A 57671-nucleotide genomic window follows, 5' to 3' on the forward strand; every position below is an offset into this window, starting at 1 on the left:
GGCCACCCGCTACGACAAACGAGCCACCCATTACCAAGCCATGGTCACCCTCGCCTGCCTCCGACTCTGGCTCCCATGACTTTCCGGACACCCCCGAGGACCACGTGATGCCGGAGTTCCGGAACATCGAGGTCGCGGTGGAGTGGCTGATCTTGGTGACCGCGTGGGCCTCGCCGGCGGCGGTGAGGACGCCGACGCCCGGTGCGAAGAGCGCGCCGAGGACGAGGGCCAGGGACGTGAGGACGGAGCGGAGCTTCATGGGGATGCCTCCTGCTGGTGACCGTGACGGGGGGTGGCCTTGGGATGCAGGTGGTTCTTGTGCTCGTCTCGCACGGGGATGATGCCGCAGTTCTACGCGCGTCCGCCAGAGGGCGTCGGGGGCCGGGTGGCGCCGGGTGGGTGAACATCCCGTGGACACCCCCCAGAGATGTTGAATGTTGAACGGAATGGAGTTAGAGTCGTTCTCGTTGAACCTTCAACAACACCGACAAGGAGCATGTCATGGGTCTCTTCAACCGCAAGAGCAGCGAGTCCGCCGTCACCACCGCCACCCTCCCCGTCGACCCGGCCCTGGCCGCCCTGACCGGCGACTACACCATCGACCCGGCGCACAGCAGCATCGGCTTCACCGTCCGCCACGCCATGGTCACCAACGTGCGGGGCAGCTTCGCCGAGCACGAGGGCGTCCTGAAGCTGGACGGCGCCGACCCGGCCGGCTCCGCCGCCTCGATCGACGTCAGGATCGCCTCCATCGACACGGGCATCGCCGACCGTGACGGCCACCTCCGCAGCGCCGACTTCTTCGACGCCGAGCAGTTCCCGCTGATGAGCTTCCGTTCCACGGCGGCCGAGCAGCTGGGCGGCGACCTGTACCGGATCACCGGTGACCTGACCATCAAGGACGTCACCAAGCCGCTCTCCATCGACCTGGAGTTCAACGGCACGGCGACGGACGTCTACGGCAACGAGCGCGTCGGCTTCGAGGGCTCCGCCGAGATCCTGCGCTCCGCGTGGGGCCTGACCTGGAACGCGGCCCTGGAGACCGGCGGCGTGATGGTCAGCGACAAGGTCAAGCTGAACTTCGACATCTCCGCGATCAAGAACGCCGCCTGACCCCGGTCCTCCCCCGGGACGACACACGAGCGCGCCCGCCCTCCGCGACAGCGGAAGGCGGGCGCTCGGCGTTGCCCATGAGGCGTCCGGGGCCGCTCCTGCGGATCAGGCCAGGCCCGCAGCTCCGGTGGCCGCCTTCACCGCCACCGGGACCAGGCGGTCGTTCTCGGCGGCGCCCGGGCCCGCCATGAAGCCGAAGCGACGACGGGTGTAGCTGTACGCGAGACCGGTCGCCGCGTCGGCGAAGGCCTGCGATCCCGGGGCGCCGCTGTGGCCGACGGCGAGCGGGGAGAGCGCCGGATAGCGGGTGGCCAGCGGGACGAAACCGAGGCCGAAGGCGTTCTCCTCGCCCGTCACCAGGTCCTTCCCCGAGGAGTGGATCCGGGCGGCCTCGGCAAGGATGTCCGGCTTCAGGAGCGGGGCGCGCCCGTCGAGCTCCCCGGCGATCGCCGCGTACATCCGGGAGAGGCCGCGCGCGGAGCCGATGCCGCCGGCGGAGAGCGGCCCCCGCTCCCTGACCGTACGGGAATTGGCGAATCCGGCGAGGTCGAAGGGCGGGTCCGCGTGGAAGTCGAACGCGATGGCCAGGAGGCTGTCCGGCGCGATCGGGTTCGCCGCGAGGAGCGCCTGCTCGGCCGGCGAGGGCAGCATCGGCAGGGCCGGACGGAAGCGGGGCTCCAGCTCCTCGGGCAGTCCCAGGTAGTAGTCGAGCGCGTACGGGACCCGGACCCGCTCCTCGTACAGGTCCTGCGCCGTCCGGCCGGTGGCCCGCAGGACGACCTCGCCGACCAGGGCGCCGATCACGAGGGCGTGGTAGCCGTGGCCGGTGCCCGGCTCCCAGAACGGACGCTGCCCGGCGAGCCGCGCGGCGGTCTTCCGGTCGTCGGCGAGCTCGTCGAGGCTGAGGCCGCCGTCCGCTCCGATCACGCCGGAACGGTGGGCGAGCAGCTGGCGGAGGGTGATGCCGCCCTTCCCCTCGGCGGCGAACTCGGGCCACCAGGAGGCGACGGCGCGGTCCAGGTCGAGGACGCCGTCCTGGACGAGGAGGGCGGCGACCAGGGCCATGGCGCCCTTGGACGAGGAGTAGAGACCGAGGAGCGAGTCCCCGTCGACGCCGTCGCCGCCCCAGAGGTCCACGACGAGCCGGCCGTGGTGGTGGACGGCGAGCTGGGCCCCGCCGTCGCGCGCCTCGTTCGCCACGACGGTGGCGAACTCCTCGCGCACCGACTCGAATCCGGGCTCCACCGTGCCGTGGACATGGACGTCAGTCATCGCTCTGCTCCCCCTGAGACGCGCCGGCCTGTTCGGACAGTGGAACGATCAAGGGCGCCGTTTCCTTCCCGTCCCCCTGCTCCCTCGCCCGGGGCGTCCGACCGGCTCCGGCGCGGCGGCGCCTGCGGGCGCCCGAACCCGCTGGTCAACGGCGTTGTCAGAGGGGGCCGCTAGCGTCGGTGCCATGGAATTCCGTATCGACAGCGGCGTGTTGACCGATGCCGTGGCCTGGGCCGCGCGCGTCCTGCCGGCCCGCTCCCCCATGCCCGTCCTCGGCGGCCTGCTCCTGGAGGCCGCGGACGGCCGGCTGCGGGTGTCCGGCCTCGACCACGAGGCCTCCGCCCGCGTCGAGGTCGAGGCCGACACGGACGTCGAGGGCCGGGCCCTGGTCCTCGGACGGCGGCTGCTCGACATCTGCAAGGTGCTCCCCCGGGGCCGCACGGAGATCGCCGTGGAGGGCGCCCGCCTCTCCGTGACCTCCGGCGACGCCCGTTTCGGCCTCTCCCTGCTGCCGCTCGACGACTACCCCGCCCCGCCCGCGCTGCCCGAGGTCCGTGGCCTGGTGGACGGGGACGCCTTCGCGGCGGCGGTCGGCCAGGTGGCGGTGGCGGCGGGCCGAGACGACTCGCTGCCCGTCCTGACCGGGATACGGCTCGCGCTGGACGGGACGACCATGACGCTTGCGGCCACCGACCGCTACCGCTATGCCGTCCGCACCCTGGAGTGGGATCCGGGGGCCGAGGCCGCCGCGACGGACGCGGACGTGGTCGTCCCGGCCCGCCGCCTCACCGAGATCGCCCGTTCCCTCGCGGGCGCCGGCCCGGCGCGGCTCGCCCTGGACGGCGGCTCGATCGGCTTCGAGAGCGCCGGCCTGCGCAGTACCACCCGGCTGCTCGACGGGAAGCTCCCCCGCCACGACAAGCTCTTCGCCCTCGGCGACCACGCCCTCGCGGTCACCGAGCGGGCCCCGCTGACCGAGGCCGTCAAGCGGGTCGCGGTCGTCGCCGAGGGCGACAGCCCGGTCCAGCTCACCTTCACCCCCACCGGGATCCACCTCCAGGCGGGGTACGAGGACGACGTGGCCTCCCAGCGCCTCCCGTCCGTCCTCACCGGCGCGGACGCCCTGACGGTCGCCTTCAACCCGGGATACCTCCTGGACGCCCTCGGCTCACTGGACTCCCCCGAGGTCCACTTCCACCTCCTGGGACCGGGCCAGCGCGCTCTCCTCACCGACGGCCCGGTCGCGGCCCACCGTCACCTCCTGATGTCGGTGAAGCCGCTGGTCTGAGAGTTCCCGCCGCGGCTCAGAAGCCGCCTCCGCCGTCGAACCCGCCGCCGCCACCGAAGTCGCCGCCGCCGAAGCCGCCCGAGTCGCCGCCGAAGCCGCCCGATCCGAAGTCGCCGGCGCTGAAGTCACCGCCCGAGAAGTCGCCGCCGAATTCGCCGCCGCCGTACTCCGCCGCGTAGGCCGGGGTGGCGAGCATCGAGCCGAGCAGCGTGCCCATCAGGAGGCCGGGAAGGATGCCGCCGCCGAAGTAGCCGCCGGCCCAGGGACCGTAGGCGGGGCCGGCCTCCCAGTACGGGCGGCGGACACCGTCCGCGTCGACGGTGCGGGCCATCGGATCGAGGCCGTCGTCGAGGCGGGCCGCGTCGGCGGCGCAGACCGGGACCTGCCGGGCGGTGCCACCGGCCGGGGTCCAGGTGCGGTCCTCGGCGGAGGGTCCGTGGCGCGGGTCGAAGAAGCAGGGGGCGCGGCGCTCGGGGAGCGGCCGGGACTCGCGGCGGGCGGCGAGGACGGCGAGGGAGTAGCGGCCGTCCTCCAGGGCCTGGGTGACGGCGCGGACGTCATGGGGGTGGCCGGCGGAGGCCATGAGGGACTTGGCCTTGTCGTACGAGTCGAGGGCGCGTTCGTAGTCGCCGCGCATGGCGTCGTCCGCGCCGGGCTCGGCGGGGTGGAAGTCGAGGCGCTCCAGCTCCTCGCCGAAGGCGGTGATGTCCTCGTCGACGACGACCCGCAGTTTGTCGAGGGCGGCGCGCTCCCCCGCCTCCTTGCGGAGCCGGTTGCGGCGGACGACCGCGTAGGCGCTCGCGCCTCCGGCGGCGACGACGGCGCCGAGGGTGACGAGTCCGGCGACGGGGACACCGGAGTCGGTTCCGACGGAGCCCCAGCCGGCGGGGGCGGAGCCGCGCAGGGCGGGCAGGGCCTGGTCGACGAAGTCGTTCAGTTCGGTGACGGCCTCGGCGTTCGGCTGGCGTACGGAGGTGACGAGGTTCTGTACGGCGGCCGGGGACATCAGGGAGGGGTCGACACCCGCGTCGAATCGGTCACCGAGGCGCACCGCGTACAGACCCGCGGCGCCCGTCTGGGCGCGCAGGTTGTCGATGAGGCCGTTCGGCGGGAACTGGGCGTTCGCCGGCAGTACGGCCACGAAGAGCGGCTTGTCCGCGTCCTTGATCTTCTGGGCGAGGGCGTCCGCGTCGGCCTTCGAGAGCTGGTCGGCGGCGCCCGGGTCGACGTACACCGGGCCCTGTTTCAGGGCGGCGGCCGCGTCGGGGACCCCCGTGGCCCTGGCACCCGATGAGGGGGCCAGGGCCAGGAGCAGGAGCAGTATCAGCCCGGCGAGGGCCGACAGGAGGGAGAGCGGCCTGGTCCTCATGGTTCGACGCTACCCGAACTACGCCAAACGGAACATTGAGGGACTAATCGGTCGAGAATTATGGGGAAATTCTTCGGCCGAGCCGCCCAGGAGGACTACTCGGACGGATCGACCCCGGCCCGGAGCACCCCGTAGGTGAAGGCGTCCTCCAGTGCCTGCCAGGAGGCGGCGATGACGTTCTCGCCGACGCCGACGGTCGACCACTCGCCGTTGCCGTCGCTGGTGGTGATCAGGACGCGGGTGGTGGACTCGGTGCCGTGGCGGCCTTCCAGGATGCGGACCTTGTAGTCGACGAGCTCGAACTTGGCGAGCTGGGGGTAGATCCGTTCCAGGGCGGTCCGCATCGCGCGGTCGAGCGCGTTGACGGGGCCGTTTCCCTCCGCGGTGGCGACGAGCCGTTCGCCCTTGGCCCAGAGCTTGACGGTGGCCTCGTTGGCGTGGGTGCCGTCGGGGCGGTCCTCGACGATCGCGCGCCAGGACTCCGTGCGGAAGTAGCGGCGGGCGCGGCCCTCGACCTCTTCGCGCAGGAGCAGCTCGAAGGAGGCGTCGGCGGCCTCGTAGGTGTAGCCCTGGAGTTCGCGTTCCTTGACCCGCTCGACGACCCGGGCGACGAGCGCGCGGTCGCCGCCGAGGTCGACGCCGAGCTCCTTGCCCTTGAGCTCGATGGAGGCGCGGCCGGCCATGTCGGAGACGAGCATCCGCATGGTGTTGCCGACCAGCTCGGGGTCGATGTGCTGGTAGAGGTCGGGGTCGACCTTGATGGCGGAGGCGTGGAGTCCGGCCTTGTGGGCGAAGGCGGAGACGCCGACGTAGGGCTGGTGGGTGGAGGGGGTGAGGTTGACGACCTCGGCGATGGCGTGCGAGATCCGGGTCATCTCGGCCAGGGCGCCGTCGGGCAGCACCTTCTTGCCGTACTTCAGTTCCAGGGCCGCGACGACGGGGAAGAGGTTGGCGTTGCCGACCCGCTCGCCGTAGCCGTTGGCGGTGCACTGGACGTGGGTGGCGCCCGCGTCGACGGCGGCGAGGGTGTTGGCGACGGCGCAGCCGGTGTCGTCCTGGGCGTGGATGCCCAGGCGGGCCCCGGTGTCGGCGATGACGGTGGCGACGACGGCCTGGACCTGCGCGGGCAGCATGCCGCCGTTGGTGTCGCAGAGGATGACGACGTCGGCGCCCGCCTCGTGCGCGGCGCGGACGACGGCCTTGGCGTAGTCGGGGTTGGCCTTGTAGCCGTCGAAGAAGTGCTCGCAGTCGACGAAGACGCGGCGGCCCTGGGAGCGCAGATGGGCGACGGTGTCGCGGACCATCTCCAGGTTCTCGTCGAGAGTGGTGCGCAGGGCGAGCTCGACATGCCGGTCGTGCGACTTGGCCACCAGGCAGATCACCGGGGCGCCGGAGTCCAGGAGAGCCTTGACCTGCGGGTCCTCGGCGGCGTCACCACCCGCCCTGCGGGTGGCGCCGAACGCCACGAGCTGCGCGTTCCTGAACACGATCTCCTGGCCGGCGCGAGCGAAGAACTCCGTGTCGCGCGGGTTGGCACCCGGCCACCCGCCCTCGATGAAACCCACACCGAACTCGTCGAGGTGCCGGGCAATGGTCAGCTTGTCCGCGACGGTGAGGTTGATGCCTTCACGCTGCGCCCCGTCGCGCAGCGTCGTGTCGAAGACATGGAAGCTGTCGTCGAGGCGCGAGCTCTCGGCGTTCTCCGTGGTCATGGCTGTGATGGCTCCTGTCGGATGTGGCTCCGGAAGGTCTGGCTCCACTTGCCCCCATTCTCACGCGTCGTCCGCTTCCGGCATGGGTGGGGCCGGAAAACGAAAAAACCCCTCGCGGGTGCGAGAGGTCTGCGCGCGGGTCTGAGGCACGGTGTCCACTGCCGCGGGGTGTGTGCCGCGGTTCAGTGGCCACTGCGGACCGGCGCGCTGCTGCCGATAATCATCGTGGTAGCAAGCACGCCGGAAGTCTGACACAGGTCGAACGTCAGCGGGACGGCGGTCTCACGATACGGGCAGCTGATCCCGCTTCTGCCCCGGCACGGCGGAGCCGGCCGCACCGACCCGGCCCAGGTCGATGTCGCGGGTCTCCCGCATCGTGAGGTAGACGACAAGCGAGACGGCCGCGCAGCCCGCCACGTACCAGAAGAAGCCCGACTCGATGCCGGCGTCCTTGAACCAGAGGGCGACGTACTCGGCGGTGCCGCCGAAGAGGGCGTTGGCGATGGCGTACGGCAGGGCGACACCGAGGGCGCGGATGCCGGTGGGGAAGAGCTCGGCCTTCACACAGGCGTTGATCGAGGTGTATCCGGTGATGACGACGAGCGCGAGGAGGGAGAGGCCGAGGGCCGGCCAGAAGGAGCCCGCGTGCTTCAGCATCGTCATGATCGGCACGGTGAGGAGCGTGGAGCCCACCGCGAAGGTGATGAGGAGCGGCCGGCGGCCGATCCGGTCGGAGAGGCGCCCGGCCAGCGGCTGGAGGCAGGCGAAGACGATCAGGGCGCAGAAGGAGACCAGGGTCGCGGTCTGCTTGGGGAGCCCCGCGGAGTTGGAGAGGTACTTCGTGAGGTAGGTGGTGTACGTGTAGTACGCCACGGTCCCGCCCATGGTGAGCGCGATGACGAGGAAGGCCTCGCGCTTGTGCGCCCAGAGGGCCTTGAGGGTGCCCTTCTGGTCGCTCGCGACGCCGGCGTCGGCGCTCTCCTCGTACACCTCGGTCTCCAGCATGGTGCGGCGCAGGTAGAAGACGACAGCCGCGCCGAGGGCCCCGATGACGAAGGGGACGCGCCAGCCCCAGCTGTGCAGGGCCTCGCTGGACAGGGTGTGCTGGAGGATGAGCAGCAGGCCGAGCCCGAGGATCTGGCCGGCGGTCATCGAGACGTACTGGAAGCTGGAGGCGAAGCCGCGGTGCTGCGGCGCGGAGGCCTCGGTGAGGTAGGTCGCGCTGGCGGCGTACTCGCCGCCGACGGAGAGCCCCTGGAGGAGGCGGGCGACCAGGAGCACGGCGGCGCCGCCGTATCCGGCGACGGCGTAGGTGGGCGCGACCGCGATGAGGAGCGCGGAGGCGGACATCAGGGTGACGGTGAGGGTGAGGGCGGCCTTGCGCCCCTTGCGGTCGCCGACCCGGCCGAGGAGCCAGCCGCCGACGGGCCGCATGAAGAAGCCGACGGCGAAGATGCCGGCGGTGTTCATGAGTTTGGCGGTGTCGTTGCCCTCGGGGAAGAACGCTCCCGCGAAATAGGTGGCGAAGCTCGCGTACACGAACCAGTCGAACCACTCGACCATGTTGCCCGCGGACCCGACCCAGATCTTCTTCCAGTGCTCTCGTCCCATGGTCCGGAACCGTGCCGGAGGGACGGTGCGGGGATCAAGGTCACGGCGGGCAACGATCGGGAGTACTTGCGTGCCTTACGGTCGCGAAATCAGGGTTTCGGCGATGAACTCCCCCACATGGGCAAGGACTTGATCCCGCCCGGTGCCCGGGATGCCGACGGCGACGTGCACGCTGAAGCCGTCGAGCAGGGCGCGCATCCGGGTGGCGAAGCGGTCGGGGTCGACCGCCCGGAACTCGCCGCGCGAGACACCCTCGGCGAGGATCGCGACGAGGTCCCGGTGCCAGGCCCCCTCGATGGCGGCCTGGCGTGCGCGGGCGTCGTCGTCGGCGTTCTGCGACCGGTTCCAGACCTCCAGCCACAGCGTCCAGTGCGGGTCGCGCGGCCCTTCGGGCACGTACACGTCGACGTACCCGTCGAGCCGCTCGCGCGCGCTGCCGGGCCGGGAGAGCAGCGCGCTCCGCTGGGCACCGAGCCGTCCCTCGCTCCACTCCAGGGTCTGGAGCAGCAGTTCGTCCTTGGTGCGGAAGTAGTAGAGCAGGTGCCCGCTGCTCATCCCGACCTGCCGCCCGAGCCCGGCCATGGTGAGCCCGTCGAGCCCCCGCTCGGCGATCGTGCCCATGGCGGCGGCGAGAAGCTCCTCGCGGGGCGGGGCGGCCTGGTTGCGCCGGCGGGGGTGGGACGGCGGGCTGCTGCTCTGACTCACTCGTACGTTCTACCGCATGCCCGCCCGGCTCAGACCTTCGGCTGCTGCTGGGTGATGCAGTGGATGCCGCCCCCACCTGCGAAGATCGGCCGCGCGTCGACGAGGACGACCTCGCGCTCGGGGAAGAGGCGGCGGAAGATCTCGGCGGCGAGCTCGTCGTGGGGGTCGTCGAAGGCGCAGAGGATCACGCCGTCGTTGCACAGGTAGTGGTTGATGTACGAGTAGTCGACCCAGTCGCCCTCCTCGTCCTTCAGGACGGTGGGGGCCGGGATCTCGAGGACCTCGAGGGGGCGGCCCTGGGCGTCGGTCTGGCCACGCAGGATGTTCACGTACATCCGGGACCGCTCGTAGTCGGGGTGGGCCGGGTTCTGCTGGCTGTGGACGAGGACCGTGCCGGGGCGGGCGAAGGCGGCGACGATGTCGACGTGTCCCTGTGTGCCGTAGAGGCCGTAGTCGCCGGTGAGGCCGTTGGGGAGCCAGATGGCCTTGGTGGTGCCGAGCTTGGCGTGGATCTCGGCCTCGACCTGCTCGCGGGTCCACTCGGGGTTGCGGCCGGAGCCGAGCTGGACGGTGTCGGTCAGCAGGACCGTGCCCTCGCCGTCGACGTGGATCGCGCCGCCCTCGTTGACGAGCGGGGACGCGAGGACGGGGACCTGCGCGAGGTCCGCGACATGGCGGGCGATCTTGGAGTCGTGCTCCCAGCGGGCCCAGTCCTGGGCCCCCCAGCCGTTGAACACCCAGTCCACGGCGGCGATTTCGGTGCCGTTCGTGACGAAGGTGGGACCGATGTCCCGCATCCAGGCGTCGTCGAGGTCCCGCTCGACCAGGTCGACGTCGGGCCCGACGAGGGCGCGGGCCGACTCGGCGTCGCCGGGGGCGACGACCAGCGTGACCGGCTCGAAGCGGCGGACGGCTCGGGCCACCGACGCCCAGGCGGCGCGGGCCTCGGCGAGTTCGTCCTCGTTCGTGAAGGTGGGGTTGGGGCTGGGCCAGGCCATCCAGGTGCGCTCGTGCGGCATCCACTCGGCGGGCATGCGGTACGTCATCGGGGAGTCCTAAGGAAGGTCAGAGGAAGTAGAGGCGGTTGAGGGAGACGGAGTCGACCGCCTCGGAGCGGATCGGGGATCCGTCGAGGGAGACGAGACCGGTGCGGTCGTCGACCTGGACGTCTCCGACGCGGGAGTTGAGGAGCAGGTCGGCGGGGCCGATGCCGCGGGTGCCGCGCACGGGGACGCGGCGGCGCCGGGTCGGCATCCGGTCGGCGCCGAGGTCGACGGCGGCCTGGGCGACGAACGCGACCGAGAGGTCGGCGGCGGTGGCGCCGTGGGCGCCGAACAGCGGCCCGAGGACCAGCGGTTCACAGGTGTCGGTGGCGGCGTTGGGATCGCCCACGACCCCCCACGCGGGGAAGCCGGACTTCAGCACCAGCTGCGGCTTGGCACCGAAGTACTCGGGCCGCCACAGCACGATGTCGGCGAGCTTCCCGGTCTCGATCGAGCCGATCTCGTGGGCGAGGCCGTGGGCGATCGCCGGGTTGATAGTGAGCTTGGCCAGGTAGCGGAGCACGCGCGCGTTGTCGTCGTGCGCGCCGTCGCCCTCCATGGGTCCGAGCTCGGCCTTCATCTTCCCGGCCATGGCGAAGGTCCGGCGTACGGTCTCGCCGGCCCTTCCCATCCCCTGCGCGTCGGACGAGGTGATCCCGATCGCGCCGAGGTCGTGCAGGACGTCCTCCGCGCCCATCGTCCCGGCCCGGATCCGGTCGCGCGCCATGGCGGCGTCGCCGGGCAGGTCGGTCTTCAGGTCGTGGACGGAGACGATCATCCCGTAGTGCTCGGCGACCGCGTCGCGGCCGAAGGGCAGGGTGGGGTTGGTGGAGGATCCGATGACGTTCGGCACGCCCGCCATCTTCAGGACGTTGGGTACGTGCCCGCCGCCGCAGCCCTCGATGTGGAAGGCGTGGATCGTACGGCCGTCGAGGACGCGGAGGGTGTCCTCGACGGACAGGCACTCGTTGAGGCCGTCGCTGTGCAGGGCGACCTGCACGTCGTGCTCCTCGGCCACCCGCAGCGCGGTGTCGAGGGCGCGGGTGTGGGCGCCCATGTCCTCGTGGACCTTGAAGCCGGAGGCCCCGCCCTCGGCGAGGGCCTCGACCAGCGGGGCCGGGTCGGAGGACGAACCACGGGCCAGGAAGCCGATGTTGACGGGCCAGGCGTCGAAGGAGTTGAAGGCATGCTTCAGCGCCCAGGGCGAGTTGACGCCGACGCCCCAGACGGGGCCGAACTCCTGCCCGATGATCGTGGTGACGCCGGAGGCGAGCGAGGCCTCCATGATCCGGGGCGAGAGCAGGTGGACATGGGTGTCGACGGCTCCGGCGGTGGCGATGAGGCCCTCGCCGGAGACGATCGAGGTGCCGGTGCCGACGACGACGTCGACGCCGTCGAGGGTGTCGGGGTTCCCGGCCCGGCCGATGGCGTGGATGCGGCCCTCGCGGATGCCGATGGACACCTTGCGGATGCCCTGCACGGCGTCGATCACCAGGACGTTGCTGATGACGACGTCACAGGTCTCCCGGACGGCGGCGGCCTTCAGGTGCAGGCCGTCGCGGGCCGTCTTGCCGAAGCCCGCCAGGAACTCCTCGCCCGGCTTCTGCGAGTCGGCCTCGACCCGGACGACCAGCCCGGAGTCGCCCAGGACGACACGGTCGCCGGCCCGGGGGCCGTGCACGGATGCGTACTCGTACGGGTCCATCAGTTGCCCTCGATTCCCAGGTAGCCGCAGGCCGCCGCACGCCGCAGCGCCTCTTCCCTCGCACCGGGGGCGTCCAGGGGCCCGTCGACCAGGCCCGCGAAGCCGATCGCCACGCGCGCGCCGCCGATGGGCACGAGCCCGACCTCGGCCTCGCCGCCCGGGTCGAAGCGGAAGGAGGCGCCGGCCGGGATGGCGAGCCGCATGCCGTAGGCGGCGGCCCGGTCGAAGTCCAGGCGCGGGTTGACCTCGAAGAAGTGGAAGTGCGAGGTGACGCTCACGGGAACGGTCGCCGTGTTCCGTACGGTCAGGGTGAGCAGGGGCTCCTGCTCGGGGTGGCCGGGCCCGGGCCGCAGCGCGCCGGGCGCGTCCGCGCCGAGCGAGCCTCCGCCGATCGGGTCGGAGACGACCGCGAGCCGCGAGCCGTCGTCGAAGACGGCCTCGACATGGATCTCGGTGACCACGTCGGCGACGCCGGGAAGCACGTCCTCGGGGCCGAGGACCGAGCGGGCGGCCTCGATCGCCTCGGCGAGTCGCTTGCCGTCGCGAGCCGCCTCGCAGACCGTGTCCGCGATGAGCGCGGTCGCCTCGGGGACATTGAGCCGCAGGCCCCGGGCCCGGCGGGCGCGGGCGAGCTCGGCGGCGCCGAAGAGCAGCAGCCGGTCGCGTTCCGTGGGGGTCAGTCGCACGTCCGAAACACCTCCTGTTTGAGCGACACTCTAAATGTTGAGACGCTGGCTTCCAAGCATTGACGCGAGGTACTGACACAGGTCACATTGAGCGCCACTCTAAACTGTCCGCCGCTCCCGTCCCCCAGGAGTCCCCATGCCGATAGAACAGCACGGCGTCGACACCATCCCCGAAGCCGAACGCACCAGCGGCCCCCGCGACCTCGTCGCGATCCTGCTCGGATCCAACCTCTGCCTGGGCGTGATCGTCTTCGGCTGGCTCCCCGTCTCCTTCGGCCTCGGCCTCTGGGGCTCGGTGACCTCCGTCGTCGCCGGCACCCTCGTGGGTGTCGCCGTCACCGCGCCGCTCGCCCTGGTCTCGCTCCGTACCGCCACCAACCTCTCCACCTCCTCCGGCGCCTTCTTCGGCGTCCGAGGCCGGCTCGTCGGCTCGGTGGTCGGCCTGCTGCTCTCGCTCGGCTACACCGCGCTGACCCTCTGGATCGGCGGCGACGTCATGGTGGGGACACTCGCCCGGCTGACCGGCCTGCCGACCGGCGGCGCGGCACACGCCACGGTCTACGCGCTGCTCGCCGCCTGCACGGTGGTCGCGGCCGTGTACGGCTACCGGCTGCTGCTCAAGCTGAGCAAGGCCCTCGCCGTCGGCATGACCGTGCTCCTCGCGCTCGGAGTCGTCGCCTACGCCGGGGACTTCACGACGGCGGCGGTGCCGGACACCCCGTACCTCCTCGGCTCGTTCTGGCCGACGTGGCTGCTCTCCGCGGTGGCCGCGGGCCTCAGCGGACCGGTCGCCTTCATCACCCTGCTCGGCGACTACACCCGGTACGTCTCCCCCCGGCGGTACGGCACCGGGAAGGTCTGGCGGGCCACCTGTCTCGGCCTGGTGGTCGGCCTGCTGATCCCCCAGCTGTTCGGTACGTACACGGCGCTCGCGGCCCGCGGGGCGCTCGACTACGCGGGCCCGCTCGTCGCGGCCTCCCCCGCCTGGTACCTGGTGCCGCTGCTTGTCGCGGCCACGGCGGGCTCCGTCGGCAACGCCGGTCTGATGCTGTACTCGATGGGGCTCGACCTGGACGCGATCCTGCCGAAGGCCACCCGGGCACGCGCCACCCTCGTGGTCGCGGTGGTGGCCACCGCCTTCGTCTTCCTCGGCCACTTCGCCTCGGACGCCCAGACGGCGATGACCTCGTTCGTCCTGCTGCTCACCGCCATCGGCACACCGTGGGCGGTCATCACCCTCATCGGCCACGCGCGGTGCGGGGGGACGTACGACCCGGAGGCCCTCCAGGTCTACAACCGCCGTTCGCGCGGCGGGATCTACTGGTTCTCGGCGGGCTGGCACCCGCGCGCGACCGCGTCCTGGGCGATCGGCGCGGCGGCCGGCCTGGCCTCGGTGTCGACACCCCTGTACGAGGGGCCGCTGCTCGCCCTCACGGGCGGGATCGACTGCAGCTTCGTGGTGTCGGGGATCGTGGGCGGCGTCCTGTACGCCGTACTGACGCCGAACAGGGCTCCCGGGACCGTGACGGCCCCGGAAGCCCTGGCGACGACGGACTGACCTAGCCCAGCTCGTGCATCCAGCCGTGCACGTCCTCGGACTTGCCGGTCTGGATGGCGAGCAGCGCGTCGCGCAGCTTCATCGTGACCTCGCCGGGCTCGCCGCCCGACTGCTGCCACTCACCCCGCTCGCACTTGACGGTGCCGACCGGGGTGATCACGGCGGCGGTGCCGCAGGCGAAGACCTCGGTCAGGGTGCCGTCCGCGGAGTCGGCCTGCCACTGGTCGATGGAGACGCGGCCCTCCTCCGGCTCGAGACCGAGGTCCGCCGCCAGCTTGAGCAGCGAGTCACGGGTGATGCCGGCGAGCAGCGAACCGGTGAGGGTGGGGGTGATGAGCTTGTTCCCGTACACGAAGTACAGGTTCATGCCGCCGAGTTCCTCGACCCACTTGTGCTCCACGGCGTCGAGGTAGGCGACCTGGTCGCAGCCCTTCTCGATGGCCTCGGCCTGCGCGAGGAGGGAGGCCGCGTAGTTGCCGCCGGTCTTGGCGTCGCCCATGCCGCCGGGGACGGCGCGGACGCGGTTCTCCGAGAGCCAGATGGAGACGGGCTTCACGCCGCCGGGGAAGTACGGGCCCGCCGGGGAGGCGATGACCACGAACAGGTACTCGTTGGCCGGGCGGACGCCCAGGCCGACCTCGGTCGCGATCATGAACGGGCGCAGGTAGAGCGAGGCCTCGCCGCCGTGCGCCGGGACCCACGCCTTGTCCTGCTGGACGAGGGCGTCACACGCCTCGATGAAGGTCTCGACGGGCAGCTCGGGCATGGCCAGGCGGTGGGCGGAGGCCTGGAAGCGGCGCGCGTTGGCGTCCGGGCGGAAGCTCGCGACCGAGCCGTCGGGGCGGCGGTAGGCCTTCAGGCCTTCGAAGATCTCCTGCGCGTAGTGCAGGACGTTCGTCGCCGGGTCCAGGTGCAGCGGGCCGTAGGGCACGAGCTGACCGTCGTGCCAGCCCCGGCCCTCGGTCCACCGGATGGTGACCATGTGGTCGGTGAAGTGGCGGCCGAATCCCGGGTTGGCCAGGATCGCTTCGCGCTCCGCGTCGGACAGCGGGCTGGAGGAGGGCTTGAGCTCGATCGTGGGCGTCGTCATGAGTGCGTGTCCTTCACCGGTTGTGTGGGGAGGACCGCGCTCAGCCTCGGTCATCGACAAGAAGTCCATGACCGTGTGGACGTCCCAGCATGCCCGCATGCCGCGGCCCCACGTCCGATTATCGCTCGCGGGGACCGGTGCACGAAACGGGTGAACGCGGTCCAGGGTTCGATGGTGGCACCCCGCGACCGCACAGGTACAGCCGCCGGGCACAGTGTGACCCGGCGGCTGCTGTCGTAGGACAGGAGACGCGGGTCAGCTCGCTACTCGCGCGGCGAGCGCGTCGCCGATCTCGTCCGTCGTGCGGACGGTGGCGCCCCGCTCGGTGAGGTCGGCGGCGACGGCCGCCTCGACCCGGGCGGCCTCGGTCTCGTAGCCGAGGTGGCGCAGCAGGAGGGCGACGGAGAGGACGGTGGCCGTGGGGTCGGCCTTGCCCTGGCCCGCGATGTCCGGCGCGGAGCCGTGGACCGGCTCGAACATGGACGGGAACTCGCCACTCGGGTTGATGTTGCCCGAGGCGGCGACGCCGATGCCGCCGGAGACGGCCGCGGCGAGGTCGGTGATGATGTCGCCGAAGAGGTTGTCGGTGACGATCACGTCGAAGCGGGCCGGGTCGGTGACGAGGAAGATCGTCGCGGCGTCGACGTGCAGGTAGTCGGTGGTGACCTCGGGGAACTCCTGGGCGACCTTCTCGAAGATGTTCGTCCAGAGGTGGCCGGCGAAGGTCAGCACGTTGTTCTTGTGGACCAGCGTCAGCTTCTTGCGCGGGCGGGCCTGGGCGCGGGCGAAGGCGTCCCGGACCACGCGCTCGACACCGAAGGCGGTGTTGACCGAGACCTCGGTGGCGACCTCGTGCGGGGTGCCCTTGCGGATGGTGCCGCCGTTGCCGGTGTACGGGCCCTCGGTGCCCTCGCGGACCACGACGAAGTCGATCTCGGGCTGTCCTGCGAGCGGGGTGGCGACGCCGGGGAGCAGCTTCGAGGGACGCAGGTTCACGTGGTGGTCGAAGGCGAAGCGGAGCTTCAGGAGGAAGCCGCGCTCCAGGACGCCCGAGGGCACCGACGGGTCGCCGATGGCGCCGAGCAGGATGGCGTCGTGCTTCTTGAGGGAGTCGAGGTCGGCGTCGGTGAGGGTCTCACCGGTCGCGTGGTAGCGCTTGGCGCCGAAGTCGTACTCCTCGGTCTCCAGCTTCACGTCCTGGGGAAGGGCGGCCGAGAGGATCTTGAGGCCCTGGGCCACGACCTCCTGGCCGATGCCGTCGCCGGGAATGACTGCGAGATTGATGCTGTGAGACATGTCGGCACCCTACTCTTCGTCCCATCGTCTGACACGTAACGTCCACCATGTGGACGAACCGCCAGGCGGCGTGGGCGGGCCTCAGTGCCCGGTGGAGCCGCCGTTGTCACGGCGGTCGAGGGCGCGCTGGAGGGCGGCAGCGGCGTTCTGGCGGGCTTCGTCGCTGGTGCGGCCGGCGGAGTGGCGGACGCGGCGGGCGGTCTGAGCGGCCATGGGGGATCGACTCCTTGAGATCAGTGGTGATCCACGGGATCAGCGGTGATCCGCATGTGCGGAGATCAGTGATGATCGAAGGCGCCGGATGGGCGGGGAGCGCCGCCGCAGGGGTTGCCTGCACAGGGGGCGTCGCGCTCTCGACCGCCATTCGCTGATGAAGCGAGACGTTCGGCTTCTACAAAGCTAGGGCAGGTCACCGCATCTGTCTCCACAATTACTCGGACTTCCTACTATCTGAGACGGGGCGCCACCGAGCGTCACCCCACGACGGCATCGGACGCGCGCGGGGCGGGCCGGTTACTAGTTTGCATTCCTACCTAGCTGGTGATCCAATGCAGTCATGGCCGCAGACCGCAGATCCAGCTGGCTCAAAGGAGTCCTCGACCTGCTCGTCCTCTCCCGTCTGACCGGCGGGGAGAGCTACGGGTACGAGATCGCCAAGGCGCTCGCCGACGCGGGCCTGGGCGAGATCAAGGGCGGGACGCTCTATCCCGTACTGAACCGCCTGGAGGAGGGCGGCCTGGTGGTGGCCGAGTTCCGCGCCGCCGAGCGCGGCCCGGGACGCCGCTACTACCGGCTCACCGAGGCCGGTCGCGAGCTGCTCGCAGCCGAGAGCGGCGCCTGGACGGACTTCCACCACACCGTACGGAGCATGCTCAGCCCAGGGGGAACGACACCATGAACACCGACGCCTACTTCACCGGACTCTCCGATGCCCTGCGGGCCGCCGGGATCCCGGACGCGCAGATCGCCGCCACCGTGGAGGACCTGCGGGCCCACCTCGCGGAGACCGGGACGGACCCGGAGGACGAGTTCGGACCGGCCGAGGGGTTCGCGGCGCGGCTCGGCGGGCTCGCCCCGGCGCCCGGCGAGCCGGACGAGCGCGCGGAGTCCTGGACCTGGACCGCCGACCTCTTCAACGACCGCCGGATGCTCGCCGTCCACGGCGACCAGGGCTGGGAGGTCGAATCGCTCGATACGCTCGGCCGGTTCGTCTGCCGCCGCTCCGCGACGGCCGCCCTGCGGTGGGAGTACCGCCGCGAGGTCATCGGCGCCCGGCGCCGCGCGAAGGTCCTGGCCGAGCTGGAGCCGGAGGGCTGGGAACTGTGCGGCGAGTGGCTGGTGTACGGCTACTTCAAGCGGCCGCGCGCGGCGACGGCGGGCCCGGCGGGCGGCCTGGAGACCCGGCCGGCCACCCCGCACCGGTGGCTGTTCCTGAGCCGCCGCGGCAAGGCGGCGCTCGCGGTGTGGCTCGTCGTGGTCGGCGGCGCGATGACGGCGTGCTTCATGGGGACGCTCGGCATGGGCGGCCTCGCGATCTCCATCGCCCTCGCCTCCATGTTCTCCGCCGTGTACACCTCCCACCTGGAGACGGCCAAGGGGCGCGAGGCGCAGAGCCCTCCCGCTCCCTGACGCTCCCTCACATCACGTCGCCGTCACGCCAGTCGAAGGCGAGGGCGGCGGCGGGATCGGGCAGTTCCCGGCCGGCCGCCGGGCGCAGGTACACGGACCCCTCCTCCTCCGCGAGCCGGACGACCCCCTCGGGCCCCATGGCCTCCAGGCGCCCCTCCCAGACCTGCCAGCCGCGCGCCCGGTAGAGCGCGGCGCCGTCGTCCGAGGCGCTCAGGGCCCCGAAGGCGAACGCGCCGTCGACGACCCGCTCCAGCCCGGCCATCACGGCCCCGCCGAGCCCCTGGCGCCTGCGGTCGGCGCGGACGGCGACCCCTTCGACGTAGCCGACGCGGTACGAGCGGCCACGATGGAGGGCACGGCGCATCACGACGGCGCCGTGCGCGCTGACGCCCCGCTCGTCCTCGGTCCAGGCGTGCACGCCGCCGAGGGTGTGGTCCCAGTCGTCGTCGGAGAAGTCGCCGTCGAAGGCGGCGTCGAGCAGCTCCCGTACGGAGCGGAGCCGGGCGGCCCCGAGTTCATGGGTGGACGCGATCCTCACGGTCATGGGCCCAGACTCGCACACCCATCTAACCCCTCAATAGATGTTGACAGGTTAGCGAAAAGCTGGTTCGGTCGATCCATAACCAGTGACACACACCTAAGGGGTTAGAACATGTCCGTGCTGCCCACCCGCCACCGCACCGTCACCGTCCGCGGACACGAGATCGCCTACCGCGAAGCGGGCCCCGCCGACGCCCCCGCACTCCTGCTGCTGCACGGCTTCCCGACCAGCTCCCACATGTTCCGCGACCTCATCCCGCTGCTCGCGGGCAGCTACCGGCTGATCGCCCCCGACCACCTCGGCTTCGGCCGGAGCGCCGCCCCCTCGGCCGCCGACGCCGACTACACCTTCGCCGAACTGGCCTCACTCACGGCCGAGTTCACCGAGACCATCGGCCTGGACCGGTACGCCCTCTACGTCCAGGACTACGGCGCCCCCATCGGCCTCCGCCACGCCCTCGCCCACCCCGAGCGCATCACCGCGATCATCACCCAGAACGGCAACGCCTACGAGGAAGGGCTCGGCGCCGAGGCCTGGGCCCCGGTCCTCGCCCTGATCGCCGACCGCACCCCCGCGACCGAGGCCCCGGTCCGCGCCATCCGCTCCCTCGACGGCATCCGATGGCAGTACGAGACGGGCGTCCCCGCCGAGTACCGCGAGCTCCTCAGCCCCGACGCCTGGCACCACGACGCCACCCTGATGGCCCGCGAGGGCCAGGACGACATCCAGCTGACCCTCATCGCCGACTACGGCTCCAACCTCGCGCTCTACCCCGCCTTCCAGGAGTACTTCCGCACGAGCCGCGTCCCCCTGCTCGCGGTCTGGGGCGAAGGCGACCAGATCTTCGTCCCGGCAGGCGCCGAAGCCTTCCGCCGCGACCTCCCGGACGCCGAGATCCACCTGCTCCCCACGGGCCACTTCGCCCTGGAGACCCACGCGCCGGCGATCGCGTCACTGATCGACGACTTCCTGGCCCGGCGCGTCGTGAAGGGGGAATGAGAACCGCCCCCGTCCTCGGTTGGGGGACCGAGGAGGGGGGCGGTGATCAGGGGGAGCTACGGGCGTGTCAGCCCATGTGCGGGTAGTCGTACTCGGTCGGCGGGACCAGCGTCTCCTTGATGGCGCGGGTCAGCGTCCAGCGCATCAGGTTCTGCGGGGCACCGGCCTTGTCGTTCGTACCCGAGGCGCGGCCGCCGCCGAAGGGCTGCTGGCCCACGACGGCGCCGGTCGACTTGTCATTAATGTAGAAGTTGCCCGCGGCGAAGCGGAGCTTCTCCATCGTGTACGCGGCGGCGGCGCGGTCACCGGAGATGACGGAGCCGGTGAGGGCGTAGTCCGAGACCGACTCCATCTGGGTCAGCATCTCGTCGAACTTCTCGTCCTCGTACACGTGGATCGCCAGGATCGGGCCGAAGTACTCGGCCTTGAAGACCTCGTTCTCCGGGTCGGTGCAGGCGATGACCGTCGGGCGGACGAAGTAGCCCACCGAGTCGTCGTACGTGCCGCCGGCGATGATCGTGCAGCTCGGGTCGGCCGCGGCACGGTCGATCGCGGCCTTGTTCTTCGCGAACGAGCGCTCGTCGATGACGGCGCCGATGAAGTTCGACAGGTCGGTGACGTCACCCATGGTGATGCCGTCGACCTCGGCCGCGAACTCCTCCTTGAAGCCGTCGTTCCAGATGGACGCCGGGATGTACGCGCGGGAGGACGCGGAGCACTTCTGGCCCTGGAACTCGAAGGAGCCACGGGTCAGGGCGGTCTTCAGGATGGCGCGGTCGGCGCTCGGGTGGGCGACGACGAAGTCCTTGCCGCCGGTCTCGCCGACGATCCGCGGGTACGCGCGGTACTTCTCGATGTTGTTGCCGACCGTCTTCCACAGGTGCTGGAAGGTCCTGGTCGAGCCGGTGAAGTGGATGCCGGCCAGGTCGCGGTGGTTCAGGGCCACCTCGGAGACGGCGATGCCGTCGCCGGTCACCAGGTTGATGACGCCCTTCGGCAGGCCGGCCTCCTCCAGGAGCTCCATGAGGAGCACGGCGGAGTGGGTCTGCGTCGGGGACGGCTTCCAGACCACCACGTTGCCCATGAGGGCGGGGGCGGTGGGCAGGTTGCCCGCGATGGCCGTGAAGTTGAACGGCGTGATCGCGTAGACGAAGCCCTCGAGCGGGCGGTGGTCCAGACGGTTCCACACACCCGGCGAGTTCGCCGGCGGCTGCTCGGCCAGGATCTGGCGGGCGTACGCCACGTTGAAGCGCCAGAAGTCGACGAGCTCGCACGGGGTGTCGATCTCGGCCTGCTGAGCGGTCTTCGACTGGCCGAGCATGGTGGACGCGGCCAGCGTCTCGCGCCACGGTCCCGCCAGCAGCTCGGCGGCGCGCAGGATGATCGCCGCGCGGTCGTCGAAGGACATGGCGCGCCAGGCAGGGGCCGCGGCCAGGGCCGCGTCGATCGCGTCCTGGGCGTCCTGCTCGGTGGCGCCGCGGAAGGTGCCGATGACGGCCGCGTGGTTGTGCGGCTGGACGACCTTGAACTCCTCGCCGCCGCCGAGGCGCTTCACGCCGCCGATGGTCATCGGCAGCTCGCGCGGGTTCTCGGCCAGCTCCTTGAGCTTGACCTCGAGGCGGGCCCGCTCGGGGGAGCCGGGGGCGTAGCTGTGCACCGGCTCGTTGACCGGAGCGGGGACCTGGGTGACAGCGTCCATGGGTCTCGATACTCCTTGTGAGAGGTGGGGGGCTCAGCCCTTGGTGAGGATGGAGCGGACGAAGAAGAGAAGGTTGGCCGGCTTCTCCGCGAGGCGGCGCATGAAGTAGCCGTACCAGTCGGTGCCGTAGGCGGTGTACACGCGCATGCGGTGTCCCTCGGCGGCGAGGCGGTGCTGCTCCTCGCTGCGGATGCCGTACAGCATCTGAAACTCGTACTCGTCCAGCTTGCGCCCGGCGCGGCGGGCGAGCTCCTGGCCGACGGCGATCAGGCGCGGGTCGTGGGAGCCGATCATCGGGTAGCCCTCGCCGTCCATCAGGATCTTCATGATCCGGACGTACGCCTTGTCGATCTCGGCCTTGTCCTGGATGGCGACGGAGGCGGGCTCCTTGTAGGCGCCCTTCACGATCCGGACGCGGGAGCCGTTCTCGGCGAGGCGGCGGGCGTCGTCCTCGGTGCGGAAGAGGTACGCCTGGATGACGCAGCCGGTCTGCGGGAAGTCCTTCCGCAGCTCCTCGTGGATGGCGAACATCGAGTCGAGGGTGGTGTGGTCCTCGGCGTCCAGGGTGACCGTGGTGCCGATCTCGGCGGCGGCCGCGACGACGGGCCGCACGTTCGCGAGGGCCAGCTCGTGGCCGTTCTCCAGCGACTGGCCGAACATCGAGAGCTTCACGGACATCTCGGCGCGCTCTCCGAGGCCCAGCTCCTTGAGGCGGCCGACGAGCTCCAGGTAGGCGTCCCGGGCGGCGTACGACTGCTCGACGCGTGTGATGTCCTCGCCGACGACGTCGAGGGTGACCTCCAGGCCGCGGTCGCTCAGCTCCCGGACGATCGGGACGACGTCGTCGACCGTCTCGCCGGCGATGAAGCGGGCGACGACCTGCTTGGTCCCGGGGGCGGCCGACACGAAGCGGCGCATCTTGTCGCTGCGCGACGCGGCGAGGATCACGGGACCCAGCACGGGGCACCTCCAGAAGGCAAAGGTAGAACGGGGGGCGTACCCGGATCAAAGGAACGAACAGGGAACAGCACGGATAACCACCGTGAAACCTATGGATCGCTCCGATCGTCCGCCATCTACAGCTGTCACGCATCCGTGCACGGCGGCTCATACATATGTCTGAGAGGGTGCGAGAATGGCGCCGTGAAGGGCGATTACCAAGAACTGGTGGACGAGATCTCGGCGCTGCTCGGCGCCCCGGCGACGCTGGAGAACCGCGATTTCGGTCTGATCGCCTTCGGCGCCCATGACAGCGACGACGACAGCGCGATGGACCCGGTCAGGACCCGGTCGATCCTGACCCGGAAGTCCACGCCCGCCGTCCGCGCCTGGTTCGAGGGCTTCGGCATCACCCGCGCGACCGGCCCGGTCCGCATCCCGGCCGCCCCCGACGCCGGCGTCTTCCGGGACCGCCTCTGCCTGCCTGTACGCCATCGGGGCGTCGTCCTCGGGTACGTCTGGCTGCTCGACGCCGAACCCGGACCCGCGCCCGCCCAGCTCGCGGCCGCCATGGAGGTCGCCACCCGGATCGGCGACCTCCTCGCCGACGAGGAGCGCGCGGACGCCGACCTCTCACGCGCGCTCGCCTCGGTCCTGACCGCCGGGCGCGGCTGGCAGAGCGACATGGCCGTCGCGGCGCTCCGGGCGGCCCTCGGCCCCAGTGCGGACGGCCTGCACACCGTCGTCTGCGTGACGCCCTGGCAGGGCGAGGCCCCGTCGATCCGCGCGGTCCCCGGCGCGGCCGCGGTCGCCACGGTCCCCGAGGGCGAGTCCCTCGCCGTCCTCGTACGGCTGCGCACGGCCGAGGACCTCTCCCCCGCCCACACGGCGGCCGACCGGCTGCGCGCCGCCGCCCCGGCCGGCATCGCGTCCCCCCGCCGGGGCCTCACGGAGCTCGCTTCGGCCTGGCGCGAGGCCAGCACGGCGGCCCGTGCCGCCACCGCGCAGCCGAAGCTCGGCCCCGTCGCGGAGTGGGCCGGGATCGGCCCGTACCGGCTGCTCGCGGCGCTCTACCACCCCGAGATCGACCCGGTCGTCGCCCCGCTGCTCGCCCCGGCCCACGCCGAACTGGCCCGCACCGCCGAGGTGTTCCTCGACAACGCGGGGCAGGCGGGTCGCACGGCGGCGGCCCTGGGCATCCACCGCCAGACGCTGTACTACCGGCTGTCCCGGGTCGAACAGCTCACGGGCCTGGACCTGGACGACGGCGAGGACCGCCTGCTGCTCCACATGTCCCTGAAGTCGGCCCGGCTCTGAGGACCGCCCGGCGCTGAGGACCGCCCCGCTCTAAGGACCGCCCCGGCTCTGAACGCCCGCCCCTCCGGGCCGGTTTCGTTCCGGACCGGTTTATAGGATCTCCCCCATGACCACGGGGAACTGGGCGCCGCCGACGTACACCGAGCGGCTGCTGTACGAGGCAGGGGCGCGCGACGACCGGCCGGGCTGGCGCAAGCAGCTGGACGCGCTGCTCGACGGGCGCAACAGCCCGCCGGAGCCGGACTTCGCCCTCAAGGTCCGCGAGGAGCTGCGCAGGGCGCGGGGCACGGTACCGTCGCCCGACGAATGGCGCGAGACGGCCGCCGGGCACGCCCAGGACCTGGGCGCGAGCCCTTCGTCGGTGCGGCACATCGAGGAGCTGGCGCGCCGCATCCTGCGCTACGAGTCCCGGTTCCGGGCCGACGGGCTGCTGCCGCCGCAGGGCCGGGTGCTCAAGACGATCGCGTACGACTACGGACGCGCGGTGAACGTGGCCCGCTGGGGCCTGACGGCCCGCTTCTGCGCGCCCCCGGAGGCCGAGCAGGCGATCGTCCACGCCGGGGCCCTCGCCCGGTCGGCCTACGGGTCCTGGCAGGACTGTTCGGTGGGATACGCGCTGGGGCGGGCGCTGCGTTTCGACGGGGAGGAGTACGGCCCGTACCACGAGGAGAACGTGGCCGCGCACCGCGTCCTGACAGAGCACGAGGGCAGCCCCTGGCGGCATGTCCCGTGGCGCTGAGCCGCACGCCCTACTCCCCCATCAGGACCTTGAGGCCTTCCGTGAGATCGTCGGCGCTCGGTGCCGTGTCCGGGTCGACCATCCACTGGATCATCACGCCGGTCGCCAGGGCCTGGCAGAGCAGTCCGGCCACCCGGGCCTTCTCGGGGTCCGCCTCCGGATCGATGCCGAGCATGCCCTCGGCGATGCCGAGCCGGCCCTCCCGCTGCGGTTCCTTGATGGCCTCGCGCAGCTTCTCGTCGTCGTCGAGCCGGGTGACGACCTCGGTCTGGAGCTTCCAGACCGGGCGGCTGGCCTCGGCGGCCCCGATGAGCTGCGCCCACATCGCGCGGAAGCGCTCGTACGGATCGGACTGGAGGCGTACGGCGCCCTCGCTCCCGTCCGGGCCGGTGACCCGCTCGCCCCACTCCTCCGTGAGGGCCAGGAAGGCCTGCTGGAGCAGGGCGTCCTTGGAGCCGTAGTGGTAGCCGATGGAGGCGAGGTTGGTGCCCGAGGCGGCGACGATGTCGCGGGCGGTGGTGCGCCCGTACCCCTTCTCCAGGAGGCAGCGCTTGGCGCCTTCGAGGAGGTCTTCCTTGTGTCCCATGACAGCACTGTACCCGGCGACTAGACGCTTGTATAAGACGAGCGTCCAGTGACCGGGTACGAGGCTGTGGAGCCGTGCGTCAGATCAGGTTGACGGAGCGGGCCGAGGTGGCGCCGATCTCCTCGGCGATCTCCGCGAGCACCGGCACCGGGAGCGTGTCGTCCACGGTGAGCACGACGAGCGCCTCGCCGCCCTCCTCCGCGCGGGAGACCTGCATACCGGCGATGTTGAGACCGGCCTCGCCGAGGATCCGGCCGACGGTGCCGACGACACCCGGGCGGTCCTCGTACCGCAGCACGACCATGTGGTCGGCCAGGGCCAGGTCCACGTCGTAGTCACCGACCGCGACGATCTTCTGCAGGTGCTTCGGGCCGGCCAGCGTGCCGGAGACCGCGACCTCCTCGCCGCTCGCGAGCGTGCCGCGCACGGTGACGACATTGCGGTGGTCGGGCGACTCGGAGCTCGTCGTCAGCCGGACCTCCACGCCGCGCTCCTGCGCGAACAGCGGGGCGTTGACGTACGACACGGTCTCGTCGACCACGTCCTCGAACACACCCTTGAGCGCGGAGAGTTCGAGCACCTTCACGTCGTGCTGGGTGATCTCGCCGTACACCTCGACGTCGAGACGGGCCGCGACCTCGCCCGCGAGGGCGGTGAAGATCCGGCCGAGCTTCTCGGCGAGCGGCAGACCCGGCTTGACGTCCTCCGCGATGACACCGCCCTGGACGTTGACCGCGTCCGGGACGAGCTCACCGGCGAGCGCCAGGCGCACCGAGCGGGCGACGGCGATACCGGCCTTCTCCTGGGCCTCGTCCGTGGACGCGCCGAGGTGCGGGGTGCAGACGACCTGGTCGAGCTCGAAGAGCGGGGAGTCCGTGCAGGGCTCCTTCGCGTACACGTCGAGGCCGGCGCCGGCGACCCGGCCCTCCTTGAGGGCGGTGTACAGCGCCGCCTCGTCGACGATCCCGCCGCGCGCGGCGTTGACGATGCGGACCGACGGCTTGACCTTGTGCAGCGCCTCGTCGCCGATGAGACCCAGGGTCTCCGGGGTCTTCGGCAGGTGGACGGTGATGAAGTCGGCGACCTCGAGGAGCTCGTCCAGGGCCAGCAGCTTCACCCCCATCTGGGCGGCGCGGGCGGGCTGCACATAGGGGTCGTACGCGACGATCTTCATGCCGAACGCGGACATGCGCTGGGCGACCAGGACGCCGATGCGGCCGAGGCCGACGACGCCGAGGGTCTTCTCGCTCAGCTCGACGCCCGTGTACTTGTTGCGCTTCCACTCGCCGTTCTTCAGGGCGGTGTTGGCCTGCGGGATGTTGCGCGCGGTGGCGACGAGTAGACCGCACGCGAGTTCGGCGGCGGTGACGATGTTCGAGGTCGGCGCGTTGACGACCATCACGCCGGCCTTGGTGGCGGCGGAGACGTCGACGTTGTCCAGACCGACACCGGCACGGGCGACGACCCGCAGCTTGTTCGCGGCGGCGAGGGCCTCGGCGTCGACCTTGGTCGCGGAACGGACCAGGATCGCGTCCACGTCGGCGATGGCGGGGATCAGCTCGGCGCGGTCCGCGCCGTTGCAGTGCCGGATCTCGAAGTCCGGGCCCAGCGCGTCGACGGTGGCGGGCGACAGCTCTTCAGCGATGAGTACGACAGGTTTCGAGCTCACGTGAGTCCTCACAGATCCAGTGCGGACGGCCGTCCCGACGGCCGCAGGCGGTGGAGGGGGCTTGCCGCGTGAAAGCGCACGACGCTGTGGGCCTGAACGCGAATGTTGTTGAGAAGTGTAGTGGTGCACCGGCGCGGTTCATGCGCCTCGTTGGAAGGATCACCCGTCCGTGGTTGGACGGCCTGTCCAACGATGGGGGAAAGGGCCGGACACACCGTCCGGCCCTCCCCCGAAGGCTTACGCCTCCTCGTCGTTCACCCAGCTCATGAGCTTGCGCAGCTCCTTGCCGGTGGTCTCCAGGAGGTGGTTCTCGTCCTGGGTCTTGTACTCGTTGTACTTCTTCAGACCGCCGTGGTACTCGGCCATCCACTCCTTGGCGAAGGTGCCGTCCTGGATCTCCGCGAGGACCTTCTTCATCTCGGCCTTGGTGGCGTCCGTGATGATCCGCGGGCCGGTGACGTAGTCGCCCCACTCGGCGGTCTCGGAGACCGACCAGCGCATCTTCTCCAGGCCGCCCTCGTACATGAGGTCGACGATGAGCTTCAGCTCGTGGAGGCACTCGAAGTACGCGATCTCCGGCTGGTAGCCGGCCTCGGTCAGAACCTCGAAGCCCGCCTTGACCAGCGCCGCGGTGCCACCGCAGAGGACGGCCTGCTCACCGAAGAGGTCGGTCTCGGTCTCCTCGGTGAAGGTCGTCTTGATGACGCCGGCGCGGGTGCCGCCGATGCCCTTGGCGTACGAGAGCGCCAGCGCGAAGGCGTTGCCCGTCGCGTCCTGCTCGACGGCGGCGATGCACGGAACGCCGCGGCCCTCCTCGTACTGACGGCGGACCAGGTGGCCCGGGCCCTTCGGGGCGACCAGGGCGACGTCGATGCCCTCGGGCACCTTGATGAAGCCGTAGCGGACGTTGAGGCCGTGGCCGAAGAAGAGCGCGTCGCCCTCCTTCAGGTGGTCCTTGATGGACTCCTCGTAGACCTGGGCCTGGATCGGGTCCGGCGTCAGGATCATGATGAGGTCGGCCTCGGCCGCGGCCTCGGCCACGGAGACGACGCGCAGGCCCTGCTCCTCGGCCTTGGCCTTGGACTTCGAGCCCTCCTGCAGACCGACGCGGACGTCGACACCGGAGTCACGGAGCGACAGCGCGTGGGCGTGGCCCTGGCTGCCGTATCCGATCACCGCGACCTTGCGGCCCTGGATGATGGACAGGTCGGCGTCGTCGTCGTAGAACAGCTCGGCCACTGGGTATCTCCTTGAGGTGCTGGTGTTGCGTCCCACCGTACGGCGGGGAGCGGGAGGAAAGTTTTCGGGTCTCGTCAGTCGGACCGCCGGATGGACCGGCCGTTGACCTCCGATGACTCTCGGGGTGCGGTTGACTCTCAGGCGCTGCGGTCGAGGGCCCGCAGGGACCGGTCCGTGATGGACCGGGAACCACGCCCTATGGCGATCGTGCCCGACTGCACGAGCTCCTTGACGCCGAACTGCTCCAGCATCTTGAGCATCGCCTCGAGCTTGTCACTCGAACCGGTGGCCTCGATGGTGACCGCCTCGGGCGAGACGTCCACGGTCTTGGCGCGGAACAGCTGGACGATCTCGACGATCTGGGAGCGGGTCTCGTTGTCGGCGCGGACCTTCACCAGGACGAGCTCGCGCTGGATCGCGGCGCTGGGCTCGAGTTCGACGATCTTCAGGACGTTGACCAGCTTGTTGAGCTGCTTGGTCACCTGCTCGAGGGGCAGGTCCTCGACACCGACCACGATGGTGATGCGGGAGATGTCGGGGTGCTCGGTGACGCCGACGGCGAGGGAGTCGATGTTGAAGCCGCGGCGGGAGAACAGCGCGGCGATCCGGGCGAGGATGCCGGGCGTGTTCTCGACGAGAACGGAGAGCGTGTGCTTGGTGGACATGTTCTGGGTCTCTTCCTGTTCGCTCTGCTGCGTTCCGCGGTTCAGTCGTCTTCGCCGTCGCCGAAGTCGGGGCGGACGCCCCGGGCGGCCATGACCTCGTCGTTGGAGGTGCCGGCGGCGACCATCGGCCAGACCTGGGCGTCCTCGTGGACGATGAAGTCGACGACGACCGGACGGTCGTTGATGGCGTTGGCCTCGGCGATGACCTTGTCCAGGTCGGCCGGGTCCTCACACCGCAGGGCGACACAGCCCATGGCCTCGGAGAGCTTGACGAAGTCGGGGACGCGGGTGCCCTTGTTCGCCTGGACGTCGTCAGGGCCCGAGTGCAGGACGGTGTTGGAGTAGCGCTGGTTGTAGAACAGGGTCTGCCACTGGCGGACCATCCCGAGGGCGCCGTTGTTGATGATGGCGACCTTGATCGGGATGTTGTTCAGGGCGCAGGTGGTGAGCTCCTGATTGGTCATCTGGAAGCAGCCGTCGCCGTCGATCGCCCAGACCGGACGGTCGGGCAGACCGGCCTTGGCGCCCATCGCGGCGGGGACCGCGTACCCCATCGTCCCGGCGCCGCCGGAGTTCAGCCAGGTGGCCGGCTGCTCGTAGTCGATGAAGTGGGCGGCCCACATCTGGTGCTGGCCGACACCCGCGGCGAAGATCGTGCCCTCGGGGGCGAGCTGCCCGATGCGCTGGATGACCTGCTGCGGCGAGAGGCTGCCGTCCTCCGGCAGGTCGTAGCCGAGCGGGTAGGTCTCGCGCCAGCGGTTCAGGTCGCTCCACCAGGCGGTGTAGTCGCCCTTGTTGCCCTCGCTGTGCTCGGCCTGGACGGCCTGGATCAGGTCGGCGATGACCTCGCGGGCGTCACCGACGATCGGGACGTCGGCGGCGCGGTTCTTGCCGATCTCGGCCGGGTCGATGTCCGCGTGGACGATCTTGGCGTACGGGGCGAAGCTGTCGAGCTTGCCGGTGACGCGGTCGTCGAAGCGGGCGCCGAGCGCGACGATCAGGTCGGCCTTCTGCAGCGCGGTGACGGCGGTGACCGCACCGTGCATGCCGGGCATGCCCACGTGCAGCGGGTGGCTGTCGGGGAAGGAGCCGAGGGCCATCAGGGTGGTGGTGACCGGGGCGCCGGTCAGCTCGGCGAGGATCTTCAGCTCGGCGGTGGCGCCGGCCTTGATGACGCCGCCGCCGACGTACAGGACGGGGCGCTTGGCGGCGCTGATCAGCTTCGCGGCCTCGCGGATCTGCTTGGCGTGCGGCTTGGTCACCGGGCGGTAGCCGGGCAGGTCGGTCTGCGGAGGCCAGCTGAAGGTGGTCTTCGCCTGGAGGGCGTCCTTGGCGATGTCGACCAGGACCGGACCCGGGCGGCCGGTGGAGGCGATGTGGAAGGCCTCGGCGATCGTCCGCGGGATGTCCTCGGCCTTGGTGACGAGGAAGTTGTGCTTGGTGATCGGCATCGTGATGCCGCAGATGTCCGCCTCCTGGAAGGCGTCCGTGCCGATCGCCTTCGAGGCGACCTGGCCGGTGATCGCGACGAGCGGCACGGAGTCCATGTGCGCGTCGGCGATCGGGGTGACGAGGTTGGTCGCGCCGGGACCCGAGGTCGCCATGCAGACGCCGACCCTGCCGGTCGCCTGGGCGTAGCCGGTGGCCGCGTGCCCAGCGCCCTGCTCGTGGCGGACCAGGATGTGGCGCACCCGCTGCGAGTCCATCATCGGGTCGTACGCGGGAAGGATCGCGCCGCCGGGGATGCCGAAGACGGTGTCGGCGCCCACTTCCTCGAGAGAACGGATGAGGGACTGCGCGCCCGTGACGTGCTCGACGGTGGTGGCGGGCTGCGCGCCGCCGCGGGGCCGCGGCTGCGGATGGTGCCCGGTGGCCTGGTCGGTCATCAGCATCTCTTCTCGAAGCAGAGGGTTTGTGCGAGGTGTTTTGTGAGGGTTTGCATCGACTTCGGGGTGAGCCGGTGCAACAAAAAACCCCTCGTGCCGTGAGGCAAGCGAGGGGAGCGCGTCGGGTGCTTTCTCAGCCGGGCCTTCGATGGCCCCGCTTCAGCCGACGCGCTTTCCAAGTACGAGAATTCGGGTGCGCATGGCAATGACCCTCCCTCTCCGCCCTCATCACTGTCAAGTAGGTGGGACAGGCGTCTCAGTATTTGAGCGGAACGGGGGACGGTTTCCGACACGGAGCGGGACCGCGCCGGGCAGCGGATACTCGTCCCGCACCAGGGCTCTGCGCAGCCGGTATTCGTCGAGCGGGCCCGAGAAGGCCATCCCCTGGGCGTGGCTGCAGCCCATGGCCCGCAGGGCGATCACCTGCTCCGGAACGTCGACGCCCTCGGCGACGGTCTGCATCCCGAGCTCGCCCGCGATACGGAGCACCCCGCGGGTGATCTTGCGGAGCCGTGCCGACTCGACCACGCCCTCGACGAGGCCCCTGTCCAGCTTCAGTATGTCGACGGGAAGCCGTCGCAGGGCGTTGATCGCCACATGTCCGCTGCCGAATCCGTCGAGCGCGATCCGCACCCCGAGGCGGCGCAGGGTGATCAGGCGCTGCTCCAGCTCGTCGAGCGAGATCCGGGGGTCGCTGTCGGCGAGCTCGACGATCAGCGAGCCGGACGGCAGCCCGTGCCGGGTGAGCAGGGACTCGATCGAGCCGAGCGGCAGTGAGCGGTCCAGGAGACGGCGGGCGGAGAGCCGGATGGACACGGGTGCGCGGTGGCCGATTCCCGCCCGCTCGGCGGCCTGCTCCACGGCCTCCTCGAGCAGCCAGCGGCCGAGCTCGGCGGTGCGCTCGCCGTCGTCGGTGACCCGGAGGTACTCGGCGGGGGTGAAGAGGATGCCCTGGGCGGAGCGCCAGCGCGCCTGGGCGCTGACGGCGGAGATCCGTCCGGTGGTGAGGTCGACGACCGGCTGGTGGAGGAGGGCGAACTCGCCGTCGTGGAGGGCGGTGCGCAGCCGGGCGGCCAGTTCGGTCCTGCGCACCACCTCGGCCTGCATCTGGGGCGCGTAGAGCTCGACGCGGTCCTTGCCGGCCGCCTTGGCCCGGTACATGGCCAGGTCGGCGTTGCGCAGGAGGTCGCCGGCCTCGATGCCGGGCTCGGCGAAGGCCACGCCGATGGAGGCGGCGACCCGCACCTCGGTGCCGCCGTCGACGCGGTACGGCCGGGAGAGGGTGAGCCGGAGCCGGTCGGCGATCTCCTGGACCTGGAGCCGGCGGGCCCCCTGGTCGTGGCCGCCGTCGCCGAGGATGAGGGCGGCGAACTCGTCTCCGCCGAGCCGGGCGGCCGTGTCCCCGGCCCGTACGGAGTCGTGGAGCCGGCGCGCGGCCTGGACGAGGAGGTCGTCCCCCGCCTGGTGTCCGAGCCGGTCGTTGACGCCCTTGAAGCCGTCGAGGTCGATGAAGAGCACGGCGGTGCCGGGGTCGCCGGCCCGGCGGCCGCCGAGCGCCTGCCGGACCCGCCGGGTGAAGAGCGCCCGGTTGGGCAGGTCGGTGAGCGGGTCGTGCTCGGCGTTGTGCTGCAGCTGGGCCTGGAGCCGGACGCGTTCGGTGACGTCCCGGCTGTTGAAGATCAGGCCGCCCTGGTGACGGTTGACGGTCGACTCGACGTTGAGCCAGTCTCCCCCACTCCCGGCTTCTCCCCCACCCTCCGGCCGGAAGGTGCCCCCGGAGCGGAAGGCACCCCCATGGCCCGAACGGAAGCGGCACTCGATCCGGGTGGTGGGCTCCTCGGCGGGCGAGGCGGCCAGAAAGCGCCGTAGCTCGTGGACGACGGCACCCAGGTCCTCGGGGTGGATCAGCGAGGCCAGCTCGGAGCCGATCAGCTCCTCGGCGTCGCGTCCGTAGACACCGGAGGCGGCCGGGCTGACGTAACGGAGGATCCCGTTCGGCGCGGCGATCATGATGACATCGCTCGAACCCTGCACGAGCGACCTGAAGTGGTTCTCCTTCTGGGCCAGTTCGTGGGTGAGGGCGATGTTGTCGAGGAGCATGATGCCCTGCCGTACGACGAGGGCGAGGACCACCGTGCAACCGGTGAGGACGACGACGCGGTCGACCCTGCGGCCCTCGACGACGTTGTACAGGATGCCGAGGGTGCAGACCGCCGCGGCGAGGTACGGGGTGAGGGCGGCGAGCGAGCCGGCGACCGGGCGGCTGTGCAGCCAGGGCCCGCGCGCCGCGGTGGCGGCGCTGTCCGGCAGTCTGCGCGCGCCCCAGGGCGCGTAGGCGAGCAGCAGGGAGCCGGCGAACCAGCCCGCGTCGAGCAGCTGGCCCGAGGCGTAGTTCTCGCGGAGCAGCGGCGAGGTGAACAGGGCGTCGCACAGCACGGTCAGGGCGAGGGCGGCGATGGCGGTGTTGGTCGCCGAGCGGTTCGCCTGTGAACGCCGGAAGTGCAGGACCAGGACCATGCTCACGAGGACGATGTCGAGCAGCGGGTACGCCAGCGACAGCGCCGCCTGGGCGACGGACTCCTCCTGGAAGTGGGCGGTGCGGGCGAGGGCGAGGCTCCAGGAGAGCGTGAGCAGGGAGCCCCCGATGAGCCAGGCGTCGAGCCCCAGGCAGACCCAGCCGGCCCGGGTGACGGGCTTCTTGGCCAGGACGAGGAGGCCGACGATGGCCGGCGGAGCGAAGAGTAAGAAGAAGAGGTCGGCGACGGAGGAGTCCGGGACCTCCGTGCGGAGCACCACCTCGTACCACCCCCAGACGGCGTTGCCCGCGGCGGCCATGAACGAGGAGAAGGCGAAGAGCAGCCAGGCCGGGCGGGCGCTGCCCCGGTGGGAACGGCCGTAGAGGAAGCAGGACACCGCGGCGGTGAGGGCGGCGGCGCTGAGTCCGAAGTCGCCCATGAAGAGGGCCAGTTCCGGTGATCCCCAGCCGAGCGAGGCGCCGGTCGTGTAGCCCGCGCAGATGAGTCCGAGGGTGATCTGGGCGGCGACCCCTCCGGTGCCGGGGCGCCCGGGGTCGGGACGGCCGGAGTCGCTGCCGCCACCGGTGGCGGGGCGGCGCACGAGGACCGCCCCGGGGGCGTTCACCGCGTCCTCCGGTACCGCACCGCCGCACCCGGCCGCGTCGTGCGGGCGCGCCGTCGGCTCGTCGGCGCGCCCGGGGGCGTGCCCGTCGCAGTCGTGGGGGCCGGCGGGGTCTCCCACGACAGGGGCGACCGACTCCGGTACCGCGACACCACAGGCCCCACAGGCATCGTGGGGCGCGGGGGTGCGGGAGACCGGGGCGGTGACGTCACCGGGGACCGGCGGTTCGGCATCGTGGCCGTCGGCTCGCCGGCCGTGGGCCCGGGGACCCCGCGGAGCGAGCGGCCCGGCGCTCGACCCACCGTCCGGCCCGGCGCCGTCCGGCCGCGCGCCGCCGGACCCGGCGTCACCGGGCCCTGCGCCGTCCGGCCGGGCGGGCTGTGCGGTGTGCCGGCCGGTGTCCGGTGGCTCGGTGGTGCGGGGCGCGCGGTGTGGCGCGGCCTGGTCCGGCACGGAATGCGCGAGGCCGGTGGCGAGGCGCGGAAGGCCCGCCGGCGGCGGCGTCGCCACGTCGGATCGTCGGTCCTCCGGCCGTGCTCCACCCGTCGCCCCCCTCGGAATCTGATGTCCCGTCACTTCGCTCCCCAGCGTCAGCCCGTACTCGACGCAGTCCCCCGCTCGGGGACGATACACCAGGACGGTCACTCAGGGACAGGGGCGCAGTACTCTCCGTGACGGCCAAGGGCTCGTACGCAGCGCGTGTCGGGGGCGCGCACCACCCGACCGGCCCAGTGCGGCCCCTCCCGGCCGGGCGGCCGATCACCCGACCGGCCCAGCGCGGACCCGCTCAAGGCCGGGCGACCGGCCGTGGTTCAGTGCGTGACTGAGTCCGTGGCTCAGCTCGTGACTCAGTCCGCGGCAGTCCGCGCCTCAGCCCGTGGCTCAGTCCGTGGTCAGGAGGACGTTGACCAGCTCCTCGCCCGCCGCGAACCTCCGCACTTGTCCCGCGATCAGCCGCTTCGCGCGCGGCATGAAGGCGGAGGTGGAACCGCCCACATGGGGACTGATCAGGACACCGGGAGCGTGCCACAACGGATGTCCCGCCGGAAGCGGTTCCGGGTCGGTGACATCGAGCGCCGCCGTGATCCGTCCGCTCGCGACCTCCTTGAGCAGCGCGGCCGTGTCCACGACGGGCCCACGGGCGACGTTCACGAGGAGCGCCCCGTCCCTCATCCGGGCCAGGAACCCGGCGTCGGCGAGATGCCTGGTCGCGGGTGTGAGCGGCGTGGAGAGCACGACCACGTCCGCCTCCGGAAGCAGCGAAGGCAGCTCGGTCAGTGCGTGGACCTGGCCGCGCGCTGTGGTGCGCGCGGAGCGTGCGACGCGCGCCACCCGCGCGCACTCGAAGGGCGCGAGCCGGTCCTCGATGGCGGCGCCGATCGACCCGTAGCCGACGATCAGGACGGACTTGTCGGCGAGCGCCGGGTAGAAGCCGGCCCGCCACTCCTCGGCATCCTGGCCCCGTACGAAGCCGGGGATGCCGCGGAGCGAGGCCAGGATCAGGGCGAGCGTGAGTTCGGCGGTGCTGGCCTCGTGGACGCCCTTCGCGTTGCAGAGGGCCACGCCCGGCGGCAGCGAGGGGATGCCGGGGGTGACGTGGTCGATGCCCGCGGACAGCGTCTGGACGGCCCGGACCGAGGTCATCGCGGCCAGTGGCCGGACGGCGATCTCGGTGCCCTTCATGTACGGGACGACGTAGAAGGCGCAGTGCGCCGGATCGGCCGGGAACTCCGGTCCGCCGTCCCAGAAACGGTAGTTCAGCCCCGACGCGCCCGGTTCGGGGAGTCCTTCGATCTCGTCCGCGGGAATCGGAAGCCACACGTCAGCGGTCGTGTCTTCGCATCTCATGAGCGGGAGGCTATGCGAAGAATCGCGTGCGCCATTGGTTAGTTTGGGGGACGGCACAGGGAGGGGTACCGGCAGGTGGAGCGCAGGAGTATCGGGGCGACGGCGCTCGACGTGGGGGCGATCGGCCTGGGGTGCATGCCGATGAACTGGGCGTACAGCCGTTCGGAACAGCGCGGGGACCGCTCACTGCGGACCGTGCACGCGGCACTTGACGCCGGAGTGAGCCTGCTCGACACCGCCGACATGTACGGGCCGTTCACCAACGAGCTTCTGCTGGGGCGGGTGTTGAAGGTGCGGCGGGCGGAGGCCTTCGTCTCGACGAAGTGCGGACTGCTCGTCGGCGACCAGCACGTGGTCGCCAACGGCAGGCCCGGGTACGTGCGCCGGGCCTGCGACGCGTCCCTCCGGAGGCTCCAGACCGATGTGATCGACCTCTACCAGCTGCACCGCGCGGACCCCGAGGTGCCGGTCGAGGAGACCTGGGGCGCGATGGCCGAGCTGGTCTCCGCGGGCAAGGTGCGGGCGCTCGGCCTGTGCGCGGTCGGTGCCCGGTCCGCCCGCCGGGGTGCCACGGGGGCGCGCCGTGACGGCTATGAGGGAACGATCCGCCAACTGGAGCGGATCCAGCAGGTCTTCCCGGTGGCCGCGGTGGAGGCCGAGCTGTCGGTCTGGTCGCAGGAGGCGCTGGTGCGGCTGTTGCCGTGGTGTGCGGCGCGGGGCGTCGGCTTCCTGGCGGCGATGCCGCTGGGGAACGGTTTCCTGACCGGGACGCTCACCCCGGGCGGCGGCTTCGAGCCGGACGATCCCCGGGCCAGGCATCCCCGGTTCACGGCCGAGATGATGGCGGCGAACCAGCCGCTCGTGGTGGGTCTGCGGCGGGTGGCCGCGCGGCACGGGGCGGACGTCACCCCGGCACAGGTGGCCCTCGCCTGGGTGCTCGGCCGGGGGCCGCACGTCGTGCCGGTGCCGGGGGCGAAGCGGGAGCGGTGGGCGGTGGAGAACGCCAGGGCGGCCGGGCTGCGGCTGACGGCGGAGGACCTGGCGGAGATCGCGGCGCTTCCGGCGCCCCGGGGGTCCTGGGACTGAGCGGCTCGCGGGATCCGCGGCGGCGGTCGGGAACCTGATCGCGTCGGGCGGTGTATCAAGGGTGAAGGGATGCCGCTCGACTCGTGAAGGGGACCGTGCCATGAGCCGTCCTGCTGTTGTGAAGGCCCTGTGGGGCGCCGCCGTGCTGGTTCTGGTCGCGGGCTGCTCCTCGGGAGGTACGGAGGACCGCCCGGGCACGGCTCCGCCGACGTCCGTCTCCGGGCCCGCGTCCCCGTCCGGCTCCTCTCCCCCGCCCTCGTCCGCCGGGGGCCGGGTGGCGGTGGCGGGCACGCTCACCGAGGGGCTGAAGTCGCCCTGGGGACTCACGGAGCTGCCCGGCGGGGATCTCCTGGTCTCCTCACGGGACGAGCGGACGGTCACCCGGGTCGACGGGCGGACCGGGGCGAAGACCTCGCTCGGCGAGGTACCGGGGGTGGTTCCGGGCGGCGAGGGCGGGCTCATGGGCCTCGCCGTGCGGGACGGCTGGGTGTACGCGTATCTGACCGCGGAGTCGGACAACCGCATCGTGCGCATGCGGTACGGGGGCGGGGACCGGATCGGCGCGCCGGAGCCGGTGCTGACCGGCATCCCCAAGGGGGTCGTGCACAACGGCGGGCGGATCGCGTTCGGACCGGACGGCATGCTGTACGCGGGGACGGGCGAGACGGGCCGGACGGGTCTGGCCCAGGACCGGGAGTCGCTCGGCGGGAAGATCCTGCGGATGACACCGGAGGGCCGGCCGGCGCCGGGCAATCCCTTCGCCGGATCGGTGGTCTATTCGTACGGGCACCGCAATGTGCAGGGAATCGCCTGGGACACGGCGGGGCGCCTGTGGGCGGCCGAGTTCGGGCAGAACACCTGGGACGAGCTGAACCTCGTGGAGGCAGGGAAGAACTACGGCTGGCCGGAGGCCGAGGGGCGGACCGGGCGGACCGGGTTCGTGGACCCGGTGGCCCAGTGGCCGACCTCGGAGGCCTCCCCCAGCGGCATCGCGTACGCGCGGGGCGCGATCTGGATGGCCGGGCTCAGAGGCGAGCGGCTGTGGCGGGTCCCGCTCTCCGGCGCGGAACGCTCGGGGGACCCCGAGGCGTTCCTCACGGAGGAGTACGGACGCCTGCGCACGGTCCTCGCGGGGGGCGGCGGGCGGCTCTGGCTGGTGACCAGCGAAACCGACACCCGGGGCACTCCCGGACCAGGGGACGACAGGATCCTCCGGCTGGAGGTGAGCTGAAGGAGGCGGTGACCGTGTTCGACCCGATCGCGGAGCTGTTCGCGCCCGGCCGCAGGCACACCGAGGAGGAGCTGCGCAGGCAGGCCCTGACCAGGGAGGACCCGGGCGACGCCGATCCGTCGCGCGGTCCGATAGACCTCACCTCGGGCCGCGTGACGATACGGGCCCCCCGCCAGGTGGCGGGGGACGGGGCGGCCGGAGGCCGGCCGGAACGGTCAGAGGGGCGTGTCGAGGAGGTGAAGGCGGTGGGCCAGGGCGGCGGCCTCGCCGCGGCCGGCGACGCCGAGCTTGGCGAGGATGTTGGAGACGTGGACGCTGGCCGTCTTGGGTGAGATGAACAGCTCCTCGGCGATCTGACGGTTGGTGCGGCCGGCGGCGACGAGACCCAGGACGTCCTGCTCGCGGGGGGTCAGGCCGAAGGTGTCGTCTCCGGGCTCCGCCGGCGTCTGCGGCTGCTTCTCCGGGGTCAGGGAGAGACGGGCGCGGGCGGCGAGGAGCTCCACGTCCTCGCGGAGCGGTCGGGCGCCGAGGCGGACGGCGGTGGCGTGGGCCTCGCGGAGCAGGGCCGTGGCCTCCTCACGGTGGCCGCCCTCGACGAGCAGTGCGTCGGCGAGGCGGTGACGGGCGCGGGCCAGCTCGGCGGGGCGTTCCAGCGGCTCGTAGGCGGCGACGGTCTCGGCCCTGCGGGCGGCGGTCTCACGGCCCTCGGCCAGGGCGAGCTCGTCGGAGACCTGCCGGGCGTAGGCGGCCCAGACGGGGGCCGGAGTGGCGAGGAGGCGGACGCAGCGGCGGATCGCTTCGAGTGCCTCCGTGCGGCCCTCGTCGGCGGCGGGCAGTCCACGGCTGTCGGCCTCGGCGGTCGCCGCGGTGAGGACGAGCGGCCAGCCGTAGCGGTGGGTACCGGGCGGGAAGCCGGCCTGTTCGGCGGCGGCGAGCCGGGTCCTTACGTCCGCGACGCGGCCCTCCGCGGCGGCCACGGCGATCTCGACCTGGCCCATGAGCAGGGTGTACTGCGGGATCGGGTCGCGGGTGCCGTAGACGACGCGCGCGTCGGCGAGGTGCCGGGCGGCGGCGTCGAGTTCGCCCCGGGCGGCGGCGAGCTGGGCGAGGCGGAGGGAGGCCGAGCCGCGGGGCTTGCTGCTGGTCGTGGAGCGGAGCAGCCGTTCGGCGGCCTCCTGGGCCTCGTCCCAGCGGCCGAGGGAGAAGAGGGACTCGGCGCGGTTGGCCTCGACCCAGCCGACGCTGTCGACGAGTCCGTACGCGCGGGCGAGGCGGATGCCGGCCTCGGCGAGTTCGACGGCCTCGCGGGAGCGGCCGAGGGATTCGAGGGAGGAGGAGAGGTTGATGTGGGCGCGGGCGGTCTCGGTGAACTGGCCGAGGGACGCGGTCCTTTCCCGTACCTCGTGCATCTCGGCGAGGCCGCGCTCGACGTCTCCCGCCGAGACCATCAGGGTGCCGAGGGTGAGCCGGGCGTTGAGTTCGATCGACTCGGCCTTGACGTGCCGGGCGTACTCGACGGCGCGTTCGGCGGCGGTGATGGCCTCGTGGCCCGGGTTGCGGAGCATGCCCCAGCCGGCGGCGCCGACGAGGACCACGGCGTGGACGGCGGAGGGCGGCAGGCCCTTGACGAGTTCCTGGGCGCGGGCGATCTCCGCCCAGCCGTCGCCTCGGCCGAGGTTGGACTGGAGACGGGCCTTCTCGGTCCAGAACCAGGCGGCGCGGAGGGGATCGTTCTCCTCGGCGCCGTCGAGGAGGCGCAGCGCCATCTTGCCGATCTTGAGGGCGCGTTCGCGGTCGCCGCTGAGCCGGGCGGCGACGGCGGCCTCGGCGAGGAGGTCGAGATAGCTGAGCGGGGTGGTCTCGGGGTCGCAGCCGCAGGGTGGGTAGGCCTCGGCGTAGTCCATGGGCCGGAGCGAGCGGCGGACCTCGGCGGGGGCCTCGTCCCAGAGTTCCATGGCCCGTTCGAGCAGACGGAGCTGCTCGGCGTAGGCATGGCGCTTGCGGGTCTCGACGGAGGCGCGGAGGACGGCGGGCAGGGCCTTGGCCGGGTCGTGCGCGTGGTACCAGTAGGTGGCGAGCCGGGTGGCGCGCTCGTCGGCCCGGACGAGCCCCGGGTCGGCCTCCAGGGCTTCGGCGTAGCGGCGGTTGAGGCGGGAGCGTTCGCCGGGCAGCAGGTCGTCGCTGACGGCCTCGCGGACGAGGGAGTGACGGAAGCGGTAGCCGTCGCCGTCGGGGACGGCGAGCAGGAGGTTGGCGCCGACGGAGGCCCGTAGCGCCTCGATGAGTTCGTCCTCGGTGAGGCGGGCGACGGCGGCGAGCAGTCCGTACTCGACGGTGGAGCCGCCCTCGGCGACGATCCTGGCGACCCGCTGGGCGTCCTCGGGGAGCGTCTCGACCCGGACGAGCAGAAGGTCGCGCAGGGAGTCGCTGAGCTGTCCCGCGGCGCAGCCGGCCTCGTGGGAGACGACGAGTTCCTCCACGAAGAAGGCGTTGCCGTCGGAGCGTTCGAAGACCTCTTCGACGAGTCCGGGGTCGGGTTCGGCGGCGAGGATGCCGGTGAGCTGGCGGTGCACCTCGGTGCGGGTGAAGCGGGCGAGTTCGATGCGGCGGATGGTGCGCAGCCGGTCGAGTTCGGCGAGGAGGGGGCGCAGCGGGTGGCGGCGGTGGATGTCGTCGGCCCGGTAGCTGGCGACGACCACGATCCGGCCGCGGCGGAGGGTGCGCAGGAGGTAGGTGAGGAGGTGCCGGGTGGAGGCGTCGGCCCAGTGCAGGTCCTCCAGGACGAGCACGATCGTACGGTCGGCGGCGAGCCGTTCCAGGAGCCGTACGGTCAGCTCGAAGAGGCGGGCGGTGGAGTCCTCGTCGGAGGAGTCGTGGCCGCCGGGGTCGCCCAGTTCGGGCAGCAGACGGGCGAGTTCGCTCTGCTGGCCGTCGGCGGCGGCGGCGAGTTCGTCGGGGAGCCGGCGGCGCAGCGAGCGCAGTGCGGTGGCGAAGGGGGCGAAGGGCAGTCCGTCGGCGCCGAGTTCGACGCAGCCGCCCAGCGCGACGACGGCGCCCCTGCCGCAGGCCGTGTCGAGGAACTCCTCGATGAGCCGGGTCTTGCCGACGCCCGCCTCGCCGCCGATGAGCAGGGCCTGGGGCTCTCCCGCGGCCGCGCGGGAGAGCGCCTCGGTGAGGGCGGTGAGTTCGCCGGCGCGGCCGACGAAGACGGGGCTGACTGACCTGGTCTCCACGGCGCCGAGCATCGCACAGAGGTCCGTGCCGTCGCTCATACGGGGGTCACGCGGCCCGGACGAAGCGGCCGCGCCCGCCGTCGCTCACCCGCCCCTCCGCGTCCTGGCCGCCGCTCCGGCGGCCGAGGCGGCGCAGGCCCCGGGGGGAGGCGACCGACTCGGCGGCCGCGTGGGACAGACGCTGGGCGGCGGCCTCACGGACGAGCTGGGCGTGGTTCATGCGGTGGAGTTCGTACTCGAACATCGGGTGCTCCTGGTTTCTCGGTCTCGGTATCGCTCCTTGCGATGCCTCGACTTTCGTCTCCCAGGGGGTGCGGCCACATCGGGCGAGTGCCGCATGTTCGGCGTACGGGGGGCCTTAGGCGGGTCCTAGGGGGGCCTTAGGCGGTCTCAGGATCCGGCGGTGGGCAGGCTCAGGAACAGGTCGAAGTAGGTACCGGCCGACAGGAGCAGTCCGAGGCCGCCCAGGACGGCGCCGGCGACGGCCACCGCGCGGACCCATGCGGGGCGCCCGGGGAGGATCAGCACGAGGACGGCGACGAGCAGGGCGACGAGCGCGAAGACGCCGTTCACCAGGGCCGTGCTGTGCCAGGCGTCGCCGTAGATCTCGGAGATCTGCTGGGCCGGGGTGCCGGCTCCGGAGGTCTTGATCTGTCCGATGAGCGTCTCGCGCTCGGCGACGACCTTCCCGGTCCAGGTGCCGGTGAGCGCGACGGCTCCGAGGGCGGCGGAGACCACGGCGGCAGCGGCGCCGCCGATGCCCGCGGCGGCGGGGTCGGGGGCCGCCTCGGCGAACAGCGCCTCGTCGTCGTCCTCGTCCTCGTCCTCGTCATCGACGCCGTCGCCCTCGGCGCCTCCGTCCGCGACGACCGGCCCGTCGGTCTTGCCTTCGGTCTTGCCGCCGACCTGTCCGCCGGCCTTCCCGTCGAGCGGGTCCGCCGCCGTGTCCCGGGCCGGCGCGGTCTCGGCGGCCGAGGCGCTCTCCGTACCGTCGGCCTTCCCGGCCGCCTCCGCGCTCTCGTCGGGCTTCTCTGTCGTCGTCTTGGTGTCCATGCGGCGCACGCTAGGCGGCGCACATGAGAGCCGTCTTAAGACGCCTCGGCCTTCGCGGCACGCCACTCGGGGGCGAGTACGGCCCAGACCTCGGTGTCGGTGCGGGTGCCGCGGTGCGGATAGTTCTCCCGCAGGACCCCCTCCTGCGTCATGCCGAGACGCCGGGCGACGGCGATGCTCGGCCGGTTCTTCACGGAGGCGTGCCATTCGACGCGGTGGATGCCCCGCTCCTCGATCGCCCAGTCGATGATGACCCGGCAGGCCCGGGTGATCAGGCCCTTGCCGGCGGCGGAGGGTTCGAGCCAGCAGCCCGCCTCGGCGGTCCCGTGCCGTACGTCCATGGTCCGGAAGAGGACGCCGCCGACGAGCGTGCCCCCGGTCCAGATGCCGTAGATGCGTCCGGTGTCGGTCGCGGCCTTCTCGGCGTACGAGCGGAGGAAGGAGCGGGCGGAGTCCAGATCGGCGACGAAGTCCGGCAGGGCGATGTGCTCTCCGACGAACTCCCGCCCGCGGTCCATGTGGGCCAGGAACTCCTCGGCCTGCCAGGGTTCCAGGGGCCTCAGCTCGGCGCCGTCGTCACCCAGCGATATCGCGAACATCCTCGTTCCTCTCCTCCACGGCCGGGATCGTCACCCGCATCGTGGGGATCTTCGCACGCCCGTCGGCGGCCTCACGGCACTCGGGCGGTTCGATGCTGATGCGGGGCAGCAGGCGGTCGAGCCGGCGGGGCAGCCACCAGTTCGCCCCGCCGAGCATGTGCATGAGGGCCGGGACGAGGAGGGTGCGGAGCACGAAGGCGTCGAGGGCGACGGCCGCCGCGAGCGCGATGCCGAACATCGCGATGACGCGGTCGCCGGAGAGGACGAAGGCGAGGAAGACGGAGATCATGATGACAGCGGCGGAGTTGATCACACGGCTGGTCTCGGCGAGACCGACCCGGACCGCCCGCCGGTTGTCGCCGGTCTCCAGCCACTCCTCGTACATCCGGCTGACCAGGAAGACCTGGTAGTCCATGGAGAGCCCGAAGAGGACGGAGACCATGATCACAGGCAGGAAGGGTTCGATCGGGCCCGCGCTGCCGAGGCCGAGGAGCTCACTCCCCCAGCCCCACTGGAAGATCGCCACGACGACGCCGAAGGCGGCGGCGACGGCCGCGACGTTCATGACGGCGGCCTTCAGCGGGATGCCGATCGAACGGAAGGCGAGCAGGAGCAGCAGACAGCCGAGGGCGATGACGACACCGACGAAGAGCGGCAGCTTGCCGACGATGATCTCGGCGAAGTCGTCGTACGAGGCGGTGACCCCGCCGACGTGGACGTCGAGGGAGGTGCCCGTCTCGGTCCGGGGGAGGACGTCCGTGCGGAGCCGGTCGACGAGCTCGCTGGTGGCCCTGGACTGGGGCGAGGACTCGGGCACGACGGTGAGGACGGCGGTGTCGCCGGAGCTGTTGTAGGTCACCGGGGAGACGGAGGCGACTCCGCGGGTGGCGGCGAGCGCGGCCGGCAGCTGGTCGAGGGCGACCCGGTCGTCGGCGCCGTCGAGCCCCGCGACGAGGGTGAGCGGGCCGTTGACACCGGGCCCGAAGCCCTCGGCGATCAGGTCGTACGCCTTCCGCGTGGTCGCGGTGGCCGGACCGTTGCCCTGGTCGGAGGTGCCGAGGTGGAGCGAGAGCGTGGGCAGGGCGAGGACGCCCATGACGACGGCGGCGACAAGCCCGAGGAGCTTGGGGTGCCGCTCGACGAAGACGGACCAGCGGGCGGCGAAGCCGGTGGGCAGCTCGGGCTTCGGCCCGTGCTCGGCGAGCGCGCGGCGTTCGCGCCGGGAGAGGGCGCGCATGCCGATGAAGGAGAGCAGCGCCGGAAGGAAGGTGACGGAGGCGGCGACCGTGAGGACGACGGTGAGGGAGGCGGCGATGGCCACGCCGTTGAGGAAGCCGAGCCGCAGGATGAGCATGCCGAGCAGCGCGATACAGACGGTGGCTCCGGCGAAGACGACGGCGCGCCCGGTGGTGGCGACGGCGGTCTCGGCGGCCTCCGCGACGGACAGCCCGCGTTTCAGGCCTCTGCGGTGCCGGGTGACGATGAAGAGGGCGTAGTCGATACCGACGCCGAGGCCGACGAGCATGCCGAGCATGGGGGCGAAGTCGGCGACGGTCATCACATGGCCGAGGAGGACGATCCCGGAGTAAGCGATGCCGACGCTGACGAGCGCGGTCGCGAGGGGGAGCGTGGAGGCGGCCAGGGAGCCGAAGGCGAGGAAGAGGACGACGCCGGCGACGGCGACGCCGACGACTTCGGCGATGTGCCCGCCGGGTGCCTCGGTGAGGGCGACGGCGCTGCCGCCGAGCTCGACCGCGAGACCGTCGGCGGCTGCGGCCTTCGCCGTGTCGACGAGGGCGCGGGCCTGCCCCTCGGGGATGTCGTCGGCCTGCTCGTGGAAGGTGACGGTGGCGTAGGCGGTGTGGCCGTCCTCGCTGACCTGGCCCCGGGTGTCGCCGTAGGGCGAGGTCACGGCCGCGATGCCGGGCAGTTCGGCGACCTCGTCGAGCATCGCGGTCATGCGCCGTTCGACGGCGTCGGCGCGGACGCTGCCCCGGTCGGTGTGCCAGACGATGGTGTCGCTGTCGCCGCCGAGGCCGTGGAAGCCCCGGTCGAGGAGGGCGGTGGCCCGGCCGGACTCGGTGCCGGGGACCTCGTAGTCGTTGGAGTAGGCGCCGCCGGCGACGGCCGCCGCGGTGCCGACCCCGCCGAGGGCGAGGAGCCAGAGGAGAACGGCGACGAGGCGGTGCTTGATGCACCACCGTGCGATGGCTGCCAAAGGACGTGCTCCCTGGGTGGTTCGTGGATCTTGCACGGGAGCAGCCCGAGAAGAACGCATCACCTACGTGGGCCCACTGTGGCAGCCAAACGTGATCGTTTGCCCGTTTCGTGTCGATACTCACAGACGTGCCGGGGGTTCGGGACCGAGACCCCGAACCCCCGGGCACAACCGCTCACCGTGGTGCTCAGCCGGAGACGCTGGCGCGGCCGTTCTCGATGTGGCCCATGAGCCGGCGGCGGAAGCCGTCGGCCGTGGTCACCTCGACGTCGTACCAGCCGTGCGCGTCGGAGGCCGAGTGCACGACGGTACGGGTCTTCCCCGGCTTCACCGTGACCGTACGGGTCCAGTCGGCGAGGTCGTCCTCGTCCACGTACCCGAGCGGCCTCACCGTGAAGGCGAGCGGTGCCGGTCCGGTGTTCCGTACGGTGAGGTGCAGGTCACGGTCGTGGTGGTCGATCCGCGAGGCGACCTCGGCGCCGCCCGACGCGGGGCCCTCGAACTCCCGGCGGAAGCCGTTGGGGCCGGTGATCGTGAAGCGGTAACGATCACCCGGAACGGGGACGGTCCACTCCCCCGTACCCCTGACGTCCTGGTGCTGCGGGACGGCGAACTCACCGGCGTACGGATAGAGCGCGAAGTGCGCGCTCGCCTTCCCCCGGTTGCTGAGCGCGACGGTCACCGCGCCGGCGCCGGTGGTCGCGGCGGCGTCCGGCTGGTACGGCAGGGGGCGGGCGCGGCGGACGCCGGGCTCCTGCACCGGCATCCGCTGCACGGCCGGGGGCTGGGGCCGCCAGCGGCCGCTGAACGGCGGGATCGGTCCGGGCTGCTCGACGTCGGGCTGCCGGCGGCCCCGCTTGAAGTCGAAGGCGGAGGTGAGGTCTCCGGTGACGGCCCGGCGCCAGGGGGTGATGTTGGGCTCCTCGATGCCCGTGAGCCTCTCCAGGAAGCGGATCACCGAGGTGTGGTCGAAGGTCTCGGAGCAGACGTAGCCGCCGACCGACCAGGGGGAGACGACGAGCAGCGGGACGCGGATGCCGAGGCCGGTGGGCTGGCCCTTCCAGCGTTCGTCCGTGTCACCGGCGGGCGGAACGGGCGGCGGCACGTGGTCGAAGAAGCCGTCGTTCTCGTCGTAGTTGATCAGGACGACGGTGTGGCGCCAGACGTCCGGGTGCGCGCCGAGGGCGTCGAGCACCTTGTAGACGAGCGTGGCGGAGGCGATCGGCGAGGAGGAGCCGGGGTGCTCGGAGTCGATCGCGGAGGGCACGAGGTACGAGACCTCGGGGAGGGTGCCGGCGGCGACGTCGGCGCGGAAGGCGTCGGCGAGGGTGCCGCTCTCGACCCGGCGCAGTCCGCGCTCGAAGAGGGAGCGCTCGGCCTCGGTGAGCTCGGCGACGCCCTCTTCGAGGAGTCCGAGCAGACGGGTGCGCCCGGTGGCGTCGTCGGTGTCGCGGACGGCGGCGTAGAAGGACTCCATGAAGGTGTGCCCGCCGGTCCTGGCGAGGGCCTTGCGGGCGATCTTCTTGAAGCTGGTGAAGAACTCGATGTTGTTGTCGGTGAAGTTCTCCCACTCGGTGTACGTCTTCCAGCTCCGCCCGGCGGCCTCGAGGCGCTCGGCGTAGGTGGGCCAGCCGTAGCCGGGGTGGGTGCCCTCGGCGTACGCGGCGTTGGTGACGGCCCGGCTGCCGTCGGCCTCGAAGCCGGTCCAGCCGGACCAGAGGTGGTTGCGGTTGGGGCTCGTCGAGGTGTGGATGGACGAGTGGTAGGCGTCGCAGACGGTGAAGGTGTCGGCGAGCTCGTAGTGCAGGGGGAGGTCCTGCCGGTCGTAGTACGCCATGGTGGCGGCGGTCTTGGCCGAGACCCACCCGTCCATCCAGCCGCCGCGCCAGGCCTTGCCGCCGCCGCTCCAGGAGTGGTCGAGGTCCCCGATGTACTGGAGGTCCTTCTTCTGGGTCTCGGCGGCGCCGCGGATCGGGAAGGGCAGCACGGTCCGGCCGAGCGCGGCGGGCTGCTCGAAGACCGGCTTGCCGGAGGGGAGTTCGATGGCGTTGCGGTCGCCGAAGCCGCGGACGCCGCGGAGGGTGCCGAAGTAGTGGTCGAAGGAACGGTTCTCCTGCATCAGGATCACCACGTGCCGAACCGCCGACATCCCCCCGGCCGGGGGCTCCGCGGCCATCGCGGCCTGCAGCGACGGCGGCAGCAGCGAGCCGGCGGCCGCGACGCCGAGGGCGCCTCCGCCCAGCGCGAGGAGCCTTCTGCGGGACATCTCGGATGACTTCTCGGGGGACAAGACCGACCTCCAGTCGACGGCCAATGGTTCGTCTTCGAGCCATTGGGTGGTACGCCGAGGACGGTAGTGAGACGGGGTGACGACGAGAAGACCCGACGGGGACGTCCCTGTGAACGTCCAAGAGAACGAGACAGGAGTCCAAGCGACTTCAGGCCATCGAGCAGGCCGCGGAGGCGTACGGCGAGCAGGCCGCGGAGGGGTCCGCCGAGTAGGCCGCCGAGCAGGCCGTCGAGGGATCCGCCAAGGCGTCCGCCGAGCAGGCCGCCAAGGCGTCCGCCGAGCAAGCCGTTGAGGACCGTCCCGAGGGCACTACTCGCCGCAGCCCCCGCAGCCGCCTCCCCCGCCCCCGCCGCAGCCGCCGCACGAGGACCTGTGGTCCTCCTCCTTCGCCCACCACGACTCCCGGGACGGGGACGACGGCTCGGCCCGCCCCGAGGCCTCCGTCTCGCCCGCGCGCCGGAACAGGGTGCAGGAACACCCCGCGCCCGGCATTTCCCCCAGACAGCGCCCCAGGGACGGCACATGGACGCCCCGCTGGTGCGCGCAGTCGGCACAGGTGTGAGTCGCTCTCCCCTCCATGGCCCCATGATGCCCGGACGGAGCGCGCCGGAACCGGGAAACGACGAAGGCGGCGCCCCGGTGACACATGCACCCGGGACGCCGCCCTCGCGGCCGTACGAGATAGGGCTCAGCCCTCGCTGACGCCCAGCTTCTCCAGGATCAGGTCCTTGACCTTCGCCGCGTCCGCCTGGCCGCGGGTGGCCTTCATGACCGCGCCGACCAGCGCGCCGACCGCCGCGACCTTGCCGCCGCGGATCTTGTCGGCGATGGCCGCGTTGCCCGCGATGGCCTCCTCGACCGCCGCGCCGAGCGCGCCGTCGTCGGAGACGACCTTCAGACCGCGCTTCTCGACGACCGCGTCCGGGGTGCCCTCGCCGGCGAGAACGCCCTCGATGACCTGACGGGCCAGCTTGTCGTTGAGGTCACCGGTGGCGACCAGGGCCGAGACCCGGGCCACGTCGGCCGGGGTGATGGCCAGCTCCTCCAGGGAGACGCCCTGCTCGTTGGCGTTGCGGGCGAGCTCGCCCATCCACCACTTGCGGGCCGAGGCCGCGTCCGCGCCCGCCTCGATCGTGGCGACGATCGCCTCGACCGCGCCCGCGTTGAGGATGGACTGCATGTCCAGCTCGGACACGCCCCACTCCTCGCGCAGCCGGTTGCGGCGCACCCGCGGCAGCTCGGGAAGGCCCTTGCGGAGCTCCTCGACCCACTCGCGGGAAGGGGCCACCGGCACCAGGTCGGGCTCCGGGAAGTACCGGTAGTCCTCGGCGTTGTCCTTGATGCGGCCGGAGGTGGTGGAGCCGTCGTCCTCGTGGAAGTGACGGGTCTCCTGCACGATCGTGCCACCGGAGGTGAGCACGGCCGCGTGGCGCTGGATCTCGAAGCGCGCCGCGCGCTCCACGGAGCGGAGCGAGTTGACGTTCTTCGTCTCCGAGCGGGTGCCGAAGGTCTTGGCGCCGTGGCGGCGCAGCGACAGGTTCACGTCGCAGCGCATCTGGCCCTTGTCCATGCGCGCGTCGGAGACGCCGAGGGCGCGGATCAGCTCGCGCAGCTCGGCGACGTACGCCTTGGCGACCTCGGGGGCCCGCTCGCCCGCGCCCTCGATCGGCTTGGTGACGATCTCGATGAGCGGGATGCCGGCCCGGTTGTAGTCGAGCAGCGAGTGCGAGGCGCCGTGGATGCGGCCGGTCGCGCCACCGATGTGGGTGGACTTGCCGGTGTCCTCCTCCATGTGGGCGCGCTCGATCTCCACGCGGAAGACCTCGCCGTCCTCCAGCTGGACGTCCAGGTAGCCGTTGAAGGCGATCGGCTCGTCGTACTGGGAGGTCTGGAAGTTCTTCGGCATGTCCGGATAGAAGTAGTTCTTCCGGGCGAAACGGCACCACTCGGCGATCTCGCAGTGCAGCGCGAGGCCGATCTTGATGGCCGACTCGACGCCGATCTCGTTGACGACCGGCAGCGAGCCGGGCAGGCCGAGGCAGGTGGGGCAGGTCTGCGAGTTGGCGTCCGCGCCCAGCTCGGTCGAGCAGCCGCAGAACATCTTCGTCCGGGTGCCGAGCTCGACATGGACCTCCAGGCCCATGACGGGGTCGTACTCGGCGAGCGCCGCTTCGTACGACAGCAGTTCAGTGACAGTCACGGTGAGACTTTCCCTCTCAGCCCAGCAGGACGTCGTCGTCGCCCAGGCGCTTCAGCTCCCGGTAGAGGATCGCCAGGCCGGTAACGATGGCGGCGGCGGAGACCGCGGCGTCGACCAGCCGCAGCATGTCGCCGTCGTTGCGGGCCAGCTTGGCCTGCTTGGCGACGCTCACGGCGCCGAACGCGGTGGTGGCCAGCGACACGTAGACGCCGGTCTTCGACTTCTTGAAGTTCTTGGCCTTCTTTGCCATGGCACTCACAGCGACGGAGCCTCCTCAAGCAGCGGGTGCCCCCACTTTTCCACGAAGGCGGCCTCGACGGCGGCTCCGACCTTGTAGAGCCGGTCGTCCTTCATGGCGGGGGCGATGATCTGCAGCCCGACGGGGAGGCCGTCCTCGGGGGCGAGGCCGCAGGGCAGCGACATCGCGGCGTTGCCGGCGAGGTTGGTCGGGATGGTGCAGAGGTCCGCGAGGTACATGGCCATCGGGTCGTCGGCGCGCTCGCCGATCGGGAAGGCGGTGGTGGGGGTCGTCGGGGAGACGATCACGTCCACCTCCTCGAAGGCCTTCTCGAACTCGCGGGTGATGAGCGTCCGGACCTTCTGGGCCGAGCCGTAGTACGCGTCGTAGTAGCCGGAGCTCAGCGCGTACGTACCGAGGATGATGCGGCGCTTGACCTCGTCGCCGAAGCCGGCCTCACGGGTGAGGGCGGTGACGTCCTCGGCGGACCGGGTGCCGTCGTCGCCGACACGCAGGCCGTACCGCATGGCGTCGAAGCGGGCCAGGTTCGAGGAGCACTCGGACGGCGCGATCAGGTAGTACGCCGAGAGGGCGAGGTCGAAGGTCGGGCAGTCCAGCTCGACGATCTCGGCGCCCAGCGACTTCAGGAGCTCGACGGACTCGTCGAAGCGCTGCACGACACCGGCCTGGTAGCCCTCGCCGCGGAACTGCTTGACGACACCGACGCGCATGCCGCCGACGGAGCCGCTCAGGGCCGCCTCGACGACCGGCGGGACCGGGGCGTCGATGGAGGTCGAGTCGAGCGGGTCGTGCCCGGCGATGGCCTCGTGGAGGAGGGCCGCGTCCAGGACCGTACGGGCGCAGGGGCCGCCCTGGTCGAGGGAGGACGAGAAGGCCACCATGCCGTAGCGGGAGACCCCGCCGTAGGTGGGCTTGACGCCGACGGTGCCGGTGACGGCGGCGGGCTGGCGGATGGAGCCGCCGGTGTCCGTGCCGATGGCGAGCGGGGCCTCGTACGCGGCGAGGGCGGCGGAGGAACCACCGCCGGAGCCGCCGGGGATACGGGTCAGGTCCCAGGGGTTGCCGGTCGGACCGTACGCGCTGTTCTCCGTGGAGGAGCCCATGGCGAACTCGTCCATGTTGGTCTTGCCGAGGATGACGACGTCGGCGGCCTTCAGGTTCTTGACCAGGGTCGCGTCGTACGGCGGGATCCAGCCCTCCAGGATCTTCGAGCCCACGGTCGTCGGCATGCCGACGGTGGTGAAGATGTCCTTGAGCGCGAGCGGCACACCGGCGAGCGGGCCGAGCTTCTCGCCGCGGGCGCGCTTCTCGTCGACGGCGCGGGCCTGGGCGAGCGCGCCCTCACGGTCGACGTGCAGGAAGGCGTGGACCTTCTCGTCGACGGCCTCGATGCGGGCGAGGTGCGCCTCGGTGACCTCGACGGCGGTCAGCTCGCCGGCGGCGATCTTCCGCGCGATCTCGGCCGCGGTGAGCTTGATGATGTTGTCCGTCATGACTGTTAGTCCTCCCCCAGGATCTGCGGCACCTTGAAACGCTGCTGCTCCTGGGCCGGGGCGCCGGAGAGCGCCTGCTCGGGGGTGAGCGACGGACGGACCTCGTCCGCGCGCATGACATTGGTCAGCGGCAGCGGGTGGGAGGTCGGCGGTACGTCTTGGTCGGCGACCTCGGAGACGCGGGCGACCGCGCCGATGATCACGTCGAGCTGTTCGGCGAAGTGGTCTTGCTCTTCACCGGACAGCTCCAGACGCGTCAGCCGGGCGAGGTGGGCGACCTCCTCGCGCGTGATGCCAGGCATGCAGCGATCCTCAGGGGTGAGTCTTGTGGGATGTACCGCAATCCTATGGGGCGCGGGCCACCGTCACGAACACGCCCATTCATCCCGGTCGGAACGGGGACCGGAGTTGCCGGGCGAAGTGGTCGGGTTCCTCGCCCGGGGCAGCCCCCCGCAAGGGGAAAAACGTCACTGTACGACCTGGCCCGAGGGGTGGTCGAGCTCGGCCTGGGCGGCGATGTCCGCGGGGCGGCGCCAGCCGTGCTCGCCGCGGGCCAGGAGCCAGGCGGTCGCCTCGCCCGGCGGCATCGCCGCGGCGACCAGCCAGCCCTGGACGGCGTCGCAGCCCAGGTCGCGGAGGCGTTCCCAGGTCTCGTCGTCCTCCACGCCCTCGGCGACGACGAGGAGGCCGAGGGAGTGGGCGAGGTCGACGGTGCAGCGGACGATCTCGGCGTCCTCGGTGTCGACGGCGAGCCGGGCGACGAAGGAGCGGTCGATCTTCAGCTCGCTGACGGGGAGCCGGCGCAGATGGACGAGGGAGGAGTACCCGGTGCCGAAGTCGTCGAGGGACATCTTCACGCCGTGGCCGGTGAGGCCGTTCAGCGTGTCGGCGGCCCGCTGGGGGTCCTCGAGGAGCACGTGTTCCGTTATCTCCAGCTGGAGCGCTCCGGCCGGGACACCGTGGCGGGCCAGCCGGGCGGCGACGGCGCCCGCGAAGCCGGGGGTGTGCACGTCGCGCGGCGAGACGTTGACGGCGACCGGGACGTTGAGGCCCTGGGCGCGCCAGCGGGCGACCTGGGCGAGGGCGGTCTCCAGGACGTACTCGGTGAGGTGGGGCATGAGGCCGGAGGACTCGGCGATGGCGATGAACTCGTCCGGCGGGACCTTGCCTCGCTCGGGGTGGACCCAGCGGACGAGCGCTTCGAGGCCGGCGACCTGGCCGTCGAAGCGGACCTTGGGCTGGTAGTGGAGTTCGACCTCGGCGGCGTCGAGGGCGCGGCGCAGGTCGCCGAGGAGGCCGAGCCGGTCGGGCGTGTTGGAGTCGCGCTTGGACTCGTAGACCTCGACGCCGGTGCGGTCCCGCTTCGCCTGGTACATCGCCACGTCGGCGCGGCGCAGCAGGCCCTCCGCGTCGAGCGCGTGGTCGGGGAAGACGGCGACGCCGGCGCTGGCCTCCAGGACGAGGGTGAGTCCGTCGAGGTCGAGCGGCGAGGACAGCTCGGCGACGAGGTGGCGGGCGACGCGCTGGGCGCTGGTGGTGGAGTCGGCGGTGGGCAGCAGGACGGCGAACTCGTCGCCGCCGAGCCGGGCGGCCTCGGCGCCGCGGGGAAGCGCGAGGCGGAGCCTGCCGGCGATCTGGAGGAGCAGCCGGTCGCCCGCGAGGTGCCCCAGCGTGTCGTTGACCGATCGGAAGCGGTCGAGGTCGATCAGGACGAGGGCGGCTCGGGCTCCCTCGCCCTCGGCCTCCTCCAGGGCGGTCCAGGCGCGCTCCAGGAGCCACTGGCGGTTGGGGAGCCCGGTCAGCGGGTCGCGCAGCTGTTCCTCGGCGCGGGCGCGGGCGATCCAGAGGGTGGAGTCGAGGGCGATGAGGGGGACGGCGAAGAGGGGCAGCAAGACCGGCCTGCTGACGGCGACGACGCAGATCAGCGGGGTGATGCCGAGCAGGGCGACGGCGACGAGGCCCTGCCGCAGGAGGGCGGTGCGGGCGACCGTGGGCAGTCCGCCGCCCTGGGGGGCGAGCGTGTACCACAGGAGGATGCGGGTCACCACGAGGTAGGCGGCCGCGGCGAGCACGACTTCCGGGAGGTCCCCGATCGTCCAGTCGAGGGGCCGCCAGGGCCGTTCGACGCTGGGTACGTCTCCGAAGAGGGCGAGGACGAGGGCGGCGGCGGCGACTCCGATGACGTCGGCGGCACCGTGCAGCAGGCCCTGCCGCCAGCGGTGCCGGCGGGCGGCGCCGACGAGGGCGACGACGGTCAGCGAGACGAGTCCGGCGGGCACCCAGCCGTACAGGAGGAGGACGGCGAGGGTGAGGGCGGCACCGGAGCCGGTACCGCCCCACCAGCGGTCGCGGCCGAGGGCGACCAGGTGGCCGACGATGAGGCCGGTGAGGACGGCGAGGGACCAGCCGACGACGCCTCCGGGGAAGAGCCCGTGGCCGGTGCTCACGGCTCGCTGGAGCCCGGCGGCCAGCACGACGGCGGCGATGCCCACCACGGCTGCGGGCAGCCGGGAGGTGAAGCCCAGGGGGACCACACGGCCGTGCGGCCGTGGGACCGGGGCGGCGCTCTCGGTCGGTTCCATTCCCGTCCCTCTCACAGGCGGCGGTGCCCTCGGTGTGCGACGGCCGCGGTCACGCGGCCGTCCGTCGTCCGCACGGCCGCCGTCGGGCGGTCGTGTCTCGTGTTCGACGGGGCCGTCGTCCTGACGCCACGACCGGCAGAGCCCTCGCGCGGCCGTGCAGGACGAGACGCACGGTCACCACACTAGGCCGCCGAGGGCTTCGACGGGCAGCGCTCTCCCTCTCTTGCCCGAATGCGACCTGGCCACCCGTAACGATCTGGTATGCGCCGAACGGGTGAGCTCCGCGGGGCCCTTGCGGGAGTCCGGGGCGCTACTCCACGACCGGGACCGCGGCCTCTCTGGCGGCGTCGGGCCCCTGTTCGAGCAGGACCGCGAAGCCCTCCTCGTTCAGAACCGGAACCTTCAGCTGCATCGCCTTGTCGTACTTCGAACCAGGGTTTTCACCGACCACCACAAAGGAGGTCTTCTTCGAAACGGAACCGGCCACCTTCGCTCCAAGCCTCTGCAGGGACTCTTTTGCGCCATCCCTGGTGAACTTCTCCAGGGTGCCGGTCACCACGACCGTGAGACCTTCCAGCGGACGCGGCCCCTCGTCCTCCCCGGCGCCCTCGTCCTCCAGACTCACCCCGGCCGCACGCCACTTGCGCACGATCTCCCGGTGCCACTCCTCGGAGAACCACTGCTTCACCGCGGCCGCGATGATCCCGCCGACCCCGTCGACGGCGGCGAGCTCCTCCTCGCTCGCCTGCTCGATCCGCTCCAGGGAACGGAACTCGCGGGCCAGCGCCTCGGCCGCGACCGGCCCCACGTGCCGGATCGAGAGACCGTTGATGAAGCGGGCGAGCGGGCGGGTCTTCGCCGCCGCGATGTTCTCCAGCATCGCCAGGGCGTTCTTCTTCGGCTCGCCCTTCTGGTTGGCGAAGACCGTGACGATCTTCTCCTCACCGGTCTTCGGGTCCCGCCTGGGCAGTCCGCTGTCCGGGTCGAGGACGTACGCCTTGATCGGCAGGAGCTGCTCGATGGTCAGGTCGAAGAGATCGCCCTCGTCGACCAGCGGGGGCTCCGACGGCTCCAGGGGGCGGGTCAGGGCGGCCGCCGCGACCGCGCCGAAGTTCTCGATGTCCAGGCACTGGCGCCCGGCGAGGAAGAAGAGGCGCTCACGCAGCTGAGCCGGGCACGTCCGGGCGTTCGGGCAGCGGAGGTCGATGTCACCCTCCTTCATCGGCTTCAGCGGAGTCCCGCACTCGGGGCACTCCGCCGGCATGACGAACTCCCGCTCGCTGCCGTCCCGCAGGTCGGCGACCGGCCCGAGGATCTCCGGGATGACGTCACCGGCCTTGCGCAGCACGACCGTGTCGCCGATGAGGACGCCCTTGGCCTTCACCACCTCCTGGTTGTGGAGGGTGGCGAACTCGACCTCGGAGCCCGCGACCGTGACCGGCTCCACCTGGGCGTACGGGGTGACGCGCCCGGTCCTGCCGACGCCGACCTTGATGTCGAGCAGCTTGGTGTTGACCTCCTCCGGCGCGTACTTCCAGGCGATGGCCCAGCGGGGGGCGCGCGCGGTGGAGCCGAGCCGGCCCTGGAGCGGGATCTCGTCGAGCTTGACGACGACGCCGTCGATCTCGTGCTCCACGGAGTGGCGGTTCTCCCCGAAGTACGCGATGAACTCCCGCACCTCGCCGAGCGAGCCCACCACCTTGTTGTGCCGGGCGGTGGGCAGGCCCCACTCACGCAGCAGGTCGTACGTCTCGGAGAGCCGGGAGATGTCGAAGCCCTCGCGGGCGCCGATGCCGTGGACCACCATGTGGAGCGGGCGGGAGGCGGTGACCTTGGGGTCCTTCTGACGGAGCGAACCCGCCGCCGCGTTCCGCGGGTTGGCGAAGGGCTTGTCGCCCGCCTCGACCAGGCGGGCGTTGAGCCCCTCGAAGGCCTCCATCGGGAAGTAGACCTCGCCGCGGATCTCCACCAGGTCCGGGATCCGGTCGCCGCGCAGCCGCTCCGGGATGTCGGTGATCGTCCGGACGTTGGGCGTGATGTCCTCGCCCGTACGGCCGTCGCCCCGGGTCGCCGCCCGGGTCAGCCGCCCGTGCTCGTACGTCAGGGTGACCGCGAGGCCGTCGACCTTCAGCTCGCACAGGAAGTGGAAGTCGGGGGTGCCGACGTCCCGCGCGACCCGCTCGGCCCAGGTGGCCAGCTCCTCGTCGTCGAAGGCGTTGTCGAGGGAGAGCATCCGCTCGCGGTGCTCGACGGAGGTGAAGTCGGTCTCGTACTGTCCCGCGACCTTCTGGGTCGGGGAATCGGGCGTCCGCAGCTCCGGGTACTCCTCCTCCAGCGCCTCCAGGGCGCGCAGGAGCCTGTCGAACTCGCCGTCGCTGATGACCGGCTGGTCCTTCACGTAGTACCGGAAGCGGTGCTCCTCGACCTGTTCGGCGAGGTCGGCGTGCTTCTCCCGTGCCTCGGCGGGCAGGGCCCCCTGTTCGACTGCCACCTTCGTCCGTCCTCCCGTGCCTAGAAACCCGGTCACTCTGGGTTGTCCGCGAGCGATCTCGCCGCCCGGGCGCAGTGGGCGAGCGCCGCACGGGCGTAGGCGGGCGAAGCGCCCGCGAGCCCGCACGTCGGAGTGATGACCACGGACTCCGCGAGAGTCCCCGGATTCAGCCCCAGCCTGCGCCACAGCGTCCTGACACCCATGACGCTACCGCCCGGGTCCGACAACGGGCCGTCGGCGGACGGCACCACACCGGCGAACAGCTTCGTACCGCCCTCCACGGCCTCGCCGATCATCTCCTCGTCACGTTCGGTGAGCAGCCCGAAGTCGAACGAGAGGCCGCCGACCCCTGCCCTCCGCAGCAGCGCGAACGGCACGTCCGGGGCGCAGGAGTGGACGACCACCGGCCCGTCGTGGACGGCGATCACCTCCCTCAGGGCGCTCTCCACGACCTGCCGGTCGACGGCCCGGTAGGTGCGGTAGCCGCTGGCGGTGCGGACATGGCCACGCAGGACCGCGGTGAGCGAGGGCTCGTCGAGCTGGAGGACGACCCGGGCCCCCGGGATCCGCTTGCGGACCTCCGCGAGGTGCCCGTGGAGCCCCTCGGCGAGGGAGCCCACCAGGTCGCGGCAGGCGCCCGCGTCCCCGAGCGCCGCCTCGCCGCCGCGCAGCTCCAGGGCCGCGGCGAGCGTCCACGGGCCCACGGCCTGCACCTTGAGCGGGCCCTCGTACCCCTGGGTGAACTCCTCCAGGGCGTCCAAGTCCTCGCCCATCCAGGAACGGGCCCGCTTGGTGTCCCGGCCGGGCCGGTCGCTGATCCGCCAGCCGCTCGGCTCCACGTGCGCGTACAGGTCGACGAGCATCCCGATCGTCCGGCCGGTCATGTCGGCCCCGGGGCCGCGGGCGGGGAGCTCGGCCAGGAACGGGAAGTCCTCGAAGGACCCGGTGGCGGCCCTCGCGGCCTCACGGGCGTCTCCGCCGGGCAGGGAACCGACGCCGGTCGCGGGGCCCCAGAGCTTCGTGCCGTCCGTGTCGTTCATGGTCAGCGTCCCGGCCTGACGGTGAGGTCGTTGATCTCGGCGTCGCGCGGCAGGTCGATCGCGGTGAGGATCGCCGTCGCGACCGACTCCGGATCGATCCACCGGGAGGCGTCGTACTCCTTGCCCTCCTGGGCGTGGACCTTCGCCTGCATGGGGCTCGCGGTACGGCCCGGGTAGACCGAGGTCACCCGCACCCCGTGGGCGTGCTCCTCGTGGCGCAGGGCGTCGGCGAGGGCCTTCAGGCCGTGCTTGGAGGCGGCGTACGCCCCCCACTCGGCGTGCGCGTTGAGCCCGGCGCCCGAGTTCACGAAGACGACGTGGCCCTGGGAGACCCGGAGCTGCGGCAGCATGTGCCGGGTCAGCTCGGCCGGGGCGACCAAGTTGACGTTGAGCTGGTGGTGCCAGGTCTTCGGGGTGAGGTCGCCGATCGGACCGAGGTCGACGACCCCGGCGATGTGCAGCAGGCTGTCGACCCGCTCGGGCATGCTCTGGTGCGAGAACGCCCAGGAGAGCCGGTCCGGGTCGGCGAGGTCCCCGACGAGCGTCCGGGCACC

The 57671-nt window shown here is 71.8% G+C and carries 45 protein-coding genes and 2 pseudogenes (1 of these 47 running past the window's edge); 12 read left to right on the forward strand and 35 right to left on the reverse strand.

All coding sequences use genetic code 11. The features are described 5' to 3' along the window. A pseudogene (locus ACFVYX_RS15325) lies at window positions 1–79 on the forward strand (IS5/IS1182 family transposase); the annotation flags it as partial. 422 nt (window positions 80–501) lie between these two features. Next, the gene (locus tag ACFVYX_RS15330; protein ID WP_389681842.1) at window positions 502–1113 is read left to right on the forward strand and encodes a YceI family protein; all 612 of its coding nucleotides are present in this window, start codon (window positions 502–504) and stop codon (window positions 1111–1113) included. Between the two features lie 105 nt (window positions 1114–1218). Here the strand turns inward: ACFVYX_RS15330 and ACFVYX_RS15335 are convergent, their stop codons facing one another. Next, the gene (locus ACFVYX_RS15335; RefSeq protein WP_389681843.1) at window positions 1219–2385 is read right to left on the reverse strand and encodes a serine hydrolase domain-containing protein; all 1167 of its coding nucleotides are present in this window, start codon (window positions 2383–2385) and stop codon (window positions 1219–1221) included. A gap of 184 nt (window positions 2386–2569) precedes the next feature. Between ACFVYX_RS15335 and dnaN the strand changes: the two genes are divergently transcribed. After that, window positions 2570–3673, forward strand: a complete 1104-nt coding sequence (dnaN, locus tag ACFVYX_RS15340; protein WP_389681844.1) for a DNA polymerase III subunit beta — start codon at window positions 2570–2572, stop codon at window positions 3671–3673. A 16-nt stretch (window positions 3674–3689) separates the two neighbouring features. Here dnaN and ACFVYX_RS15345 read toward each other — a convergent pair whose 3' ends face one another. The 7 genes from ACFVYX_RS15345 to ureA form a co-directional block, all read right to left on the reverse strand. After that, window positions 3690–5042, reverse strand: a complete 1353-nt coding sequence (locus ACFVYX_RS15345; protein ID WP_389681845.1) for a hypothetical protein — start codon at window positions 5040–5042, stop codon at window positions 3690–3692. A 95-nt stretch (window positions 5043–5137) separates the two neighbouring features. Continuing rightward, window positions 5138–6754, reverse strand: a complete 1617-nt coding sequence (gene cimA / locus ACFVYX_RS15350; RefSeq protein WP_389681846.1) for a citramalate synthase — start codon at window positions 6752–6754, stop codon at window positions 5138–5140. Between the two features lie 282 nt (window positions 6755–7036). After that, window positions 7037–8365 carry an MFS transporter gene (locus ACFVYX_RS15355; protein ID WP_389681847.1) on the reverse strand — a complete coding sequence of 443 codons (1329 nt, stop codon included), beginning with the start codon at window positions 8363–8365 and terminating at the stop codon, window positions 7037–7039. A gap of 75 nt (window positions 8366–8440) precedes the next feature. After that, entirely contained in the window at window positions 8441–9070 is a 630-nt protein-coding gene (locus ACFVYX_RS15360; RefSeq protein WP_389681848.1) for a TetR/AcrR family transcriptional regulator, read from the reverse strand. 29 nt (window positions 9071–9099) lie between these two features. Then, window positions 9100–10116, reverse strand: a complete 1017-nt coding sequence (locus ACFVYX_RS15365) for an agmatine/peptidylarginine deiminase (RefSeq protein WP_389681849.1) — start codon at window positions 10114–10116, stop codon at window positions 9100–9102. Window positions 10117–10135: 19 nt separating this feature from the next. Beyond that, window positions 10136–11818, reverse strand: a complete 1683-nt coding sequence (locus ACFVYX_RS15370; RefSeq protein ID WP_389681850.1) for an urease subunit alpha — start codon at window positions 11816–11818, stop codon at window positions 10136–10138. Next, window positions 11818–12504 carry an urease subunit gamma gene (gene ureA, locus ACFVYX_RS15375; RefSeq protein ID WP_389681851.1) on the reverse strand — a complete coding sequence of 229 codons (687 nt, stop codon included), beginning with the start codon at window positions 12502–12504 and terminating at the stop codon, window positions 11818–11820. The genes ACFVYX_RS15370 and ureA overlap by 1 nt, the downstream gene beginning before the upstream one ends. A 136-nt stretch (window positions 12505–12640) precedes the next feature. Between ureA and ACFVYX_RS15380 the strand changes: the two genes are divergently transcribed. Further along, window positions 12641–14062, forward strand: coding sequence for a cytosine permease (locus ACFVYX_RS15380; RefSeq protein WP_389681852.1), 1422 nt, complete (start codon window positions 12641–12643; stop codon window positions 14060–14062). A gap of 1 nt (window position 14063) precedes the next feature. Here ACFVYX_RS15380 and ACFVYX_RS15385 read toward each other — a convergent pair whose 3' ends face one another. The 3 genes from ACFVYX_RS15385 to ACFVYX_RS15395 form a co-directional block, all read right to left on the reverse strand. Continuing rightward, a complete protein-coding gene (locus ACFVYX_RS15385) occupies window positions 14064–15152 on the reverse strand; it encodes a branched-chain amino acid aminotransferase (RefSeq protein WP_389681853.1) in 1089 nt (362 codons plus the stop codon). A 255-nt stretch (window positions 15153–15407) separates the two neighbouring features. Continuing rightward, the gene (locus tag ACFVYX_RS15390) at window positions 15408–16448 is read right to left on the reverse strand and encodes a 3-isopropylmalate dehydrogenase (RefSeq protein WP_389681854.1); all 1041 of its coding nucleotides are present in this window, start codon (window positions 16446–16448) and stop codon (window positions 15408–15410) included. Between the two features lie 81 nt (window positions 16449–16529). Continuing rightward, entirely contained in the window at window positions 16530–16661 is a 132-nt protein-coding gene (locus tag ACFVYX_RS15395; protein ID WP_389681855.1) for a hypothetical protein, read from the reverse strand. A gap of 343 nt (window positions 16662–17004) precedes the next feature. On the opposite strand from ACFVYX_RS15395, the gene ACFVYX_RS15400 reads away from it, so the two are divergent. Together ACFVYX_RS15400 and ACFVYX_RS15405 are read left to right on the forward strand one after the other, a co-directional pair. Continuing rightward, a complete protein-coding gene (locus tag ACFVYX_RS15400; protein WP_389681856.1) occupies window positions 17005–17346 on the forward strand; it encodes a PadR family transcriptional regulator in 342 nt (113 codons plus the stop codon). Next, window positions 17343–18077, forward strand: coding sequence for a hypothetical protein (locus ACFVYX_RS15405; protein ID WP_389681857.1), 735 nt, complete (start codon window positions 17343–17345; stop codon window positions 18075–18077). The genes ACFVYX_RS15400 and ACFVYX_RS15405 overlap by 4 nt, the downstream gene beginning before the upstream one ends. A gap of 7 nt (window positions 18078–18084) precedes the next feature. On the opposite strand, the gene ACFVYX_RS15410 is transcribed toward ACFVYX_RS15405, so the two are convergent. Continuing rightward, a complete protein-coding gene (locus tag ACFVYX_RS15410) occupies window positions 18085–18621 on the reverse strand; it encodes a GNAT family N-acetyltransferase (RefSeq protein ID WP_389681858.1) in 537 nt (178 codons plus the stop codon). Between the two features lie 108 nt (window positions 18622–18729). Here ACFVYX_RS15410 and ACFVYX_RS15415 point away from each other — a divergent pair, with 108 nt between their 5' ends. Further along, window positions 18730–19617, forward strand: coding sequence for an alpha/beta fold hydrolase (locus ACFVYX_RS15415; RefSeq protein ID WP_389681859.1), 888 nt, complete (start codon window positions 18730–18732; stop codon window positions 19615–19617). Window positions 19618–19684: 67 nt separating this feature from the next. Here the strand turns inward: ACFVYX_RS15415 and pruA are convergent, their stop codons facing one another. Further along, the gene (gene pruA, locus ACFVYX_RS15420) at window positions 19685–21316 is read right to left on the reverse strand and encodes an L-glutamate gamma-semialdehyde dehydrogenase (RefSeq protein ID WP_389681860.1); all 1632 of its coding nucleotides are present in this window, start codon (window positions 21314–21316) and stop codon (window positions 19685–19687) included. A gap of 33 nt (window positions 21317–21349) precedes the next feature. Beyond that, the gene (locus tag ACFVYX_RS15425; protein ID WP_389681861.1) at window positions 21350–22276 is read right to left on the reverse strand and encodes a proline dehydrogenase family protein; all 927 of its coding nucleotides are present in this window, start codon (window positions 22274–22276) and stop codon (window positions 21350–21352) included. 183 nt (window positions 22277–22459) lie between these two features. Here ACFVYX_RS15425 and ACFVYX_RS15430 point away from each other — a divergent pair, with 183 nt between their 5' ends. After that, entirely contained in the window at window positions 22460–23572 is a 1113-nt protein-coding gene (locus tag ACFVYX_RS15430; RefSeq protein ID WP_389681862.1) for a PucR family transcriptional regulator, read from the forward strand. A gap of 175 nt (window positions 23573–23747) precedes the next feature. Beyond that, window positions 23748–24311: pseudogene (locus ACFVYX_RS15435) on the forward strand (DUF1266 domain-containing protein); the annotation flags it as partial. Window positions 24312–24321: 10 nt separating this feature from the next. On the opposite strand, the gene ACFVYX_RS15440 reads toward ACFVYX_RS15435, so the two are convergent. The 7 genes from ACFVYX_RS15440 to ACFVYX_RS15470 form a co-directional block, all read right to left on the reverse strand. Further along, on the reverse strand, window positions 24322–24897 hold the full coding sequence (locus ACFVYX_RS15440) for a TetR/AcrR family transcriptional regulator (RefSeq protein WP_389681863.1): 576 nt from the start codon (window positions 24895–24897) through the stop codon (window positions 24322–24324). A gap of 79 nt (window positions 24898–24976) precedes the next feature. After that, the gene (gene serA, locus ACFVYX_RS15445; RefSeq protein WP_360786433.1) at window positions 24977–26566 is read right to left on the reverse strand and encodes a phosphoglycerate dehydrogenase; all 1590 of its coding nucleotides are present in this window, start codon (window positions 26564–26566) and stop codon (window positions 24977–24979) included. A 237-nt stretch (window positions 26567–26803) separates the two neighbouring features. Continuing rightward, complete coding sequence (ilvC, locus tag ACFVYX_RS15450; protein ID WP_389681864.1) at window positions 26804–27805, reverse strand: ketol-acid reductoisomerase; 1002 nt, start codon at window positions 27803–27805, stop codon at window positions 26804–26806. A 137-nt stretch (window positions 27806–27942) separates the two neighbouring features. After that, on the reverse strand, window positions 27943–28470 hold the full coding sequence (ilvN, locus tag ACFVYX_RS15455; RefSeq protein WP_389681865.1) for an acetolactate synthase small subunit: 528 nt from the start codon (window positions 28468–28470) through the stop codon (window positions 27943–27945). Between the two features lie 41 nt (window positions 28471–28511). After that, complete coding sequence (locus ACFVYX_RS15460) at window positions 28512–30362, reverse strand: acetolactate synthase large subunit (protein WP_389681866.1); 1851 nt, start codon at window positions 30360–30362, stop codon at window positions 28512–28514. A gap of 228 nt (window positions 30363–30590) precedes the next feature. Further along, window positions 30591–33497, reverse strand: coding sequence for a putative bifunctional diguanylate cyclase/phosphodiesterase (locus ACFVYX_RS15465; RefSeq protein WP_389682094.1), 2907 nt, complete (start codon window positions 33495–33497; stop codon window positions 30591–30593). 879 nt (window positions 33498–34376) lie between these two features. Next, on the reverse strand, window positions 34377–35342 hold the full coding sequence (locus ACFVYX_RS15470; protein ID WP_389681867.1) for a 2-hydroxyacid dehydrogenase: 966 nt from the start codon (window positions 35340–35342) through the stop codon (window positions 34377–34379). A gap of 75 nt (window positions 35343–35417) precedes the next feature. Between ACFVYX_RS15470 and ACFVYX_RS15475 the strand changes: the two genes are divergently transcribed. The 3 genes from ACFVYX_RS15475 to ACFVYX_RS15485 all read left to right on the forward strand — a co-directional run bounded on the left by ACFVYX_RS15475 (window position 35418) and on the right by ACFVYX_RS15485 (window position 37991). Continuing rightward, window positions 35418–36428 (forward strand): aldo/keto reductase, encoded by a 1011-nt coding sequence (locus tag ACFVYX_RS15475; RefSeq protein WP_389681868.1) that lies wholly within the window; start codon window positions 35418–35420, stop codon window positions 36426–36428. Window positions 36429–36528: 100 nt separating this feature from the next. Beyond that, a complete protein-coding gene (locus ACFVYX_RS15480; RefSeq protein WP_389681869.1) occupies window positions 36529–37659 on the forward strand; it encodes a PQQ-dependent sugar dehydrogenase in 1131 nt (376 codons plus the stop codon). A 14-nt stretch (window positions 37660–37673) separates the two neighbouring features. Continuing rightward, window positions 37674–37991, forward strand: a complete 318-nt coding sequence (locus ACFVYX_RS15485; RefSeq protein ID WP_389681870.1) for a DUF6191 domain-containing protein — start codon at window positions 37674–37676, stop codon at window positions 37989–37991. On the opposite strand, the gene ACFVYX_RS15490 is transcribed toward ACFVYX_RS15485, so the two are convergent. The 14 genes from ACFVYX_RS15490 to ACFVYX_RS15555 form a co-directional block, all read right to left on the reverse strand. Further along, window positions 37875–40931, reverse strand: a complete 3057-nt coding sequence (locus ACFVYX_RS15490; RefSeq protein ID WP_389681871.1) for an AAA family ATPase — start codon at window positions 40929–40931, stop codon at window positions 37875–37877. The two genes, ACFVYX_RS15485 and ACFVYX_RS15490, sit on opposite strands and share 117 nt — an antisense overlap. A gap of 7 nt (window positions 40932–40938) precedes the next feature. Then, on the reverse strand, window positions 40939–41136 hold the full coding sequence (locus tag ACFVYX_RS15495) for a hypothetical protein (protein ID WP_389681872.1): 198 nt from the start codon (window positions 41134–41136) through the stop codon (window positions 40939–40941). Between the two features lie 146 nt (window positions 41137–41282). Next, entirely contained in the window at window positions 41283–41945 is a 663-nt protein-coding gene (locus ACFVYX_RS15500) for a hypothetical protein (protein ID WP_389681873.1), read from the reverse strand. 35 nt (window positions 41946–41980) lie between these two features. Next, window positions 41981–42544, reverse strand: a complete 564-nt coding sequence (locus tag ACFVYX_RS15505) for a GNAT family N-acetyltransferase (RefSeq protein ID WP_389681874.1) — start codon at window positions 42542–42544, stop codon at window positions 41981–41983. After that, the gene (locus tag ACFVYX_RS15510) at window positions 42522–44762 is read right to left on the reverse strand and encodes an MMPL family transporter (RefSeq protein WP_389681875.1); all 2241 of its coding nucleotides are present in this window, start codon (window positions 44760–44762) and stop codon (window positions 42522–42524) included. The genes ACFVYX_RS15505 and ACFVYX_RS15510 overlap by 23 nt, the downstream gene beginning before the upstream one ends. Before the next feature lie 187 nt (window positions 44763–44949). Then, window positions 44950–47028 (reverse strand): phosphocholine-specific phospholipase C, encoded by a 2079-nt coding sequence (locus ACFVYX_RS15515; RefSeq protein WP_389681876.1) that lies wholly within the window; start codon window positions 47026–47028, stop codon window positions 44950–44952. 712 nt (window positions 47029–47740) lie between these two features. After that, window positions 47741–49252, reverse strand: coding sequence for an Asp-tRNA(Asn)/Glu-tRNA(Gln) amidotransferase subunit GatB (gene gatB / locus ACFVYX_RS15520; RefSeq protein WP_389681877.1), 1512 nt, complete (start codon window positions 49250–49252; stop codon window positions 47741–47743). A 16-nt stretch (window positions 49253–49268) separates the two neighbouring features. Beyond that, entirely contained in the window at window positions 49269–49502 is a 234-nt protein-coding gene (locus ACFVYX_RS15525; protein WP_352076400.1) for a hypothetical protein, read from the reverse strand. A gap of 5 nt (window positions 49503–49507) precedes the next feature. Continuing rightward, window positions 49508–51004 (reverse strand): Asp-tRNA(Asn)/Glu-tRNA(Gln) amidotransferase subunit GatA, encoded by a 1497-nt coding sequence (gene gatA, locus ACFVYX_RS15530; protein WP_389681878.1) that lies wholly within the window; start codon window positions 51002–51004, stop codon window positions 49508–49510. A gap of 5 nt (window positions 51005–51009) precedes the next feature. After that, the gene (gatC, locus tag ACFVYX_RS15535) at window positions 51010–51306 is read right to left on the reverse strand and encodes an Asp-tRNA(Asn)/Glu-tRNA(Gln) amidotransferase subunit GatC (RefSeq protein WP_188269648.1); all 297 of its coding nucleotides are present in this window, start codon (window positions 51304–51306) and stop codon (window positions 51010–51012) included. Between the two features lie 165 nt (window positions 51307–51471). Then, window positions 51472–53586, reverse strand: a complete 2115-nt coding sequence (locus tag ACFVYX_RS15540; protein ID WP_389681879.1) for a putative bifunctional diguanylate cyclase/phosphodiesterase — start codon at window positions 53584–53586, stop codon at window positions 51472–51474. A gap of 310 nt (window positions 53587–53896) precedes the next feature. Then, a complete protein-coding gene (ligA, locus tag ACFVYX_RS15545) occupies window positions 53897–56077 on the reverse strand; it encodes an NAD-dependent DNA ligase LigA (RefSeq protein ID WP_389681880.1) in 2181 nt (726 codons plus the stop codon). Window positions 56078–56109: 32 nt separating this feature from the next. After that, the gene (locus tag ACFVYX_RS15550; protein ID WP_389681881.1) at window positions 56110–57117 is read right to left on the reverse strand and encodes a methionine synthase; all 1008 of its coding nucleotides are present in this window, start codon (window positions 57115–57117) and stop codon (window positions 56110–56112) included. Window positions 57118–57119: 2 nt separating this feature from the next. Then, a protein-coding gene (locus tag ACFVYX_RS15555; protein ID WP_389681883.1) for an SDR family oxidoreductase crosses the window boundary here: on the reverse strand, window positions 57120–57671 show its 3' portion. The gene runs 147 nt beyond the window's last position; 552 of the gene's 699 nt are visible here — the last part of the coding sequence; the start codon falls outside the window, past its right edge — the gene reads right to left on this strand; it ends in the stop codon at window positions 57120–57122.

The organism is Streptomyces sp. NPDC058326 (assembly GCF_042879855.1).
Lineage (GTDB): Bacteria > Actinomycetota > Actinomycetes > Streptomycetales > Streptomycetaceae > Streptomyces.

Excerpts from the sequence above, each read along its gene's own strand:
- ACFVYX_RS15330 (WP_389681842.1), top strand. The coding sequence starts at position 502 with ATGGGTCTCTTCAACCGCAAGAGCAGCGAGTCCGCCGTCACCACCGCC.
- ACFVYX_RS15335 (WP_389681843.1), bottom strand. The coding sequence starts at position 2,385 with ATGACTGACGTCCATGTCCACGGCACGGTGGAGCCCGGATTCGAGTCG.
- dnaN (WP_389681844.1), top strand. The coding sequence starts at position 2,570 with ATGGAATTCCGTATCGACAGCGGCGTGTTGACCGATGCCGTGGCCTGG.
- ACFVYX_RS15345 (WP_389681845.1), bottom strand. The coding sequence starts at position 5,042 with ATGAGGACCAGGCCGCTCTCCCTCCTGTCGGCCCTCGCCGGGCTGATA.
- cimA (WP_389681846.1), bottom strand. The coding sequence starts at position 6,754 with ATGACCACGGAGAACGCCGAGAGCTCGCGCCTCGACGACAGCTTCCAT.
- ACFVYX_RS15355 (WP_389681847.1), bottom strand. The coding sequence starts at position 8,365 with ATGGGACGAGAGCACTGGAAGAAGATCTGGGTCGGGTCCGCGGGCAAC.
- ACFVYX_RS15365 (WP_389681849.1), bottom strand. The coding sequence starts at position 10,116 with ATGACGTACCGCATGCCCGCCGAGTGGATGCCGCACGAGCGCACCTGG.
- ACFVYX_RS15370 (WP_389681850.1), bottom strand. The coding sequence starts at position 11,818 with ATGGACCCGTACGAGTACGCATCCGTGCACGGCCCCCGGGCCGGCGAC.
- ACFVYX_RS15380 (WP_389681852.1), top strand. The coding sequence starts at position 12,641 with ATGCCGATAGAACAGCACGGCGTCGACACCATCCCCGAAGCCGAACGC.
- ACFVYX_RS15385 (WP_389681853.1), bottom strand. The coding sequence starts at position 15,152 with ATGACGACGCCCACGATCGAGCTCAAGCCCTCCTCCAGCCCGCTGTCC.
- ACFVYX_RS15390 (WP_389681854.1), bottom strand. The coding sequence starts at position 16,448 with ATGTCTCACAGCATCAATCTCGCAGTCATTCCCGGCGACGGCATCGGC.
- ACFVYX_RS15395 (WP_389681855.1), bottom strand. The coding sequence starts at position 16,661 with ATGGCCGCTCAGACCGCCCGCCGCGTCCGCCACTCCGCCGGCCGCACC.
- ACFVYX_RS15400 (WP_389681856.1), top strand. The coding sequence starts at position 17,005 with ATGGCCGCAGACCGCAGATCCAGCTGGCTCAAAGGAGTCCTCGACCTG.
- ACFVYX_RS15405 (WP_389681857.1), top strand. The coding sequence starts at position 17,343 with ATGAACACCGACGCCTACTTCACCGGACTCTCCGATGCCCTGCGGGCC.
- ACFVYX_RS15410 (WP_389681858.1), bottom strand. The coding sequence starts at position 18,621 with ATGACCGTGAGGATCGCGTCCACCCATGAACTCGGGGCCGCCCGGCTC.
- ACFVYX_RS15415 (WP_389681859.1), top strand. The coding sequence starts at position 18,730 with ATGTCCGTGCTGCCCACCCGCCACCGCACCGTCACCGTCCGCGGACAC.
- pruA (WP_389681860.1), bottom strand. The coding sequence starts at position 21,316 with ATGGACGCTGTCACCCAGGTCCCCGCTCCGGTCAACGAGCCGGTGCAC.
- ACFVYX_RS15440 (WP_389681863.1), bottom strand. The coding sequence starts at position 24,897 with ATGGGACACAAGGAAGACCTCCTCGAAGGCGCCAAGCGCTGCCTCCTG.
- ilvN (WP_389681865.1), bottom strand. The coding sequence starts at position 28,470 with ATGTCCACCAAGCACACGCTCTCCGTTCTCGTCGAGAACACGCCCGGC.
- ACFVYX_RS15460 (WP_389681866.1), bottom strand. The coding sequence starts at position 30,362 with ATGCTGATGACCGACCAGGCCACCGGGCACCATCCGCAGCCGCGGCCC.
- ACFVYX_RS15470 (WP_389681867.1), bottom strand. The coding sequence starts at position 35,342 with ATGAGATGCGAAGACACGACCGCTGACGTGTGGCTTCCGATTCCCGCG.
- ACFVYX_RS15480 (WP_389681869.1), top strand. The coding sequence starts at position 36,529 with ATGAGCCGTCCTGCTGTTGTGAAGGCCCTGTGGGGCGCCGCCGTGCTG.
- ACFVYX_RS15490 (WP_389681871.1), bottom strand. The coding sequence starts at position 40,931 with ATGAGCGACGGCACGGACCTCTGTGCGATGCTCGGCGCCGTGGAGACC.
- ACFVYX_RS15495 (WP_389681872.1), bottom strand. The coding sequence starts at position 41,136 with ATGTTCGAGTACGAACTCCACCGCATGAACCACGCCCAGCTCGTCCGT.
- ACFVYX_RS15500 (WP_389681873.1), bottom strand. The coding sequence starts at position 41,945 with ATGGACACCAAGACGACGACAGAGAAGCCCGACGAGAGCGCGGAGGCG.
- ACFVYX_RS15505 (WP_389681874.1), bottom strand. The coding sequence starts at position 42,544 with ATGTTCGCGATATCGCTGGGTGACGACGGCGCCGAGCTGAGGCCCCTG.
- ACFVYX_RS15515 (WP_389681876.1), bottom strand. The coding sequence starts at position 47,028 with ATGTCCCGCAGAAGGCTCCTCGCGCTGGGCGGAGGCGCCCTCGGCGTC.
- ACFVYX_RS15525 (WP_352076400.1), bottom strand. The coding sequence starts at position 49,502 with ATGGCAAAGAAGGCCAAGAACTTCAAGAAGTCGAAGACCGGCGTCTAC.
- gatA (WP_389681878.1), bottom strand. The coding sequence starts at position 51,004 with ATGACGGACAACATCATCAAGCTCACCGCGGCCGAGATCGCGCGGAAG.
- gatC (WP_188269648.1), bottom strand. The coding sequence starts at position 51,306 with ATGCCTGGCATCACGCGCGAGGAGGTCGCCCACCTCGCCCGGCTGACG.
- ACFVYX_RS15540 (WP_389681879.1), bottom strand. The coding sequence starts at position 53,586 with ATGGAACCGACCGAGAGCGCCGCCCCGGTCCCACGGCCGCACGGCCGT.
- ACFVYX_RS15550 (WP_389681881.1), bottom strand. The coding sequence starts at position 57,117 with ATGAACGACACGGACGGCACGAAGCTCTGGGGCCCCGCGACCGGCGTC.